The organism is Microbacterium sp. Leaf203 (assembly GCF_001421275.1).
In the GTDB taxonomy this organism is placed as follows: domain Bacteria; phylum Actinomycetota; class Actinomycetes; order Actinomycetales; family Microbacteriaceae; genus Microbacterium; species Microbacterium testaceum_A.
The window spans coordinates 321,270-376,902 of sequence record NZ_LMKF01000022.1 but is presented as its reverse complement, the minus strand read 5'-3'; the positions used below and the strand labels follow the sequence as shown (position 1 = coordinate 376,902).

Here is a 55,633-nt window from a genome sequence, read left to right as displayed (position 1 = left end):
CGACTCGGCCTGCCCCTGTCGCGCAAGAAGGATCGCGCGCGCATCGACGAACTGCTCGAGGCGGTGGGGGCCACCGCGTTCGGCGACCGCCCCGTGGGGCTCCTCTCCGGCGGAGAGCAGCAGCGACTGCGCGTGGGCCAAGCCCTCGCCGACGACCCCGCCCTCCTGCTCTGCGACGAGCCGCTGACGAGCCTCGACCTCGCCAACCAGCAAGCCGTCGTGCGACTCATCGACCGCTACCGTCGCGAGCGCGACGCCGCCGTGCTGCTGGTCACCCACGACATCAATCCCGTGCTGTCGCGCGTCGACCGCATCCTCTACATCGCCAACGGGCGCTTCACCCTCGGGACTCCCGACGAGGTGCTCACGACCGCGACCCTCTCGGCCCTGTACGGCGCCCCCGTGTTCGTCGTCCGCGCCGGCGACCAGCTCATCGTCGTCGGAGCCCCGGATGCCGAGGACGCCCACCACCATCACCACGACGAGGACGACGCATGAACTGGTCCGACGTCGGCACCGCCCTCTTCGGCGGGGTGAGCCAGTACGGCGCGATCCTCGAGCTGGTGCAGAACTCCGTCTACGCGGGTGCGGTCCTGGGCCTGGTGGGCGGCCTCATCGGTGTCTTCGTCATGCAGCGCGACATGGCCTTCGCCGTGCACGGGATCAGCGAGCTGTCGTTCGCCGGCGCCGCGGTGGCCCTGCTCATCGGCGTCGACGTCGTGTCGGGCTCGATCGTGGGCTCCCTCATCGCGGCCGCACTGATCGGGGTGCTGGGCGCCCGCGCGCGCGATCGCAACTCGATCATCGGCGTGCTCATGCCGTTCGGCCTGGGTGTCGGCATCCTGTGCCTTTCGCTCTACAACGGGCGCAGCGCGACGCGCTTCAGCCTGCTGACCGGGCAGATCGTGTCGGTGCAGAGCGAGCAGCTCGGGTGGCTCGTGGTGATCGGCGTCGCGGTGCTGGTCGCCCTGCTGCTCATCTGGCGCCCGCTGCGCTTCGACTCCCTCGACCCGCAGTCGGCGGCCGCACGCGGAGTGCCCACCACCGCCGTGTCGCTGGCATTCATGCTGCTGCTCGGCCTGATCGTCGCCGTGGCGGTGCACATCATCGGCGCACTGCTGGTGATGGCGCTGTTGGTCACGCCCGCCGCGGCGGCCATGCGCGTGGCATCCGGTCCCCTCTCGGTGCCGCTGCTGGCCGCGCTGTTCGGCTTCGTCTCGGCCGTGGGCGGAGTGCTGCTCGCGGTGGCCGGAACGCTGCCGGTGAGCCCGTACATCACGACCATCTCGTTCGCGATCTACCTCGTGTGCCGCCTGGTCGGCGCCCGCCGCGATCGCACGACCCGGGCGGTCTGAGGGCGCCGACCATCTCCGGGCCGTGTGTGCCCAGGCGACATCGCCCGCGCCCAGCCGATTCACCGATCGCCTCGCTAGACTCGCGGCCATGGTCCAGCGCAATACGTGGCAGCGCGAACGCGTGCGGGAGGCTCTGTCCGGAGCTCCCGGCTTCGTCAGCGCCCAGTCGCTGCACGCGACCCTGCGCGACGAGAACACCGGCATCGGCCTCGCGACCGTCTACCGCACCCTCGCGGGTCTCGCGGCCCGCGGCGATGCCGACTCCCTGCAGAGCCCCGACGGCGAGAACCTGTTCCGCGCCTGCGAGACGCGCGGTCACCACCACCACCTGATCTGCCGTTCGTGCGGCAAGGCGGTCGAGATCGCAGCGACCGACGTCGAAGAGTGGGCGCAGCGCACCGCCGCGCAGCACGGCTTCAGCGAGGCCGAGCACGTGGTCGACATCTTCGGCATCTGCACCGATTGCGCCCACGCCCGGGCTCGTGAGCGTGGCGACGAGTAGTCGCACCACGGCACCCCCGCCGCAACGCTCGGGCGCCTCCCGCACCCTCGTCGCGCTCGGCCTGGGTGTCGTCGTGGTCACGGGGTTGTTCCTCGTGGACGCCTTCGCCCCCACGTTCTTCGCGCAATCGCTCCCGACCCGCGCGCAGGACGGGCTCACGCTCGCGCTCAGCGTGCTGATCGAGTCGCTGCCGTTCGTGGTCCTCGGCGTCGTGCTGTCGATCATCGTGCAGGTCTGGGTGCCCCCGGGGGCGATCGAGAGATGGATGCCCCGCGCGCCGTGGGCGCGCCGGGCCGTCCTGTCGCTGCTGGGCATGTTCATCCCGGTCTGCGAGTGCGGAAACGTGCCTTTCGCCCGCGGCCTGCTGATGCGCGGCTTCGGGGTGAGCGACACGCTGACCTTCCTGGTCGCCGCTCCCATCGTCAACCCGATCGTCATCATCAGCACGCACGCCGCCTTCGGCTTCAGCGACGGCATCCTGGTGGCGCGTCTGATCGGCGGCTACCTCGTCGCCAACCTCATCGGCTGGCTGTACAGCCGGCATCCCGATCCCGACAAGCTGCTCACCGAGCGCTTCCTCGAGACGTGCGAGATCGTCGTCCAGGAGCGCGGTGACCGCGGCCGGCGCACCCTGGCCCAGTTCGTCGTCGAGCTGCGCTCGGTCATGCCGGCGCTCATCATCGGTTCGCTCCTCGCGGGGGCCGTGCAGGTGCTCGTGCCACGCAGCGCCCTGCTGGCGATCGGATCCGACCCCGCGCTGTCGATCGCCGCGATGATGGCGCTCGCGATCGTGGTCTCGCTCTGCTCGAACGTCGACGCGTTCTTCGCGTTGTCGTTCGCCTCGACCTTCACGCCCGGCTCGATCGTGGCCTTCCTCGTGGTGGGGCCGATCATCGACCTCAAGATGATGGCGCTGCTGCGCACGACCTTCTCGTCACGGGTCCTCGTGGGCATGACGGTGGTCGTCGTGCTCTTCGCCTTCACGCTCGGAACGGTGGTGAACCTCCTTGTCTAGAACGGGTGCTCTCGCCACGCGCTGGCTCGGGGTGGGCCTGACCGCGTGCCTGTCGATCACGACGATCACGCTGTGGGCGACCGGGCGGATGGCGCTGTACATCAACCCTGATTCGGCGTGGTTCGCCGTCGGCATGGCCTTCGTCGCGCTGATCGGCGCGATCGCCTCGTTCGCCCTGCCGCTCGGAGCCGAGGCCGATCACGGCCACGACCACGAGCACGGGCATTCCCCCGCCGCGGCCTCCGCCCGCCGCGAGGCGTTCGCTCACGCCGATCACGCGCACGCCGACCCGCTCGACGAGCACGATCACGTCGCGCACGACCACCTGGCGGCCCGCCCGCGCCTGACACCCGGCGGGATCGCCGCCTTCACCGGAGGCGTGTTGGCCTCGGGGGCGGTGATCGCCGTGCTGCTGACCCCCGCGGCGTCGCTATCGACCGAGCTGGCGGTGTCGCGCGACGTGGGTGCGCCTCCGTTGTTTGCCGGCTCCGACGCGGTGACCCTGGCCGCCTCGGGCGACACCTCCAAGTTCGGCATCGGCGACTGGTCGGCGGTGTTCGCGCACGCCACCAACCCCGAGACCTTCGACGGCAAGCCCGTCACCCTCACCGGGTTCATCACCCCGGCGAACGACGGCTCGAGCTTCGATCTCACCCGGCTCGTGATCACGCACTGCGTGATCGATGCGCAGACCGCGCGTCTGCCCATCACCGCGACGACCGGTGCCCCCTCGACCGGCCAGTGGGTGACCGTCACCGGGACGGTGCGCTCGAGCGGAGACGGCAAGCTCGCGGTGCACGCCGATCAGGTCGCCGCGATCGACGAGCCCTCGGACCCGTATGAGTACTGACTCCCGTCGCGGCGGCGACTCCCGCCGTTCGCGCGCCCGCCGCCGGCGCGGGCGTGGATTCGCGATCGCGTTCGCGGCCGTCCTCGTCGGTCTCGTGGTCGTCGGCGGCCTCGGCGGAGTGGTCGCGGTGGCGCAGGGACCACGCGTCACGGACGTGCAGGTCGATCCCGCCGCGGCCGTCGCGGCATCCGGGTCGCGCGTGATCCTCACCACGACGCAGTCGCTGCAGAAGGTCGACCCCTCGCAGGTCGAGGTCGACCCGGCGACACCGTTCACGGTCGACACCTCGGGGCGCAGCGTCGGCGTGCGTTTCACGCTGCCGTTGCGCGACGACACCGACTACCGCATCACCGTCAACGGGGTGAACGGCCTGGGCGCGGGTCCGGCCTCGACGCTCACCGAGACCTTCCGCACCCCTCCGCTGCAGGCCTACCTGATGCAGCGCGGCACTCCCGAGGGCGACACGATCTTCCGCACCGACCTGCAGGGTCAGGCGGGGCTCCCGGTGTTCGTGAACCCGCACATCGAGGACTTCCGCGCCACCGCCAACCACCTCGTCATCTCGGTGCGCGACGGCGACACCCCGCGCGTGATCGTGACCGACCCCGACGGCAAGAACCAGCGCGACATCGCCCTCCCCGGCCCCGGGTACGTGACCAACCTGCAGTCGGCAGACCGAGGGGAGCGCATCGGATTCACCTTCTCGGATGCCGACCTGGGCGCCGCCGGAGGTCGCGAGAGCCGCCTGTTCACGGCGTCGGCGGCCGACGACTCCCCGCCCGTCGAGGTGGGGCTGAACGGCGGCGACGTGCGCATCGCCGACTATCGCTTCGTGCCCGACACCGACAGCATGCTGGTGCTCACCTTCGACTCCCGCCTGCTCCTGACCGACGCCCAGGGCGGCAACGCCGCGCCCCTCGGCAGCGCCGTGTCGATCGACGGCATCGCCCGCGGTTCTTCGGTCGCGATCGTCGAGAGGCTCGAGGGCATCCGCGAGATCGATCTGACCGACGGCTCCGAGCAGGGGCTCGTCGAGCCCGTCGACCCGCCGGGGATGGCGGGACGGGCGACGCCGATGCCCGGCGCGGGGGCGGGGACGATCCGTTCGTTCGCCGACATCAGCTCCGACGGGGTGTCGCGATCGACGATCGTCTCGCACGTCGACACCGACGGCACCGTCCGCCAGCTGCTGAGCGTGCCGGGCTCCGACACCGTGCTGCAGACGTGCGTGTCGCCGAGCGGCCGCTATGCCGCGGTGCTGGTCGCGCCGCGCGCGGTCGACAATCCCTTCGACCGCTATCAGCTGCCCCTTCCGCAGCGCCTGCTCACCCACCTCGTCGAGGTCGACACCGGGCAGGAGATCGTCGCGCTGCAGGGCTTCGACCTGTCGTGGTGCCAGGTGCCCCCGCAGTGATGCGCCCCGCGACCCGCGCCGACCTCGTCGATCTGCCGGTCGAGGTCGCTCCCCGGCTGCTGGGCGCCCTGCTCGAGACCGAGGTCGGCGGAGAACGGGTCGTGGCCCGGCTCACCGAGGTCGAGGCGTACCACGGCCTCGGCACCGGAGAGCAGCCCGATCCGGGTTCGCACGCCCGCATGGGGCCGACGGCGCGCAACGCCACGATGTGGGGGGAGCCGGGGCACCTCTACGTCTACCTGAGTCACGGCATCCATTCGTGCGTGAACGTCGTGTGCGGCCCCGAGGGTGTCGCGGGCGGAGTCCTGCTGCGCGGCGGCGAGATCGTCGAGGGGGCAGACATCGCCGAGCGGCGGCGGCTCGAGCGCCGCGGGGCGGTGCGGGCGTCGCGGGATCTCGCTCGCGGTCCCGGACGATTCGGCGACGCGGTGGGTCTTCGGCATCCGATCCACGACGGCATCGACGCGGTCACCGGCGCGGAGCGGGCCGGGGCTCGAGCGCGGCTGCTCCTGCCCGAGGCGCCGCCGCCGGTCGTGGCGACGGGGCCGCGCGTGGGGGTCGCGGGTATCGCCGGCACCGACGCGTTCCCGTGGCGCTTCTGGATCGAGGGGGACGCCACGGTCTCGGCGTTCCGGTGGGGCCGGGGTGCGGCGGAGGCGGGTGGGGCGTGAGGGGGCTGAGCCCGTCGAAGCTCCCGCTCCCTCGACAGGCTCGGGGCCCTCGCGTTCGATGACCTGATCAGGTCAAGGCGACACGCCGTGCTAGACTGACCCCTTGTCTGCGCGCACTCCAGCACGCAGTTCGCATCCCTGCTCTCGATCCCGGCCTTCCGCCGTGCTCGAACGGGGTGCAGACAAGGGATCTTGGGTGACACCGTCCGGTGTCACGGTACAGAAGGAGACATCACCATGGCAGCAGTGTGCCAGGTGACTGGAGCGGTTCCCGGCTTCGGTCACAACATCTCGCACTCGCACCGCCGGACGAAGCGCCGCTTCGACCCGAACGTGCAGAAGAAGACCTACTTCGTTCCGTCGCTGGGTCGCAACATCAAGCTCAACGTTTCGGCGAAGGGCATCAAGGTCATCGACGCTCGCGGCATCGAGTCCGTCGTCCGTGACCTGCAGGCGAAGGGCGTGAAGCTGTAATGGCGAAGAAGGCTCAGGACGTTCGTCCGATCATCAAGCTGCGTTCGACCGCCGGCACGGGATACACCTACGTGACGCGCAAGAACCGCCGCAACAACCCCGACCGCATCGTGCTCAAGAAGTACGACCCCGTGGTCCGTAAGCACGTCGACTTCCGAGAGGAGCGCTAAGCACATGGCTAAGAAGAGCAAGATCGCGCGCAACGAGCAGCGCAAGGTCGTCGTCGAGCGCTACGCCGCGAAGCGCGCCGAGCTGAAGAAGACCCTGGTCGACCCCAACGCGACCGACGAGGCCCGCGAGGCCGCCCGCGTGGGTCTGCAGAAGCTCCCCCGCAACGCGTCGCCCGCGCGCGTGCGCAGCCGCGACGTCATCGACGGCCGCCCCCGTGGTGTCCTCACGAAGTTCGGCGTCTCGCGCGTCCGCTTCCGTGACATGGCCCACCGTGGCGAGCTGCCCGGTGTGACCAAGTCGTCCTGGTAAGCACCAGACACCGTACGAGAGGCGGGGGCCCCAGCGGGGCCCTCGCCTCTCGTCGTTGACGGCGTCGATCGGCGGCGGCTCCATCAGGGTCCGGAGCGCGGCGCTGCACGACGCTCATTTGTCGAGGGCGGCGAGCATCTCGACGGCGTCGGTCCGACCGCGCACGCCCAGTTTCTGGTAGATCGAGCGCACCTGGCTCTTGACCGTGTTGAGCGAGACGCCGCGCTCGCGAGCGATCTCGACGAGGCTCAGCGACTGCCGCAACAGGTCGGCCGTCGCCCTCTCGGTCGGGGTGAGACGAGCCGCCGCGACCGGCGAGTGGGCTTCGCAGCCGGACGTGGCGACGCGCGCGAGTGTCGCCTGCAGGTGCGGGAGGGCCGCGGCGAGCACGGTGTCATCGTCGGCCACGGCGTCCATCAGCGCCCGGGTCTCGTCGTGCGGCAGAGCGAGGAACGGCGTCGCCGAGGAGCCGGTGCGCACGATCAGATGCAGGGCCGCCTGCATGCTCTGGCGTGCCCGCCGGGTGTAACCCAGCCGGTTCTGTGCCAGCGCCCGTCTCACCAGGGCGGGGGTCAGGGTGCGCAGGCAATGATTCGATCCGGGTGCGACGCAGGCGTCGGTCTCGAGCAGCAGCTCGCGCTCGCGGCCGAGCCCGAGCAACGCGCCGGTCCGCTGCATCGCGAAACAGGAGCCGTGACCCTCGGGGGACTCGAAGGGATCCAGCGTGGTCAACGCCTCACGGTGTTCGCCCTGCGCGACGAGGATGTCGGCGAGCATGCAGACGAGGAGATGCCGGACCATTCGTTGGCTGCTGAGTCGGCGGCTGCCGTGCAGGAGTCGTTGACATTCGGCGCGGCCGGTGCCCAGGTCACGGTCCAGTACCATCGCCACCACCTCGACGACGCGTGCCGCGTACCCCGCGTAGGGGTCGTCCGGATGCGCGCATCGCATCGTCACCGCCACACCCCGCAGTCGCGAGACGTTCAGATCGGCGGCGGCGATGAGAGCCTCGGCGAGCTGAAGCAGGGGGGAGATGTCGGCGGCAGGCCATTCCCGAGCCGTGAACAGCTCGGCGGCCTCGGCTCGGGCGCTTTCGGCCGCCAGGTATTCGCCGTTCAGTGCGTGTCCCAGGGCGCTCACCGACAGCGCCCGGTACCTGGTCGCGTCGGTGTCGGCGAACAGGAGGGCCTCGACTCCGAAGCGTGCGCCCACCTGCGGCCAGCCGATGGCGGTGCCGTACTCGCCGGCGGAGGCGTACAACTGGGACCGCGCGCCGGACGACAGCGTGGCCGGTCGCCGCAGGCGGACCACGTCGAAGTAGCGGGAGAGGGCGGCGGTGCCCTCGGTGAGGGCGTCGCGGCGGGCACGGGCGGCCAGGAGGGCTGCCAGCGGCAGAGCCGTGGAGTCGGTCCAGACCGCGGGCGGCTCGGGAAGCTCCGCCTCCGAGAGCAGTGCGAGGTGGCGGGGTGCGGGGACTCCGTGACCGGGCAGCAATCGCAGGGCCGTCGTCGTGGCGGCCGCGCGGAGTATGGCGCGTGCCTCCATCGAGGTGGGTGAACCTGGCATCTCTCCCCCTTCGTCGCTGCCCAGCGGGTGGAGTGCGCGCGGAGCGCAATCCGGCCGAATGTACTTCGGGTGGGTCTCGCCGACCGCGTGAGCGGGGCATGCTGTCAACAACGCGTGACAGCGTGTCGCGGCGTCGCGGACGGCCGGCGACGGGGCACGCTCGGACGAGCGCGGACTCTCGACTCCGGGCCCGGAGCTGGGCGGTGACGCGGGCGGGCTCACCCGACCCATCCGCCTCACGCGTCCCATAGGTCGCACGACACGCCGGTCGAGAATGGGTCGAAATCCGTCAGAATCCCCGTAATTCCGCGGTTCGGTTGATACTGTCGAGGCGGTCTCCCGACCACCGAGGAGGATTCCCCCCTCGTCCGCGTAACGAGAGGCGACCTACGTCGTCGCCTGGAGGACAACCACATGGCTGACAAGTCCATCACCAAGACCGAGCTCGTCGCGAGCATCGCCAGCGCGACCGGGCAGAGCCAGTCCGCCGTGTCGGGCGTGCTCGACTCCCTCTTCTCCACCGTCTCCGAGGCGGTCGCCAAGGGCAGCAAGGTTTCGATCCCCGGTTGGATCGCCTTCGAGCAGGTCGCGACGTCGGCTCGCACGGGCCGCAACCCCCAGACGGGCGAGGAGATCTCGATCCCCGCCGGCAAGCGCGTCAAGGTGACCGCGGGCTCCAAGCTGAAGGCCGCCGTCAAGTAAGACGACGTCGAACGACAGAGGGGGGATGCCACACGGCATCCCCCCTCTGTGGTTCTCTCGCGACGTAGGCTGAGGGGGTGAATCCCCGCCTGCTCCGCGTCGCGGGACCCGTCATCCTGGTCGTGGTCTCGCTGATCGCCGTCGCGGTGGGGCTCGCGTACGGAGGCGGAGCGGCTCCCACGCAGCTCGCCGACCCCGGCCCGGTCGTCCGGTGGGGCTTGCCGATCGCCACCGTCGTCGTCAACCTCGCCGCCGCCACGATGGTCGGTTCGCTGGTCCTGGCGCTGTTCGCCCTGACGGCGGGGGAGCGACCCTTCGAGATCGCCCTGGACACGGCATCCATCGGCGCCGCCGTGTTCACCGTCTCGGCGGCCACCACGGGGTATCTGACCTTCCTCAATGTCCTGAATGCGAAGCCGACGCTCGACGCGGTGTTCGGGCAGCAGCTCGGACGCTTCCTCGTCGAGAGCTCGATCGGGCAGGCGTGGCTGATCACCACCATCGCCGGCGCCGTGCTGACCGTGCTCACCTTCGCCGTCCGCTCGTGGATCCCCACGCTCGTCGTCGCGATCCTCGCCCTCGCCTCGCTCATCCCCATGGGCACGCAGGGCCACGCGGGCGAAGAAGCCAGCCACAACGCGGCCGTGACCTCGCTCGTTCTGCACATCATGGCCGCGGCCGTGTGGCTCGGCGGGCTGATCCTGCTGGTGGTCGTCCGCCCCGCGATGTCGCGCGGGCAACTGCAGACCGCGCTCCTGCGCTACTCGTCGATCGCCCTCGTCGCCTTCATCGTCGTCGCGATCTCGGGAACCGTCCGCGCTTCGATCGGCCTCCTGGGCCTCCAGAACCTCTGGTCGGCCTACGGCGTCCTCGTGCTCGTCAAGGTGGGCGCGCTGATCGCCATGGGCGTCCTGGGCGCCTGGTACCGCCGTCGACTGATCTCGCGCATGGCCGACGAGCCCGGCTCCCGCCGCTTCTGGGGCGTCATCACCCTCGAGCTGGCGTTCATGGGCATCGCCAGCGGTGTCGCCGCAGCCCTCGCGCGGACACCCCCGCCGGTGCAGCCCCCGCTGGTGGGACAGACCCCGGCCGAGGTGCTGACCGGCGCGCCGCTGCCTCCCGATCTGACCATCGAGCGCTGGTTCACCGCGTGGGACGTGGATCTGCTCTGGACCCTCGTGGTCGCGTTCGGGATCTTCTTCTACCTCGCCGGCGTCTGGCGTCTGCTCCGCCGCGGCGACTCGTGGCCGATCTACCGTACGGTGCTGTGGGTCCTCGGCATGCTGAGCGTGTTCTGGGTCACGTCCGGTCCGATCAACGTGTACCAGGACTACCTGTTCAGCATGCACATGATCGGCCACATGCTGCTGTCGATGGCGATCCCGCTCATGCTCGTGGCGGGGGCCCCGGTCTCGCTCGCGGCGCGCGCCATCCGCAAGCGCACCGACGGGACGCGCGGCGGCCGCGAGTGGATCCTCTGGGCGGTGCACAACCCGGTCGCGAAGGTGCTGACCAACCCCTACGTGGCGGCGGGCCTGTTCATCGGCTCGCTCTGGGCGTTCTACTACACCGACCTGTTCCGCTGGTCGCTGTACGACCACGTCGGGCACATCTGGATGGTCGCGCACTTCCTGGTGACGGGCTACCTCTTCGTGCTGAGCCTCATCGGCATCGATCCCGTTCCCTACCGCCTGCCCTACCCCATGCGCCTGCTCGTGCTCATCGCGATCATGGCGATGCACGCCTTTTTCGGCATCGCGATCATGATGAACTCGGGTCTGATGGTCGCGGAGTGGTTCGGCGCGATGGGCAGGACCTGGGGGGCGACACCTCTTCAAGACCAGTACGTCGGCGGCGGTGTGGCCTGGTCGGTCGGCGAGATCCCCACCCTCATCCTGGCGATCGCGGTGGCCATCCAGTGGAGCCGGAGCGACGAGCGTCAGCAGCGCCGCCGCGACCGTCACGTCGACCGCGTCGGCGATCTCGAGCTCGACGCGTACAACGAGGAGCTCGCTCGCCTCGCCGAGCGCGACGCCCGGGTCGCATCCCGCGGCAACTAGGCGGGACTCAGTCGGACGATCCGCCGACGAGGATCGAGGCGGTGCCGTCCGGCAGGACCGTGATCTCGCCGTCGACGCGGAACGCGACGTCTTCTTCGACCGTGCGGACGCTGCCGTCGAAGATCGAGCGGATGTCGACGACGATGTGCGCGACGGCCTTCGCCGAGGGGATGCGCCACCCGGCGCCGTCGGGGACCACGGTCACCTCGGGTTGCTGCACGATCGACCAGGTGGGCGCGTCGTCGATGCGGTTGCGCACCGTGAAACCGAAGGGGCAGCCGGTGGGTTGCAGCACCTTCTGCTGGGCGCACGTGGTCAGGAAGTCCTCGACGCGCGACTGCACGACCGAGATGAACTCGTCGGTCGGCTGCGCCTGCACGTCGACCGGGATGCCGGCCAGCGGCGCGTCGGCGAGCACGGCGACACCGGGGGTCGCCGAGATCGCCGTGTCGACGTCGACCGAGTAGAGCCCCGGCGAGAACACCAGCAGCGGGACAGCGGCCGTGGGATCGACGTCGGCCCCGTCGACCGAGACCTGTCGCTTGTCGACCTCGAACCCGTTCACGGCGAACCGCATCGATCCCTCGACCGTGAGCTTCATCACCGACAGCGGGCTGCGGGCGAACCGCCACCGGGGGAGCAGGCCCTCGTTCGTGTCGTGCTGCACCGAGAAGGTCGTCTTTCCGGCGTACCCGCCCGCGGTGTACGAGACCGTGACCTGCGTCTCGTCGCCGTCGGCGCTCTCGCCGGTGATCTCGGCATCCGTCAAGGACGTCAGGGCATCGGGACGCAGCAACGCCTCGGATGCCGTGGCCGGCAGGCCCGCCGACTGCAGCTCGGCGGAGTCGACGGCCACGCCCGGAACCGCGAGAGCCTCCGCCGTGCGGCGCTCCTGCAGGAGCTCGAGGTAGTGCTGGACGAAGGCGCGGGGGCTGTAGAACTCGCGGTACAGCGAGGCGGCTCCCGCCCCGAGCGCGGCGATCAGCAGCACGCCGACCAGGACGATCCCGGTGATCGTGGCCGCGGGGCGTGCGCGCGCGCCGCGAACGCCTTCGGGCGTCGCGGGGCCCCCGCCTGCGGTGTCCACGCCTCCAGTGTAGGAAAAGCTCCTGTGGAGGCGCCGCGCGCGTCAGTCCATGACGAGCGACTGCACGATCGCGACAGCCGCCAGCTGACCGCCGGCGATGGCCGCGGCGAGCGAGAACAGGGGTCCCGGCAGGTGATCGGGGTGCGCCAGATCGCCCACCGCGTAGACGTTCTCGATGCTCGTGCGCCCGAAGGGATCGGTGCGCACGGCTCCCGACTCCTGCAGCTCCACGCCGAGTCCGTCGACGAAGCCGGCACGCGAGCTCCACGTCGGGGCGACGAACGCCCCGGCGACCTCGAGCACCGAGCCGTCGGCGCGCTCGAGCGCGAGCCCGTCGGTCGTCCCGGTGACGCGGACGACGTCGGCGGGATCGATGAGATGGACTTCGGATGCCACGGGCTCGAGCATGCGTCCGAGGACTGCGGCGTGGGCGCTGCCATTGACGATCGCCACCGGTCGACCGGCGAACTCGTGACCGTGGCAGAACGGGCAGTTGGCGACGCGGTCGCCCCACTGCTCGGCGAGGCCGGGGATGTCGGGCAGCCGGTCGGCGACCCCCGTGGCGAGGATGACGGCATGGGCGCGGAGGACCTCGTCGCCCACCGTGACGGTCAGGACGTCGGCCTCTCGTGCGACGGCCGAGACGGCGGCATCCCGGATCTCGACGTCGGGGTACGCGGCGATCTCCTCCCGGCCGAGGCGGCGGAGCTCGGCGGGGTCGCGCCCGTCGTTCGTCAGGAGGTTGTGCGCGTGGCGCACGGTGCCGTTGCGGTAGTCGCCCGAGTCGAGCAGCAGGGTCCGGCGGTGCATGCGCCCGAGGGTGAGGCCCGCCTGCAGGCCCGCGGGGCCGCCTCCGATGATGATCGCGTCGTACACGATGAGCTCCTTCCGTTTGCGTTCTCGTCCATCCTGTGACTTCATGTCGACATGAAGTCAAGCGCGGTGAAGGACGGCGAGTCGATCGGCGAGGCGGCGGCGCGGTTCGGTCTCGAGACGCATGTTCTGCGGCACTGGGAGGACGCGGGACTTCTGGATCCGACTCGGGATGCCGCGGGCCGACGCCGCTACACCGAGGGCGACAGCGTGCGGATCGCGGTGATCCTGCGGAACAAGGCCGCGGGGCTCTCGCTCGACCAGATCCGGGTGCTGCTCGACGACGGAGCCCCCGATCGGCATCGCGTGCTCGAGGAGCACGTCGCGGAGTTGGACCGACGTGCGGCCGACATCGCCCAGGCCCGCGCCATGACCGAGCACGCCCTGCGCTGCCGCTCGCACGACATCACCGAGTGCCCGCGCTTCCGCAGCCACGTCGCCGACGTGCTGTCGGGGGAGGCGCGGTGGCTGCTCGTCCACACCGAGCCGACGGGCGGGCCCGTCCCCAGCTCGCCGTCTGAGGCGACCTGCGCGAACTAGCATGGGCCGGTGACCACGCCGCCCCTTTCCGCCGAGCAGCAGGCGCTGTTCCGGCTGATCGAGGACACCCGCGAGCACGTCTTCGTCACCGGGCGCGCGGGCACCGGCAAATCGACCCTCCTGCAGCACCTGGCGTGGAACACCAAGAAGCAGATCGCGGTCTGCGCGCCCACGGGGGTGGCTGCGCTCAACGTCGAGGGGCAGACGATCCACTCGCTGTTCCGCCTGCCGATCGGGCTCATCGCGAACGGCGACATCGACCAGAACGACGCCACGCGCAAGATCCTGAACGCCATCGACACCCTCGTGATCGACGAGATCTCGATGGTCAATGCCGACCTGATGGATGCCATCGACCGCTCGCTCCGCCAGGCCCGCGGTCGACGGTCGGAGCCGTTCGGCGGCACTCAGATCGTCATGTTCGGCGACCCGTACCAGCTGGCGCCCGTGCCGCCGCGAGGGGACGAGGCGCGCTACATCCGCGACCACTACCGCTCGTTCTGGTTCTTCGACGCGAAGGTGTGGTCGGGCGAGGCCGCCAGCGACGGTCTCATCGACATCGGCCGCCACGGTGCCGACCTGCACGTGAACGAGCTCGTCGAGATCCACCGGCAGTCCGACCCCGGGTTCAAACAGCTGCTGAACGCCGTGCGGTACGGCCGGGTCACCGCCGAGATGGCCGGGGTGCTCAACACCGCGGGTGCGCGCACACCCCCGCATCCGGCCGACGGCGAGCACCCGATCATCACGCTCGCGACCCGCAACGACCGCGTCAACACGATCAACCGCAAGCACCTCGACGAGCTCATCGGCCGCACGCAGACTGCGAATGCCGAGATCTCGGGCGACTTCGGGCGCGGCGAGGCGAACTATCCGGCCGAGATGGAGCTCACGCTCAAGGTCGGCGCGCAGGTGATGTTCCTGCGCAACGACGGCGCGCAGTTCGGCGAGGCCCCGCGCTGGGTCAACGGCACGATCGGCACCGTGACCCGCATCGCCGGCGACAGCGTGCGCGTCGAGGTCGACGGCATCCAGCACGATGTCGAGCCGGCCGTGTGGGAGAGGTACCGCTACGCGTACGACCCGGGGACGAAGAACCTCTCGCGCGAGATCGTCGCGGAGTTCACGCAGTTCCCGCTGCGCCTGGCGTGGGCCGTGACGATCCACAAGTCGCAGGGCAAGACCTACGACCGGGCGGTCGTCGACCTCGGAGCGGGGGCCTTCGCCCCGGGGCAGACCTACGTCGCCCTCAGCCGCCTGACCTCGCTCGACGGCCTCTACCTCACGCGGCCGCTCAAGCCGAGCGACATCCGGGTCGACGAGGACGTCCGACGCTTCATGAAACAGGCGTGGCTCTCGCGGCAGGACGCCGCGAAGGCGTGAGCCTCACGCGACCTGGTGGGCCTTCGCGCGGGTGAGGTCGGCGAACAGCTCCGTGGTGAAGCGGTACGCGACGAGCACCTCGGCGATCACCCGCTCCTTCTCGCGGTCGTCCCACGGCGCGGCGTCGAGCTGCTCGCGATAGACGGTCTTGAACGCCTTGGGATCGGCGATGTCGCCGAACAGCAGGAAGCCGATGCCGTTGGTCTCGAAACCGAACCGGCGCCGCATGAGGCGGCCGATCGACGGACCGCCCGACAGATCGCCGAGCAGGCGGGTGTAGTGGTGGGCGACGAAACCGCCGGGCCAGGTGGCGGCCACGCGGCGGATGCGCGACACGTAGGCCTGCGTCGTGGGAAGAGGGGCGATGCGCTCGCGCCAGTCGGCACCGATCAAGAAGGCCAGGTCGGCCTCGAGAGCGGGAAGGCGCGAGAGTCGGCCCTGGAGGAACACGGATGCCACGGGATCGGTCCGCATGCGGGTCGCCGCCTCTTCGAGGGCCGCGTAGATGAACCAGTGCTGGGCGATGAGGGCGATGTAGTCGTCGCGCGTGCCGGCCCCCGTGAGCAGGTCGGTCATGAAACCGTCGCACTCGCTGGGCGAGTGCGCGTCGCTGGAACGCTCGCGCAGAGCTGTCGAGAACAGGACGACGGCGTTCATGCGGCCATCTTACGCACAGAGTTAGGTTCCCCTAACCCCTATTTCCCTCCGAGCTCGCTCGGCGTCGGCAGCGTCGTGATGCAGACGTGACGGTAACGGGAGCGCAAGCGGCCCTTTCGTTCAGGTGCCGTGTGTTTGAATCTTCGGAGCGGGCGCTTCGTCGCGCGCGGAAGTGCTGGGGGTTTCACATGCGGGCATGGCGTCGTTCCGCGGCCATCGCGATCGCGGGCGCGAGCGTGCTCGCCGTCATCCTGAGCGGCTGCACGCCGGAAGGCTCGGTGTCGGTCAACGTCCCCGCGCAAGTCGACGCGCCGCTGCCCGAGGCGACGGTGACCGAACTGCAGAACGCCGTGACCGCCGCCATGACCGCGACGGGCTCCACCGGCGCGATCGTGGGCGTCTGGGCGCCGTGGAGCGGCACGTGGGTGTCGGGCATGGGAACCCAGGGACCCGGCGGCGCAGAGGTCACCGCGGACCTCGCATTCCGCGCGGGCGATGTCACCGGCGCGATGACGTGCGACGTGCTCTACCGCCTGGCCGCGGACGGCAAGGCGTCGATGAGCGATCCCGTCACCAACTGGGTCAGCAACCTCCCCGGGTACGAGGACATCACGCTCCGTCAGCTCTGCGACGGCACCTCGGGCCTCGCGTCCTACACCTCGGTGCTCGACGGCCAGGTGGCGAAGAACCCCGAGCGCGTGTGGAACCCGCGCGAGCTCATGACCTACGGCATCGCGAGCCCCCGGACCAACGCCCCCGGTGTGGCCTTCTCCGACTCGGCGACCGACTACGTGCTCGCGGGTCTCGCCGCCGAGCGCATCGCCAACGAGCCGCTCTCCCAGCTCATCGCCGAGCGCGTCACCGAGCCCCTGGGCCTCGGCGCGACCGGACTCCCCGACCCCGCCCCGGCCGATCCCGCAGCGGCCTCGCTCTCGGGCTACTGGTCGCAGCAGAACGCCGAGGGCGCCTGGAACTGCACCGACCCGGGCGACTACACCGACATGTCCTCGAGCTACGGCGGCGCCGCGGCCGGGGCCGTGACGAACATCACCGATCTGGGGCGGTACGCGCAGGCGCTCGCCACGGGTGCGCTCCTGCCGGCCGGGAACGACCGATTCGCCGCCCCCGTCCCCGTCGGCGGCGATCAGCCCACGTGGTTCACCGCCGCGGGCGGCGCCTTCCAGGCGGGGTCGCTCGTCGGCCAGTACGGATCGGCCCCGGGGTACCTGGTCGGCGCCTTCGCCGACCCGACGACGGGGATGTCCATCGCGGTCGTGCTGAACAACTCCGGCGGCAACAAGACCACCGGCGCGTGGTTGGCCTGGGAGCTCGCGGCGATCGCGTCGAAGGCTCCGGCCGCCCAGGGGCAGACGGCTCCGCAGGCGGGGCTGCCGTGGACCGCCGAGCAGATGCGCGACAACATCGCCGGCAACGCCATCTGCGCTCCTCCCGCCGGATGACCTCGCGATGACCGCGCGCGGCGGGCAGGGGTCGGCCGCCTCGCTCGTGCTCGTCGGACTGGCGTGCCAGGAGGTCGGCGCGTCGTTCGCCGTGATGCTGTTCCCCGAGACCGGGCCGCTCGGCATCGTCATGCTGCGGCTGCTCTTCTCGGCCGTCCTGCTGTTGCTCATCGCCCGGCCGCATCTGCGCGGGCACACGGGCTCCGCGTGGCGCTCCGTGGTCGGGTTCGGCGTGGTGCTGGCATCCATGAACGGACTGTTCTACCTCGCACTGGAGCGGCTGCCGCTGGGCGTGACCGTGACCATCGAGGTGCTCGGGCCCCTCACCCTGTCGATCCTCACCGCGACGGGTGTCGCCCGCTGGGTGTGGGCCGGACTCGCGCTCTGCGGCGTCGTCGCCCTCGGAGCCGGAGGGTGGGACCGCCTCGACGCCCTCGGCGTGCTCTTCGCGTTGGGCGCGGCGGTGAGCTGGGCCCTGTACATCCTCGCCTCGGCGCGGGTGGGTCGGGAGTTCCCGCGACTCGACGGCCTCGCGCTCGCGATGGCCGTGGGGGCCGTCATCGCCCTGCCGTTCGGCATCGCCCAGGCCGGATCGGCCCTCTTCCGCCCCGACATCCTCGCCCTCGGCGCCGCGGTCGCCCTGCTGTCATCCACCATCCCTTACGCCCTGGAGCTCGTCGCCCTCCGCCGTCTGGCGGCGTCGGCCTTCGCGATCCTGATGAGCCTCGGCCCGGCCACCGCCTCGATCGCCGGGTTCCTGCTGCTCGGTCAGCACCTGTCGTGGCTCGAGCTCGTCGGAATCGCCCTGGTGATCACGGCCAGCATCGGCGCCGTGCTCGCCGCCGCCCGCCGCAGCGCCGGGGCACGGCATCCGGGACCGGACACCGAAGAACCCCTCAGCGAGCCGATCGGCTGAGCGGATGCCATGACCCCGGCGACTCCGCAAGGGGTCTCTCGCGCACCCGGGCGGTGGCGAGGATGACCGGATGAGCGACGACGATCAGACCAAGAAGGACTTCGATGAGGCGGTCAACATGACCGCGAGCGAGCTGAAGAAGTGGCTCGAGACCGACGAGTCGAAGTCCGTCGGCCAGAAGAAGGACGGCGGGGAGTCGACCGGGCACGAGAGCGGGCGGCACATCGTGCGCATCCTCGAGAAGAAGAAGGCCGACCTCACCGACGACGACTACGCGCACATGCGCAAGGTCGTCGGCTACGTCAAACGGCACAGCGCACAGAAGCCCAAGGGCGACATCACCGACACCGACTGGCGGTACTCGCTCATGAACTGGGGCAACGACCCGAAGAAGTGACCCCGTAAGGACTTCGTGAGGGTCGGCGCGACGGGGCCCGGGCGCATAGGCATCCGGGGTACAACGGACACATGCCCATCATCGACAGCGCCGTGTACGTCGACGGTCACCGCATCGAGAACCCGGCCAGCCTCGACCAGACCTTCGAGTACATGGAGGCCCACGGCGGAATGGCGTGGATCGGCCTGTTGCGGCCCTCGCCCGAGGAGCTCGAGCGCGTCGCCGCCGAGTTCTCGCTGCACCCGCTCGCCGTCGAGGACGCGCTCGCCGGCCACCAGCGCGCGAAGCTCGAGCGCTACGGTGGCAACCTCTTCGCGGTGCTCCGACCCGCGCGCTACATCGACGAGACCGAGACGGTGGAGTTCGGCGAGCTCCACGTCTTCATCGGCCCCGACTACGTCGTGACCGTGCGTCACGCCGAGGTGCCCGACCTCTCGCAAGTGCGGCGGAGACTCGAGAAGAACCCCGACCTGCTCGCGCGCGGCCCCGAGGCGGTGCTCTACGCGATCCTCGACGAGGTCGTCGACCAGTACGACCCCGTGGCCCGCGGCCTGCAGAACGACGTCGACGAGATCGAGGACCAGCTGTTCGGCGAGGGCGGCGCGGATCTCACGCAGCGCATCTACGAGCTCGCGCGCGAGGTCATCCACTTCCAGCGGGCGACCGAACCCCTGCGCGACATGCTCGAAGCCCTGCTGCGCGGGGCCGACAAGTACGGCGTCGACCTCGAGTTGCAGCGCTCGCTGCGCGACGTGCTCGATCACGTCCTGCGACAGTGCGAGAAGCTCACGGCGCTCCGGGCGATCCTCGACAACGCCCTCACCGTCAACGCGACGCTGGTGACCCAGCGACAGACCGAGACCTCGCTGAAGCAGAACGAAGAGGTCAAGAAGATCTCGGGGTGGGCGGCCATCCTGTTCGCGCCGTCCCTCGTGGGGGGCATCTACGGCATGAACTTCAAGAACATGCCCGAGCTCGATTGGACCTTCGGGTACCCCATGGCCCTCGCCCTGATGGCCGCCACCTCGATCGGACTGTGGTTCGCGTTCAAGCGCAAGCACTGGCTCTGAGCGCTCGCGTGGGGGCACGGCATCCGGTTCGGGATGCCGACACTGCGGCGCGCTTGCTGGACAGACGCTGCGCAATTCGCACGATGGGTACGTGACCGACTCCTCCCCCCGCTCGAGCGATGCCGCAGAGCCGCCCCGCACCACCTCGACCGTGCAGCTCGAGGACGACGGGTACCACAAGCGCCTGACGTCGCGTCAGGTGCAGATGATCGCGATCGGCGGTGCGATCGGAACGGGCCTGTTCCTCGGCGCCGGCGGCCGCCTCGCGCAGGCCGGCCCCGCGATCGTGCTCTCCTACGCCGTCTGCGGGCTGTTCGCGTTCTTCATCCTCCGCGCGCTCGGCGAGCTCGTCCTGCACCGCCCCACGTCGGGGTCGTTCGTGTCGTACGCGCGCGAGTTCTTCGGTGAGAAGGCCGCGTTCGTCTCGGGCTGGTTCTACTGGATCAACTGGGCCACGACCACCATGGTCGACATCACCGCCGCCGCGCTCTACATGAACTTCTTCGGCAAGTACGTGCCGTGGATCGGCGCCGTCCCGCAGTGGGTGTGGGCGCTCGCCGCCCTCGTGACGGTCCTCGCCGTCAACCTCGTCTCGGTGAAGGTGTTCGGCGAGCTGGAGTTCTGGTTCGCGCTCATCAAGGTCGCCGCCCTCGTGGCGTTCCTGCTCGTCGGCATCTACTTCGTCGTGTTCGGCACCCCCACGGGTGCGCCCACCGGGTTCTCGCTGATCGCCGACAACGGCGGTTTCTTCCCCAACGGCATCCTGCCCGCCATCATCCTCATGCAGGGCGTGGTGTTCGCGTACGCCTCGATCGAACTGGTCGGCACCGCCGCCGGCGAGACCAAGAACCCCGAGAAGGTCATGCCCCGCGCGATCAACTCGGTGATCTTCCGCGTCGCGGTCTTCTACGTCGGCTCGGTGCTGTTGCTGTCGCTCCTGCTGCCCTTCACCGCGTACTCGAAGGACGAGAGCCCCTTCGTGACCTTCTTCGCCTCGATCGGCGTTCCCGGCGTCGACGTGATCATGAACCTCGTCGTGCTGACCGCCGCGCTGTCGTCGCTGAACGCGGGGCTGTACTCCACCGGCCGCATCCTGCGCTCGATGGCGGTCGCGGGCTCGGCGCCGAAGTTCGCCGCGCGCATGAACAAGGCGGGCGTGCCGTACGGCGGCATCGCGATCACCGCGTTCGTGGCCCTCTTCGGTGTCGTGATCAACTTCGTGGCACCGAGCGACGCGTTCGAGACCGTGCTGAACGTCGCCGCCGTCGGCATCCTGGTCACGTGGGCGACCATCATGCTCTGCCAGATGAAGTTCAAGCGCCTCACCGACCGCGGCGAGCTGGTGCGCCCGGCCTTCCGACTGTTCTGGGCGCCGTACACCGGCTACGCGACGCTGCTGTTCCTCGCCATCGTGCTCGTGCTGGTGTTCATCGACTCGCCCGCGACCCTGCTCGTGGCCGTCATCGCGAGCATCGCCATCACGATCGGGTGGTTCGCGTGCCGCAAGCGCATCGCGGAGCTGGCGGCCGAGCGCGAGGGGTACACGGGCACGGTGCCGGTGGTGCCGAGCCCCTTCCCGAAGCCGCGCGACAAGAAGGACTGAGCCGGCGGGTCAGTCGGTGAAGGGCCAGCCGCAGTAGGCCTCGGCGAGGAAGGCGCGGGCGTGCTCCGATTCCACGACGGTACGCAGTTCGCCGACCTGGCGTCGGCGGTCGAAGTCGGTGGCATCCGGAGCCACGTGCAGCAGGCTCGTCATCCACCACGAGAAGTGCTGCGCCTTCCAGATGCGCCGCAGGGCCTTCTCGGGGTAGGCGTCGAGGCCGCGCTCGTCGCCCTCGAGCAGCAGGCGCCGCAGGGCGTCGGCGAGCAGGCGCACGTCGGCGATCGCGAGGTTCATGCCCTTCGCGCCGGTCGGGGGCACGGTGTGCGCTGCGTCTCCCACGAGGGCGACGCGGCCGCGACGCAGCTCATGTGCCACGAAACTGCGGAAGCGCAGCACGTCGCGCTGAAAGATCGGTCCCTGCTTCAGCGTCGTTCCGGGCACGCGTTTCTGCAGCTCGTCCCACAGTTGCGCCTCGCTGAAGGCCGCGGTGTCGGTGTCGGGGTCGCACTGGAAGTACATGCGCTGCACGGTGTCGGAGCGCTGGCTGACCAGGGCGAAGCCGTCGCGGGAGTTGCTGTAGATGAGCTCGTCGGCGCTCGGCGGGGCCTCGCACAGGATGCCGAACCACGCGAACGGGTACTCGCGGAAGTAGCCGCCCTGGCGCGATCCCGACACGGCGGCCCGAGCGACGCTGCGCGACCCGTCGGAGCCGACGACGAATTCCGCCTCGATCTCGAACGGCCGCCCGTCGGCGTCGCGCGCGATCACGCGAGGGGTCGAGGTCTCGGCATCCGCGATGCCCTCGGCGGTGACGCCGAAACGCAGGTCCTGCCCCGCCGCGAGGCGCGCGGCGATCAGGTCTTTCAGCACCTCGTGCTGCGGATACAGCCACACGGCACGGCCGACGGATGCCGCGAAGTCGATGCGGTGGCCCTCTCCCTCGAAGCGCAGCTCGATGCCGTCGTGACGGTGGCCCATGGTGCGCGCGCGCGAGTGCTCGCCGAGGGTGTCGAGCAGTTCGACGGTGCCCTGCTCGAGGATTCCGGCGCGGATGGTGCTCTCGATCTCGTCGCGCGAGCGCCGGTCGATGACGACCGAGGCGATGCCGGCCTCGTCGAGCAGATGCGAGAGCAGGAGCCCCGCGGGGCCGGCGCCGATGATGGCGACGCGGGTGCGGACGGTGGTGGTCATGGCGTCTCCTTCGACGGTGGCTGTGTCGATGGTGCGCGCCGCCCGCGCTCCTCGTCGCCGCATTCCCGTTGATCAGGAACCCGCGCGGTGCGCGTGAGGGGTCGGTTCCTGTCGCCTGGACGCGCCCCAGGCGACACTTGTTGACCCCTCACGCGAGGGAGGCACGGAAGTGGGCGGGTCAGCGGCGGAAGCCGAGAGCGCGCTCGGTGTCGCGGGCGGCGCGGTGCAGCTCGACGAGGGCGAACTGTGTCTCGGCGTCGCGCGGGAGCACGGCCGACAGTGCGGCGATGACCGCTCCGGTCTCGTCGCGCACGGGCACCGCGACGCCGGTGGAGACCTCGTCGACGTAGCCGGGGGCCACGACCCGACCGAGCGTGCGGATCTCGGCGAGGGTGCGGCGCAGTGCTGCGGGGTCGACGATCGTATCGGCCGTGACCCGCGCCAGGGGGCCGGCGAGCACGCGCTCCTGCAGGTCGCGCGGGGCGAAGGCGAGCAGCACGAGTCCCGACGACGAGGCGTGCAGGGGAAGGCGCCCGGCGACGCGGGTGATGTTCGCGCCGGAGTCGGGGGCGCTGAGCCGCTCGAGGAACAGCGCCTCATCCTGCTCGAGGATTGCGAGCTGGGTGTGCTCGCGCACGCGCTGTTGCACGCGTTCCATGTAGGGCAGGGCCGCCTGGCGCAGGCGCAGCGCGTGCGAGGACCGGGTGGCCAGTTCCCACAGGCGCATCCCGACGCGGACGCGGCGCTCGTCGTCGCGCTCGAGCAAGCCGGCATCCACCAGCTCGTTCACGATCCGGTGCGCCGACGAGCTCGGCAGACCCGCCCGGCGGCCGATGTCGGCCGTGGTCTGCGCGGTGCGCGTGGGGGTGAAGGTCTCGAGGATGCGCACGAGGCGGTCGGTCACCGAATCGCCGGAGGGGGAGTTCGCCACGCGTCCAGAATGGCACGACTCCCGTTCAGCGGGAACGTCTCGCCGCGAGGCGAGAGGATGACGGAGCATGGAGGGGTCGAAGGAGACCCCATGACGAACGCCCCCGCCGCGGCCCCCGAATCGCTGCTGGCCGCTCCCGACCAGGCGACGCAGGACGAGATCGTCCGCGAGATCCACGCCCGCCACGCCGAGCTCGACGCCCTCGACGCCGCGGGCGAGCGCGTCGCCGCCACCGCCCACGACTTTCCGGCCTATCGGTCGAGCGTGCTGCGGCATCCGACCAAGAATCCGAAGCTCGTCGACCCCGAGACCATCGAGCTGTTCTCGCCCGCGTTCGGGCAGCGCGACGTCGCGGCGATCGAGTCGGACCTCACCCTGCAGCACGCGGGGGAACCGCTGGGCGAGCGCATGACGGTGCAGGGCCGGCTGCTCGACTCGTGGGGGCGCCCGGTGGTGAACCAGCTCATCGAGATCTGGCAGGCGAACTCGGCCGGCCGTTACATCCACCAGCGCGACCAGCACCCCGCGCCCCTCGACCCGAACTTCACCGGAGCCGGCCGCGCGATCACGAACGAGAACGGCGAGTACCGCTTCACGACCATCAAGCCCGGCCCGTACCCGTGGAAGAACCACCGCAACGCGTGGCGTCCGGCACACATCCACTTCTCGGTGTTCGGGTCGTCGTTCACGCAGCGGCTGGTGACGCAGATGTACTTCCCGGGCGACCCGCTGTTCGCGCTCGACCCGATCTACAACTCCATCCACCGCCAGAAGGACCGCGACGCCCTCGTGGGCGTCTACGACCACGACCTCACCTCGCCCGAGTGGGCGACGGGGTACCGCTTCGACATCGTGGTCGACGGGCCGGATGCGACCTCCTTCGAGCAGGAGGGCGACGAGTGATTCCCGCCAAGACGCACCGCGCCACCCCCGGTCAGACGGTCGGACCGTTCTTCGCGTACGGGCTGGAGTACCCGAAGCAGCACGAGGTGGTGTTCCCGCACTCGCCGGGTGCGATCGTGCTCTCGGGCACCGTGTACGACGGTGCGGGAGCGCCGATCCCCGACGCCCTCGTGGAGATCTTCGGGGCGGATGCCGACGGCTCGGTGCCCCGCGCGCGGGGCGCGTTCCGCCGTGACGACCACACCTTCACCGGGTTCGGACGCGCCTTCACCGACGACGAGGGGCGCTACTCGTTCTGGACGCGCGAGCCGGGCGGCATCCGGGGCCGGGCGGGGTTCTTCGCCGCGATCGTGTTCGCCCGCGGCCTGCCCGACAAGCTGCACACTCGCATCTATTCGCCGGCCGACGACGACGCTCTCGCCGCCGATCCGCTGCTCTCCACCCTGACGTCGGAGGAGCGCGCTAGCCTCGTCGCGACCCGGACGCCCGACGGGTACCTGTCGCACGACATCCGGTTGCAGGGCGAGAACGAGACGGTGTTCCTTGCCTTTTGAACCCCTTCCGCGCATCGACCTCGGGCTGCTCTCGCCGGTGAGCGTCGGGCACGACGCCCTGCTGTCGGACGAGTTCGTGCTGGCGACGATGATCCGCGTCGAGTGCGCCCTGGTCGCGGCGTACGTCGCCGTCGGGGTCGCCCCCCGCGAGGCGCGAGCCGACATCGACCACGTCTTCGGCATCGACGAGAAGGGCGGCGCGTCCGCGCGCGTGCTCGACGTCGACGCCCTCGTGCGTGACGCCGTCGCCGGGGGCAACCCGGCGATCCCCCTCGTGGGCGCGCTCAAGGCCCAGGTGCCGGCGGAGCACCGCGGGTGGATCCACCGCGGGGCGACGAGTCAAGACGTGCTCGACACCGCGCTCATGGTGGTCGCGCAGCGCGCGGTCGAGCAGACGCGACGCGCGGTCGCGAATGCGGCGGTCTGGGCGCGACAGCTCGCCACCGCGCACGCCGACGAGGTGGCCGCCGCCCGCACGCTCGCCCAGCACGCCGTGCCCACCACGATCGGGGCGCGCGCCGCGACCTGGGCGCGCGGACTCGAGCGGGCCGTCGTGCGACTCGACGCCCTGGTCTTCCCCGCGCAGCTCGCGGGAGCGGGCGGGACGCTCGCCTCGTTCGTCGAGATCACGGGATCGACGGATGCCGCTGACGCCTTGCCCGCGGCCTTCGCCCGGGTGCTCGAGCTCGACGCCCCCGACGCTCCCTGGCACGTGACGCGCTGGCCCGTGACCGAGATCGGCGACGCCCTCGTGCAGGCGATCGACGCGCTCGGCAAGATGGCCGCCGACGTCACGACCCTCAGCCGCACCGAGATCGGCGAGGTGGCAGAGGGCGTGGGCGGCGGATCGTCGGCCATGCCCCAGAAGCAGAACCCCGCCGAGGCGGTGCTCATCCGCTCGGCCGCTCTGCGCGCGCCCCAGCTGGGCGCGACCCTGCACCTGGCCTCGGCCCTCGCGGTCGACGAGCGCCCCGACGGCGCCTGGCACGCCGAGTGGCCGACGCTGCGTGAGCTGCTGCGCCTCGCGGTCGGCGCCGCCGCGCACGGGTCGTCGTTGCTCGCTCACCTGCGCGTCGATGCCGGGGCCGCGGCAGCCAACGCCGCTCTGACCGGAGGGCGCCTCGTCAGTGAGCGTCTGCGGGGCGTGCTCGTGCCCCTCATCGGCGCCGAGCGCTTCGCGGCCCTGCTCGACGGCGACGACGACCTCGCCCCGCGCCTGCGGGCGCTGCCCGAGGCGGCCGACCTCGACGTCGACGCGCTGCTCGATCCGGCCGCCTACGTCGGCCTCGCCCCCCGCCTCGCCCGCGGCACCCGCCACGCCGGCGGAGGCACCGCGCACGACGAAGGAGCCGACGCATGAGCCTCATCTCGCTGACCGCACCCGTGGGTCCCGCCGACGCGCCCCTCGTCGTGCTCGGGCCCTCGCTCGGCACCTCGACCATCCTGTGGGGCGACGTCGTGCCCCTGCTTGCCGACGATTACCGCGTCGCCGCGTGGGACCTCCCCGGGCACGGGGCCGGGCCGATCGCACGCGAGGCGTTCACCGTCGCCGATCTCGCGGATGCCGTGGCCGCCGCCGTCCCCGATGACACGTTCCTGTACGCCGGGGTGTCCCTCGGCGGGGCGACGGGCCTCGAGCTCGCGCGGCGTCACGGCACCCGCCTGCGGGGCGCCGCCATCGTGGCATCCGGAGCCGTCCTCGGCGAGCCCGCGTCGTGGCACGAGCGGGCCGCCCAGGCGCGGTCGCAGAGCACCTCGAGCCTCATCGTCGGCTCGGCCCAGCGCTGGTTCGCGCCGGAGTCGATGGCGCGCCGCCCCGAGCTGAGCGGCCGCCTGCTGCACGCACTGCAGGACGCCGACGACGACAGCTACGCCCGCTGCTGCGAGGCGCTCGCCGCGTACGACGTGCGCGCGACGTTGGGCGAGATCACGGTGCCGTTGCTGGCCGCGTGGGGAGCCTTCGACCAGGTCGCCCCCGAGCCCAAGGCGGTCGAGATCGCCGAGGGCGTACAGCGCGGCAGCGTCGCGCGCGTCGACGACGCCGGCCATCTTCCCCCGGCCGAACAACCCGAGGCCGTGGCGGCTCTGCTGCGGTCGTTCTTCGCCTCCGTCTCGACGACCTCGCCTTCCCGAAAGGACGCCTGATGCCCACCGATCAGGAACGCCACGATCAGGGCATGACCGTGCGCCGCGCCGTGCTGGGCGACGCGCACGTCGACCGCTCGATCGCCGCGACCACCGACCTCACCGCCGACTGGCAGGACTTCATCACGCGGGTGGCGTGGGGAGACGTGTGGTCGCGCCCCGGCCTCGATCGCCGCTCGCGTTCGATCGCGGTGCTGAGCTCGCTCATCGCGCACGGCCACCACGAGGAGCTCGCGATGCACCTGCGCGCGGCGCTGCGCAACGGCCTGAGCGTCGAGGAGATCCGCGAGGTCATCCTGCAGTCGGCGATCTACTCCGGCGTGCCGGCCGCCAACTCGGCCTTCCGCATCGCCTCCGAGGTGCTCTCGGCGACCGATGCGGAAAGCGCAGGCCCCCGCGAGGAGTGATCCGGAGGCGACCGACGGGCTGTCGGCGCTTCCTGGCCCGTGTCATCGGAACCGGGCATGCACCGAAACAGGACGATCCGGCTCGGATGGCCCTGTTCCCGTGGCATCCGCCTGTCGCGGTGACGTCGCGGGGCGGTGAGGGGCGGCGTCAGCACCCCCGGCCACCGCGTCAGCGCGCGGAACGACCGAAGTGGAACGGGCACGACGACGGCGCGTCCGCGCGGCGCACGCGTCCACCCGAGCGCGGCTTGGTCGGCATCCGCCGCCTGTTCACGTCGAGCCCGCGACCGCTGATGCGGATGCGCGGGTCGCTGAGGACGGCGATGGATGCCGCGAGCCCGGCGATCGCGAGCTTCTCTCCGGGGCAGCGGTGGCCGGTGCGGACGTCGGCGCCGCCCTGGGGGACGAACGCGCGGATGGCCTCGTAGTCGTCGACGCCGACGAAGCGCTCGGGGGCGAAATCGGAGGGACGCTCCCACTCGCGGGTGTCGGTGTCGGTGCCGAGGATGTCGAGCACGACCCGGCCGCCCGCCGGCACTCGCTGACCGTCGAGCTCGATGTCGGTCTCGGCCCACGCGGGCAGCATCGGCACGAAGGGGGCGGTGCGGCGGATCTCCTGCGCGAAAGCCGTGGAGAGCTCTCCGCCGACGAGGGTCCCGCGTTCGGTCGTCTCGGCGGCGATGCGCTCGCGCCACTCGGGGCGGTCGTGCAGTTCTTTCGCGGCGAAGGCGACGAAACGCGAGACGGCGATCATGGGCCGGAAGCTGTTCTGGAGCTCGATCCCCGCGGTCTTCGCGGGGAGGAGTTCGCCGTCCTGGTCGCGGTGGTGCGCCCACGCGTGCAGGGCCGTGTTCTCGGCGGGGCGCAGGGTGCCGGCGCGAACCGCGTCGATGAGCTCGGCAGCGTGACGGTCGGACCACCGGCGGTTGATGAGCGCGAGCGCGAACTCGGGGGAGTAGGGGACACCGAAGCCGTCGACGATCTGCGCCTGGCGCTTCGCCCAGCGGGTCTGCGCCGACGCGGTGCCGGGGATGCCGGCCCAGCGCATGATCGACCGGCCGAGGGCGCCCACCGCCGCGTCGTACGCCGAACGTTCGCCGCCGGTGACCCAGGCGTCGAGTTCGCCCTGCCACTGCCGGTCGAGCTCGGGGAGCAGGCGCTGCACCTCGGCGTCGTCGTACAGCACGTCGACGAAGGTCGCCTTGCGGTGGCGGTGCTCGGCGCCGTCGAGGCTGTGCACCGAGCCGTGGCCGAAGAGCGACTCCTGGATGAAGGCGGGCATGGCGCCGTGGCGACGGATGCGCGACTCGTCATAGAAGAGGTCCACACCTTCCTCGCCGCGCACGAACAGCGCCTCGCGCCCGAGCAGGCGGAACGGCACGGCCCGGGCACCGCGGTCGGCCCGACGCCACAGGTGCGAGCCGAAGCCGTAACCACGGATCAGAAGAGCGAGCGAGTCATCTCGGAGCAGGGCGAGGGGGGATGCCATGCCCTCACGGTTCCACGCGGAGCGGCGGTCGCCGAGGGGGCGGCGCGACCGCGGGTCGGTGTGATAACTCTCAGCGCCACTGCTCCGTCGGCGTCAGTGGGACGAGCGGTGGAATGGCGGGCGTCGTGCGCAGGTCGATCCGTCGGCCCTCACGCGCCGACAGCGGGAGCGCCGTCACGATCTCGGTGACGTGCAGGGCGATCTCGCCGCTCGCCCGCCCGTGGCCCCGCACCATGTCGACGAGGCCGACCCCTCGTCCCGCCCCCACGTACCCCGCGCTCACCGGCAGGGCGACCCACCCGTCCGAGCCGACGGCGTGATGACGCACCTCGCCGTCGAAGTCGTTCGGGTCGGGGACGGCCAGCGACCCGGCTTCGCCGTGCACCTCGATCGGCGCGGCCGTGGTCCCGCCCGCGTCGAAGCTGAACGTCACACTCGACAGGGCACCGCTGGCGTGCCGGAGGGTGCCGGTGACGTGGGTGTCGACCTCGACGGGAATGCGCTCGCCTGCGCGCGGCCCCGACCCGATCTCGCGTTCAGTGCGGCCACGGGACACTTCTCCGCTGACCGACACGACCGGGCCGAGCAGGTGCACGAGAGAGGTCAGGTAGTACGGCCCCATGTCGAAGTGCGGCCCTCCGCCCTCGCGGTAGTAGAAGTCGGGGGTCGGATGCCAGTGCTCATGGCCCGGCGAGACCCAGGTCGCGGTGGCCGCCGTCGGCCGACCGATGAGGCCGCTCTCGATGGCCGCCCGGGCCGTCTGCACCCCCGTGCCGAGCACCGTGTCGGGGGCGCTCCCGACGGCGACGCCGGCGGCCGTGGCATCCGCCATCACGCGCTCCGCGTCGGCGAACGTCGTGGCCAGCGGCTTCTCGCCGAACACGCCCTTGCCCGCGGCGATCGCGGCGCGAGCGATCTCGGCGTGCGCGGCGGGGACGGTGAGGTTGACGACCACGTCGACGTCGTCCGCGGCGAGCAGCTCGTCGACGCCGAGCGCGCGGGCCGAGGGGAGCGCCTCGGCGACCTCGGCCGCGCGATCGGCGCGCAGGTCGGCGACGGCGACGATCCGGACGGCGGGATGATCCCTCAGGGTGCGGAGGTATTGGTCGCTGATGACCCCGAGGCCGATCAGCCCGATGCGCGTCGGCTCGTCCACAGCAGTCCCCTCTCGATGAGGGTTCGCACGTGCGGGTCGTTCAGAACGCCGGGGTCGTGACCGGGTGTCGCGACGAAGACGCGCCCCCGCCCCCATTCGCGCGTCCAGACCGCGGGCGAGACGACCGGGCGGTGCCACGGCTCGTCGTCGCGCACCGGGTGCGTGGTCGTGGCCAGTACGTCGTTCAGGTCGTCGTGCAGCACCCAGTACTGCTCGGTGACGAGGGGGAAGGCGTCGATCCCGCTCGTGATCTCGTGCGTGCGCCCGAGGTCGGTGATCTCGATACGGTGCTCGACGAAGGCGTCGGTCGCCGGATCGGCGCGGTCCCCCGGGTCTTTCCGGGGGTGCGCGGCGAACTGCCCTCCCACCAGCTGCAGGTACGCGGCGTCGTGGCGGTAGGAGTCGACGATGCCGCCGTGCCACCCGGCCAGACCCGTGCCCGCGGCCACCGCCGCGCGGAGACCTTCGATGCTCTCGGCGTCGGCCTCGCTCATCGTCACGGCCTGGACGACGAGGTCGACACCGCTCATGACGTCGGCGTCGGCGTAGATGCGGGGGGACTCCTCGATCCGCACCTCGAAGCCGTTGCTCCGCAGGAACGGCAGGAACATCTCAGTCGTCTCGACGGGGTGGTGGCCGTCCCACCCGCCGCGCACGATCAGCGCCGTTCGTGACGTCATCGTCCCTCCTCCGCTCCGGACGCCGGCCCCGGCTTCCGCATCGACGCCTCACGCTACCGTCGGGCGCCGACATCGCCCAGGGCTCTGCGCGAACGGGCCGGGACCGTGGCATCCCGTCCGATAATGGGGGAGTGGAGGTCTGGGAGACGCGCGAGTGGTTCGCCGACTACCTCGAGGCGCTCAACCGCCACGACCTCGAAGCGGTCCGCGGGCTGCTGCACCCGGCCGTGCGTCGTGCGCACCTTCCCGCGGGGGCGGAGGCCTGGATCGCCGACCTCGCCGAACTGTGGCACGGCTTCCCGGATTGGCAGTGGAAGCGCATCCAGCTGGTCGTCGAGGACGACCGTCTGGCGGTGCACCTGCGGGGCGGGGGAGCGCACACGGGTTCGTTCGGCCACGTGAGCCCGACCCGTCGGCGGGTGAACATCGCGTCTTTCGCCATGTACCGCCTCGAGCGCGGCCGGATCGTCGAGGCGAGCGGCACCGACGACCCCGCGCAGATCCTTCTCGCTCTCGGCTGAGTCGGAGCGCGTGCGGTCGGGTCTATCGCGGCGAGCGATCTGTCAAGGGCGGCCGCATGTCGGGGGGTCCGGGTACGGTCGCTCTCGCCCGTTTCCATCCCGGGTAGAGAGAGGGGCGACCATGGTGTCTCACGACCGCCCCGGCGCCGGAGTCGTGTGGGCTCGCGTCGAAGACGGCTTCCATGTCGGCAGCAGGAACGGTGTGTTCCTGGGGTACATCGACCGCCAGGCCGGCGGCGCATTCCTCGCGTACGACGGTCGTTCGCGCCTCGTCGGCCGCTTCGACGCGCTCACCGCCGCCATGGCCGCCGTGACCAACGACCAGCCCCCGCAGGACGCCGAGATCACCCTTCGCGAGGTGCGGGTCCCCGCGCCGCGATCGATCGACGGCGGGAAGGCCTCATGAGCTCCGACCTCGTCTCCACCTCGTACGTCAGCGCGGCCGCCGAGCCGTTCGACGACGACCGGTTGCACGACCTGCTCGCGCAGAGCCGCCGCTCGAATCACGAGCACGACCTCACCGGCATGCTGCTGTACCGTCGCGGGCGCTTCTTCCAGGTACTCGAAGGGCCGCAGGATGCCGTGGACGAGCTCATGACGAAGATCCGTCGCGACCCGCGCCATACCGATGTCCGCGTGCTGTTCACGGAGCACATCGACGACCGTCGATTCACTGAGTGGACGATGGGGTACGAGCCGATCGGCATCCCCGCCACCCCCGCTCCCGAGGGCTTCCGCGACACCTTCGACGACCTCGAGGCCGACGACGAGGACGCGAGCATCCGCGCCGTGCGCGAACTCACCGTGTGGTTCCGCGCGCGCACGGCGAGCGACGACTGACGCAGGGGCCTCCACGGGTCGGGCGCGGTAGCGTCGCGGGGTGACCTCCCACCCCGCGGGCTCTCGCCGACGCGTCCGCTCCGTCGCCCGCATCGTCGCTGGCGTGGGCGTTCTCGGGGTCGTGCTCTTCGCCTACGGGCTGCGCATCGCGGCGGACGACCCCGGCTTCTTCGACTTCTTCGGATACTTCACCAATCAGACGAGCAGCCTGACGGCGCTCGTGCTGATCGCCGTGGGTGCCCGGGGCGCGGCGGATCGAACCGTGCCCGTCGGGCTCGCTCTCGCGTGGGCGATCGGGGCGGCCTGCCTCATCGTGGTCGCCGTCGTCTACAACGGTCTCGTCCCGGGGACGGGATCGGCCCCACCGTGGGTGAGCGCGGTGCTGCACCTCGTCTTCCCGCTGCTCGTCGTCGTCGACATCGCCACGGCTCCCGATCGTCCCCGACTCGCGTGGCGCGACCTCTGGTGGGTGCTGCCGTACCCCCTGGCGTGGGTCGCGGTCGTCCTCGCGCGCGGCGCGACCGACGGATGGGTGCCCTACGGCTTCCTCCTGCCCGAGCGGGGTCTCGCCTCTCTCGTTCTGCACGTGGTCGGCATCCTGGCCCTGCTCCTGCTCGCGGCCACGGCGGTCTGGGCGCTCGGTCGTCGACCCCGACGCGCCCCGTCGTCATAGCGGGGGGTCGAGGGCGCGGAGCGCGGCATCCATCCGCTCCGCCATGTACGCATACCCGGTGTCGTTCGGGTGCAAGCCGTCGGCGGCCATCCAGCTGTCGGTCGAATCGGCGTAGTGACCGTCGAGCCAGTGGCTGGCCCCCGCGATGTGGTCGGCGCCGATCCGCGCGGCGGCGTCTTCGACCCACCCCGCGATGACGTCGACCGACGCCGGGCGGTCCGCGGTGTACCAGAAGGGCTCGACGACGACGATGCGCGCGTCGGGCACGCCCTCGCGCAAACGCTCGAGGTCGCTGTCGATCGTCTCGCGGATGCGGTCGGCCGCGCGGTCGTAGCTGAAGTTGTCGTTCAGGCCCATCGTGACGAAGACGAGGTCGGGATCGTCGGCGATGACCTGGGCGGGGATGTCGTCGAGGCCCGGCCCCATCGAGGCGCGGCGATTGACGAACCCCAGGCCGTTCTCGCTGCGGTTGATCTCCTGCCACCCGCGCTCGGCCGAGATGATCGTCGACCAGCGCTTGTCGTTGGCGCTCGCACCCGTGCCCCGCGTGTACGAATCGCCGTAGAACGACACGACCGGGCCGGTCGCGGCGGGGGCCGGTGCCGCGGTCGGGGCCGCGCACCCCGAGAAGACGAGGAGGAGGGATGCCGCGGCGACCAGGCCGAGGAGTCGTCGCGCACGCATGACCCCATTCTCGGCGGCGATCACTGCTCGGGGGTCAGGGGAACCGATTCTGCGGAGAGGCGTTCGACGTGGCGTGCGATGCGCGCCGCACGGGTGGCCGGCGTCGCCGCCGTGACCACGGGGTGCAGGACGGAGTAGCGCTCCGCCTTCGTGAGGGCGTCGAAAGCGCGCGCCGCGTCGGGGACGGCGTCGAGCGCCGCGCGCAGATCGGCCGGCACCTCGATCGCCGCGGAGCCCTCGTACGCGCGCTCCCAGCGGCCGTCGGCATGGGCGCGGGCGATCTCTTCGGCTCCGCGCGGGCGCATGCGGCCCTCGTCGGTGAGGCGTGCCACGTGATCGACGTTGCGTTTCGACCACATCGAGCGGGTGCGGCGCGGGGTGAAGTGCTGCCGGAAGGTGGCGGCATCCCGAGACTGCTTCCGCCCGTCGATCCACCCGCTGCAGAGGGCCTCGTCGAGGGCCTGGGCGTAGGTGAGGGACGTGGGCGAGGTCGTGCCCTTCTTGGCGAGCACCAGCCATACGCCGTCGCTGGTGTCTTCGTGGGTGTCGAGCCACGACCGCCACCGTGCGGCGTCGTCGACGATCAGTTCGGGGGCTTCAGGCATGATCGCGGTCCTTTCCGACGGCTCACCGGACCTTAGCGCGGACCCCCGACACGCGCGCCCTATCGGAGCGGGCGCCCCACGGCAACCGGCCCCCGCCGACGCGCTCGAGAGGAGATCATCGCTGAATGCGCAGTGTGACCTATGCCGGTGAGACCGTGACCACGACCGACGACGTGGCGGAGGCTCTGGTTCAACTGACGGCGTCGATCGCCGCCGAAGGGCAGGCGGAGGCCGTGAGCATCCCGATCGTCACCGACGGCGGCGCGGAAGAGGCCGAGCTCGTCATCGGCGTCGGCAACGACGTCCTCAGCGCTCCGGCCGACTGGACGGGTGAGGAGCCCGACTTCTCGTGGGCGGCGGAAGAACTCCGTCAGCACAAGCGCTTCCCCCAGGCGCCGGCCATCGCCGTCGAGCAGCCGAGCGATGACGCCAACCCCGACGCGTTCTGGGACCCCGACCTCGACGGGTTCACCCGCGCCTGAGCGGCTCGCCCCTCGCCGGGCCGCGTCCTCGCGACCATCGCCCCCGCACCCCGCGGGGGAGCTCGTCAAGCCCACCCTCGCTCCCGCGCTCGGACGTAGCGTGGGTCCTCCGCACCGGACGCGACCGGTTCATCGACCCGGTGCGTGAGCCCCGGACAGTTCGGGCGGCCCGCCGTTTCGCGGTGCCGCCCGGACGCTGGTACCGGGAGGATGGGGGCATGCTGCACTCCCTCGTCACCGGCGCCTCGCGCGGGATCGGCCGAGCCATCGCCGTCGCCCTCGCCGCGCGCGGCGACCGCGTCGTCGTCCACTACGGCCACGACCGCGCCGCTGCCGAAGAGACACTCGCCCTGCTCCCCGGAGACGGGCACACGCTTGTCGGCGGCGACCTATCCGACCCGGCGACGGCGGAGCGCGTGGTCGGCGACGTCCTCACGGCGTTCGGACGCATCGACGTCCTGGTGAACAACGCCGCGATCGCCCCGAGCCCCGAGACCTCGCACCCGATCGCGACCGTCGACTACGCCACCTGGCATCGCACGTGGGAGCGGATGGTCGACGTCGACCTGCACGCCCCCGCGAACATGGCCTTCCTCGTCGCGCGATCGCTGATCGAGCGGGGCCTGCCGGGGTCGATCGTGAACGTCGGCTCGCGCGGCGCCTTCCGCGGCGAGCCGGAGTTCCCCGCCTACGGCGCGGCGAAGGCCGGCCTGCACGCGATGGGCCAATCCCTCGCCGTCGCGCTCGCGCCTCACGGCATCGCGGTCACGAGCGTCGCCCCCGGCTTCGTCGGCACCGACCGGCAGCAGCAGAAGCTGACCGGGGCGGAGGGCGACGGCATCCGGGATCAAAGTCCCTTCGGTCGCGTGGCCACGCCCGAAGAGGTGGCGGATGCCGTGGTCTACCTCAGCGCGCCCGGCTCGCAGTGGGCGTCGGGAACGATCCTCGATCTGAACGGCGCCTCGCACCTGCGCACGTGACGGCCGGCACGAGTCAGGATCCCGCCGGACGCCCTGCGGTCATGTGCTCCACGAGAGTGGCGGGAGTGCGCCTTGGCGTGGGCGACAGGGCCGTGTAGACGTCGCCCCACGTGAGCATCAGGTGCGCGCGGCTCCGCGTGACGGCAGTCCATCGCCCGGCCTCGTCCAGTCGTTCCGCGTGATCGCGCAGCGGTGAGGCGTCGGTCATCCATGCTCCCGCGCCGCTGATCTGCCAGGACTCGCGCACGCGACGCGCGAACGGTCGGCTCCTCCACGCCAGCCACGCCCACGGTCCGAGCCACACGGCCGCGCCGAACGCCACGCTCCCCGAGACGGAGGCGGCGTGGTGCGCGACGACGGCTGCGGCGATCCCGCAGAAGAAGCCGATGGTGGGCCAGATGACGGCGGCGTTCCAGGCGAGGCGCTCCTCGGGGGTGCCGTTCGGGGGGAGGACCCGCAGATGCTCGACGACGAGCCCGTGTCCGCTCAGCCGACGTTCGTACGAGCCCCAGGTGCCGCTGACGTGAGAGGGGGAGCCGGTGTTCGATCGCACGGAACGATGGTGCGCCCGCCGGATCCGCTCCGCGAGGATCCTCACGATTCCCATGCGGCAGGCGCGGCGCATCCGAGTCGTGCACACCGGCGAACAGTCGTCTCCACAGCTGTGGATAACTTTGTGGAAAGTGTGTGTGGAAACCGGCACCGCCTGTGCAAATACGTGTGGATAAGCCCGTCATTCGTTAACGTGTTCGAAACTACACGCGCGTAATTCCGCGGAGCGGCGGGTCGTTTTCGGCGCTTCGCCCTGTGGAGAATCCCCGACCGGATGCCACGGCCTCGGGCCTCAGCCCATCAGGCTGCCGAAGATCCTGGCGGCGCCCACAACGCACATCGCGACCCAGAACAGCGTCCACGCCAGCAGCGCGTAACCCCAGATCGCCTCGCCCACGCTCATCCGACCGCGGCGGAAGCGGACACCGAATGCCGCTCCGATGACGAGCACGATCGCGACCACGGCCGCGAGGACGGGCTGCTGCCACACGACCAGCAGAGGAAGGGCGAAGATGATCGCCAGCGCCGCAGCGGTGTAATTCACACCGGTGGACTGCGCCTGCACGACCTGCAGGGCGATGAATGCCACCACGATGAGCGCGATCGCGACGACCTGCAGCCACCCGAGCGCCTTCACCCAGAACGGCAGTCCCGGCCTCTCGATCCCCGCGGCATCCGTTCGATCTTCCGAGATCTCTGTCATGACGTCCCCCTTCGTCGGTCCCCACCCTGGCGGGTCGCGGCGACGTGGCCCGGAGGGGTTGACGCGCGGCGGCGCGGCCGCCTCGTCTCTGTCGACGCGGGCCCACCCAAGGGTTCGCTTCACGGCAACTCAAAAGCCCTCCCGGGCGGCCGATGGCCACCCGTGAGGGCTTTTGAGGGGCTGACGGGAATCGAACCCGCGCTATCTGCTTGGGAAGCAGAAGTTCTGCCATTGAACTACAGCCCCGTGCGCCTCGCGGCGACCCGGCCAGCATAACAGCGTCCGCGCGGCATCCCTCGGCATCCGCCCCGAGACCGCATCCACCGGCGAAACCGCACCCGTTCGTCGAGTGCGCGTTCCTTTGCGTGCGAGGGCGTGCGTTCTCGGCGAACGGATACGTCCTCGCGCACCACACGCGAGACGAACCCCGGTCACCTCGACGCGGCCCACCCGGGCGAACGGGGTGAAACAGGCACCACCGGCGCGGGCCCCGCCCCTAGGCTGGGGCCGTGCTGCTCTCCGATCGCGATATCCGGGCCGAACTCGACGCGAAGCGCCTCGGCCTCGAGCCCTTCGACCCGGCCATGGTCCAGCCCTCGAGCGTCGACGTGCGCCTCGACCGGTACTTCCGGTTGTTCGACAACCACAAGTACCCCTTCATCGACCCGGCCGAGGATCAGCCCGAGCTCACCCGCCTCATCGAGGTCGAGCCCGACGAGCCGTTCATCCTTCACCCGGGGGAGTTCGCGCTCGGATCGACGTTCGAGCGCGTGAGCCTGCCCGACGACGTCGCCGCGCGCCTCGAGGGCAAGTCGTCGCTCGGGCGCCTGGGGCTGCTCACGCACTCCACCGCGGGATTCATCGACCCGGGTTTCTCGGGCCACGTCACCCTGGAGCTGTCGAACGTCGCGACGCTGCCGATCAAGCTGTGGCCCGGCATGAAGATCGGGCAGGTCTGCTACTTCCGGCTCACCTCGCCGGCCGAGAACCCCTACGGCTCCGGCCCCTACGGCAACCGCTACCAGGGGCAGCGCGGACCGACGGCCTCGCGGTCGGCGCTGAACTTCCACCGCACCGACGTCGGTTCGACCGACGCGGGTTCCGCGGGACGCTGACGAAACGACGACGCGGCGGGCTCCCGAGGGAGGTCCCGCCGCGTCGTGTTCTCGATGATCACTCGGATGCCGCGGACTCGCGTCCACGGATGAATCCGGCGTCGAAACCGCGCTCGTAGGCGCGCTCCGCCGCGCGGTGTCCGCGCTCGTGCCGGTGGCCGGGGTGGCCGTGGCGGTGCTCGCCCTGCGCGCCGGAGCCGTCCGCGGCTGCGTGGTCGCCGTCGGGCCGGTGCCCGTCGGTGTGTCCGCCGTGGCGGGGTCCGAAGCCGTGGTGGGCGTTGCCGCCGTCACCGCGTCGGTGGTCGCGCTCGCCGCCGCCGAAGCGGGGGCCGCCGCGCATGCCGGGCCCGAATCCGCGGCCCGAGCCGGGGCCGAACGGGCCGGGACCGAAGCCGAACCCGCGGGGTCCCCGCGGGCCTGCCGTCTCGGCGTCCTCGTCGAGCCCGAGGGTGGCGGAGATCGCGTCGAGAGCGGCGTTGAGGCGCTCGATCTCGTCGGCCGGGACCTGGGAGAGAAGCGCCTGGCGGTCGGCATCCACTCGATCGAGGACCTGACGACCCTCGTCGGTGAGCGTCCAGCCGTCGCCGGCGGGGGCGATCCATCCCTGGTCGGCGAGGGCGCTGATGCGCTTTCCGCCGCGGGCGATGCGGTCGCTGATCCACGGGGCGTCGAGGCGCCCGTCGATCACGGAGAGGACCATCACGGTCTTCGGGTGCAGGTCGCTGTCGCGCAGCTGTGCGAACAGGCGGTGGTGCAGCGCGTGGCCGACCGTCGTGAGGCGGTGGGCGAGGCTGTGGGGATCTGAGGGGGTGGGGGTGTTCATGGAGGGGTCCTTTCGTCGGCGGTCGATCCGCCATTGCATGTCATGTGACAACGAATGTACTGTGACATGTATTCCGGATGCTTGTCAAGCGACATGTAAAATCTCCTCATGTCCACCGACCCCGCCGACGAGATCGCCGCCGCCCTCGGGCGCCTGCGTGGACGACGACCGCGGCCGCCCTTCGCGGCTGACGGCCACCACCACCCGCACGGTGAACACGGCGGCGGGCACGGGGGGCCGTGGGGGCGGGGCGCTCCGCCCTGGGTCGCCGATCCCGCGCACGGGCGCTTCGGCGGCCCCGCGCGGCTGCGCATGCTCGACGCGTTGATCGCGGCATCCGGGTCGCTGTCCGTCAGCGAGATCGGCGAAGCCGTGGGCGTCGATCAACCCCGCGCATCGCGACTCGTGCAGCAGGCGGCGCAGATGGGACTGGTCGTGCGCGAGCCCGACCCCGACGACGCCCGCCGCACGCGTGTGCGCCTCACCCCCGAGGGGGAGGGGCTCGTATCCGGTTTCCGCGGACGTCGACGGGATGCCGTGCGCTCCGCGCTCGAATCCTTCACCGACGCCGAGCGGGTGGAGTTCGCGCGTCTGCTGGCGAAATTCGCCGACTCCTGGCCGCGCGACTGACGTCGTTCTCCCGGCGGGTCAGACGATGACGGCCGGCTTCGCCTTCACCGGGATGAGCAGCAGCAATCCCGCGCCGAGGATCAGCACGATGCCCAGGATGCCGAGACGCGTGTCGCCCGTGATGCCCACGAACAGGGCGAACAGCCCGGGAGCGAGGAACGACACGGCGCGACCCGTCGTGGCGTAGAGACCGAAGATCTCACCCTCGCGCCCCTCAGGAGCGACGCGGGCGAGGAAGGACCGGCTCGCCGACTGGACGGGGCCGACGAAGGCGCACAGGCCGAGGCCGGTGATCCAGAAGGCGCCCTGCGACGTCCCGATGAAGAGGACGGCCCCGCCGAGCACGATGAGTCCGATCAGTGAGATGACGATGACGCGCTTCGGGCCGAACCGATCGTCGAAGCGGCCCGCGACGAACGTGCTCACCCCCGCCACCACGTTCGCCGCCACCGCGAAGTACAAGACCTGCGTCGAGCTGAAGCCGAACACCTGCGCGGCGATGATCGCGCCGAAGGTGAAGACGCCGGCGAGCCCGTCGCGGAAGACGGCACTCGCCACGAGGAAGAGCAGTACCTCCCGGCTGTCGCGCCAGAGCGAACGCAGCGTGCCCCACAACACCACGTAGGAGCGGAAGAAACCGACCCGCACCTGGCGGCTGCGGGCGGGGATCTCCGGAACGCGCAGCAGCACCGGGATCGCGAACGCACCGAACCAGAGCGCGGATGCCAAGACGGCGAGGCGGATGTTCCATCCACCCTCCTTGGTCACGGCGAGGAGCCCACCGGCATCCGGATCTCCGAAGCTCTGGATGAAGAGCACCAGCAGCAGAAGGAGCAGCACGATGCCGCCGACGTAGCCCATCCCCCAGCCGAAGCCCGAGACGCGGCCGATGTTCTCGCGGGTGGAGACCTGCGTCAGCATCGCGTAGTAGTTGACGCTCGCGAACTCGAAGAAGACGTTGCCGACCGCGATCAGGGTCGCGCCCAGCACGAGGAACCCGGGGGTGCCCTCGACGAACACCATCGCCGCCATGGCCAGCACGACGAGGCCGGTGTTGATGCCGAGCCAGAGCTTGCGGCGGCCGGTTCCATCGGAGCGCTGACCGAGCACCGGGGCGACCAGGGCCACCACGATCCCCGCGATCATCAGCGCGACACCCACCAGGCTCGCGTTGTCGGCGAGGGCGCGCACGAGGGCCGGGTCCTTGTCGTTCCCGTTCGCGGCGGCCACGATCGTCGGGTCGACGAAGAGCTGGCTGGCCAGATAAGTGCTGAAGACGAAGGTCGTCACGACCGCGTTGAACGCCGCCGACCCCCAGTCCCAGAGGGCCCAGGCGATCACCGGTCGACGGTCGGTGGCGGGGGCTGCGGTGGTTCCGGGGGAGGACATGTCGGTCACGCTAGGGTCCTTCGGTGAACGCCCGGTACGGCCGGGGAGGCAGCCGCGCCGTCGTCGGCGCGCGGGTTCAGGTTAGACCCCGGCCCGCGCGAGAGCGCGGAGGAGACTACCGTGGAGGCATGGCATCCGAAACCCCCATCGACTCCGCTGAAGCCGAGACCACTCCCGAGAAGCTCACCTTCGCCGATCTGGGACTGGATGCCGCTGTGCTCAAGGCCCTGAAAGACGTGGGCTACGAGACCCCGTCCGCGATCCAGGCGGCCACGATCCCCGTGCTGCTGCAGGGCCGCGACGTCGTCGGCCTCGCCCAGACCGGAACCGGCAAGACCGCCGCCTTCGCGCTGCCCGTGCTGTCGCAGATGGAGACCGGGCATAAGAATCCGCAGGCCCTCGTGCTCGCGCCCACCCGCGAGCTCGCGCTGCAGGTGTGCGAGGCGTTCGAGAAGTACGCCGCGCACATCAAGGGCGTCTCGGTGCTGCCCGTCTACGGCGGCCAGGGCTACGGCCAGCAGCTGTCGGCCCTGCGCCGCGGCGTCGACATCGTCGTGGGCACCCCCGGCCGCATCATGGACCACCTCGACAAGGGCACCCTCGACCTGAGCGAGCTGAAGTACCTCGTGCTCGACGAGGCCGACGAGATGCTCAAGATGGGCTTCGCCGAAGACGTCGAGACGATCCTCGCCGACACCCCCTCGACCAAGCAGGTCGCGCTGTTCTCGGCGACCATGCCCGCGCAGATCCGTCGCATCTCGGCGCAGTACCTCAACGATCCCGAAGAGATCACGGTCAAGACCAAGACCGCGACCTCGACCAACATCACCCAGCGCTACCTGATCGTGTCGTACCAGCAGAAGATCGACGCCCTCACGCGCATCCTCGAGGTCGAGAACTTCGAGGGCATGATCGTCTTCACCCGCACCAAGAACGAGACCGAGACGGTCGCCGAGAAGCTGCGCGCCCGCGGTTACACCGCCGCCGCGATCAACGGCGATGTGGCCCAAGTGCAGCGCGAGCGCACGGTCAACCAGCTCAAGAGCGGCAAGCTCGACATCCTCGTCGCCACCGACGTGGCCGCGCGCGGTCTCGACGTCGACCGCATCAGTCATGTCGTCAACTACGACCTGCCCATCGACACCGAGTCGTACGTGCACCGCATCGGCCGCACGGGCCGTGCCGGACGCACGGGAGATGCGATCAGCTTCGTCACGCCGCGCGAGCGCCGCATGCTCACCGCGATCGAGAAGGCCACGCGCCAGCCGCTGACCGAGATGTCGCTGCCGAGCGTCGACGACGTCAACGCCACGCGCCTCACGCGCTTCGACGACGCCATCACCACGGCCCTCGAGGACACCGCCGCGATCGCGACGTTCCGCGACGTGGTGGCCCACTACGTGTCGCACCACGACGTGCCCGAGGCCGACGTGGCCGCGGCCCTCGCCGTGGTCGCCCAGGGCGACACCCCGCTGCTGCTCGAGGCCGAGGCCTTCCGCCAGCAGCGGTTCGACAACGACCGCCCCGCGCGCGACTCCGGTTCTCGCGAGGGAGGATCCCGCGACGGCGGTCCGCGTCGCGACTCCTCGGGTCGCTTCGCGACGTACCGCATCGCGGTGGGTCGTCGTCAGCGCGTCGAGCCCCGTCAGATCGTCGGCGCCCTCGCGAACGAGGGTGGTCTGCGCCGCAACGACTTCGGTGCGATTCAGATCCGTCAGGACTTCTCGCTCGTCGAGCTGCCCGTCGACCTGTCGAACGACACGATCGACCGCCTCGCCGACACCCGCATCTCGGGCCAGCTCATCGACCTGCGCCTCGACCAGGGCGGCCGTTCGGCCAAGCGCAGCGACCGGCCGCAGCGCCGCGATCGCGACCGCGACTGAGTCCACGGCATCCGTTCGACGCCCCCGTACCCCGGTGAGGGTGCGGGGGCGTCGGCGTGGTGGGATGGCGGGCGCCTTCAGGCGGAACATGTCCCACTTTTGGCTGCCTGGGGTGCGCGTGGGCCGCCCATTTCGGGACATGGTCTGCGCAGATGGGGACATGGGTGGAGGGATGCCGTGACACGGCGCTGCGCAGAAGAGCCCGGGGCCGCGCGCGGGTGGGCGCGCGGGGCGACCGAGCTAGGTGGCATCCGGAAGTTGAGCCAATTCATATCAAGTCGCCTTGACCTCGCGAACGGGCTCCGATAGCCTTGAGTCATCGCGGCTCAACCCGCGAAGAGACTTTCACCAGAACCCCGAGTGCGGCAACGGCCGCGCTCACAAGCAAGGAGACACATATGCCCCGTGCAGTGGGAATCGACCTCGGTACGACCAACTCCGTCGTGAGCGTGCTCGAGGGTGGCGAGCCCAAGGTCATCGCCAACGCCGAGGGTTTCCGCACGACCCCCTCGGTCGTCGCCTTCACGAAGGACGGCGAGGTGCTCGTCGGCGAGACCGCCAAGCGCCAGGCCGTCACCAACGTCGACCGCACCATCTCCAGCGTGAAGCGCCACATGGGCACCACCTGGAGCTTCGACGTCGACGGCAAGAAGTGGACGCCGCAGGAGATCTCGGCCCGCATCCTGCAGAAGCTCAAGCGCGACGCCGAGGAGTACCTCGGTGACAGCGTGACCGATGCGGTCATCACCGTCCCCGCGTACTTCAACGACGCCGAGCGTCAGGCCACCAAGGAGGCCGGTGAGATCGCGGGCCTCAACGTGCTGCGCATCATCAACGAGCCCACCGCTGCGGCCCTCGCCTACGGCCTCGACAAGGGCAAGGAAGACGAGCTCATCCTCGTCTTCGACCTCGGTGGCGGAACGTTCGACGTCTCGCTGCTCGAGGTGGGCAAGGACGACGACTTCTCCACCATCCAGGTGCGCGCCACCTCGGGTGACAACCGCCTCGGTGGAGACGACTGGGACCAGCGCGTCGTCGACTACCTCATCAAGCAGTTCAAGGACACGACCGGTGTCGACGTCTCGGGCGACAAGATCGCCCTCCAGCGTCTGAAGGAAGCGGCCGAGCAGGCCAAGAAGGAACTGTCTAGCTCCACCTCGACCAGCATCAACCTGCCCTACCTGTCGCTCACCGACTCGGGCCCCGTCTCGCTCAGCGAGACCCTCACGCGCGCCAAGTTCGAGGACCTCACCAAGGACCTTCTCGACCGCACCCGCAAGCCCTTCTCCGACGTCATCCGCGAGGCCGGCGTCAAGGTCGACGACATCGCCCACGTGGTGCTCGTCGGCGGCTCGACCCGCATGCCGGCGGTCGCCGAGCTGGTCAAGAAGGAGACCGGTAAGGACGCCAACAAGGGCGTGAACCCCGACGAGGTCGTGGCCGTGGGTGCAGCCCTCCAGGCCGGTGTCCTCAAGGGCGAGCGCAAGGACGTCCTGCTCATCGACGTCACCCCCCTGAGCCTCGGTATCGAGACCAAGGGCGGCATCATGACCAAGCTCATCGAGCGCAACACGGCCATCCCGACCAAGCGCAGCGAGACCTTCACCACCGCCGACGACAACCAGCCGTCGGTCGCGATCCAGGTCTTCCAGGGCGAGCGCGAGTTCACCCGCGACAACAAGCCGCTCGGTACCTTCGAGCTCACCGGCATCGCGCCGGCTCCCCGCGGCATCCCGCAGGTGGAGGTCACCTTCGACATCGACGCGAACGGCATCGTGCACGTCTCGGCGAAGGACAAGGGCACCGGCAAGGAGCAGTCGATGACCATCACGGGCGGCTCCTCGCTGCCCAAGGAGGACATCGAGCGCATGGTGCGCGAGGCCGAAGAGAACGCGGCCGACGACAAGAAGCGCCGCGAGTCCGCCGAGACCCGCAACCAGGCCGAGACCCTGTCGTACTCGATCGAGAAGCTGATCAAGGAGAACGACGACAAGCTCCCCGCCGAGGTCAAGACCGAGGTGCAGGGCGATGTCGACGCTCTCAAGACGGCTCTCGCCGGTGACGACGACGACGCGGTCAAGACCGCGTTCGACAAGCTGAACGCCAGCCAGGGCAAGCTCGGCGAGGCCATCTACGCCTCGTCGCAGGCCGCGGGCGAGCAGGCCGACCCCAACGTGGGCCAGCCCGGCAACGGCGAGACGCCGAACCCCGAGGAAGACGTCATCGACGCCGAGGTCGTCGACGACGAGAACCCCGACGAGAACAAGAAGTAAGCAGAGAACATGGCACACAAGGACGACGAACAGCCCACGGGCTCGGGCGCCGGTCCTGACGAGACGGGGCCGGAGGAGAACACCTCCGGCCCCGCGCCGTCGGGCGACCAGCCTCAGACCGCAGGGACGGATGCCGATGGCCTGACCATCGACGACATCCTCGGCGCCGAGCAGACGCCCGAGGCCGCCGCAGAGGGGGCATCCTCCGACAAGGAGGCCTCGCTGCTGATCGACCTCAAGCGCCTGCAGGCCGAGTACGCCAACTACCGTCGGCGCACCGAGGAGCAGCGCGAGCGCGAGATCGAGCGCGCCAAGGGCGAGGCCGTGAAGGGCCTGCTGCCCGTCATGGACGACCTCGACCGCGCCGCCAAGCACGGTGACCTCGTCGAGGGCAGCCCGCTCTCGGCGATCGGCGACAAGGTGCGCGCCGTGGCCGAGCGCCTCGGTGTGGTGTCGTACGGCGCCGTGGGCGACGTGTTCGACCCGCAGCAGCACGAGGCGATCTTCCAGGCCCCCACCCCCGGCGTGACCGAGACCACGATCCTCGAGGTCGTCGAGGTCGGCTACCGCCTCGGTTCGGTCGAACTGCGGCCGGCCAAGGTCGTCGTCGCCGTGCCGGCCGAATAGGAGGACCCATGGCGAGTCAGGACTGGTTCGACAAGGACTTCTACAAAGTCCTCGGTGTCGACAAGAGCGTCAGCGCTGCCGATCTGAAGAAGACGTACCGCAAGCTCGCGCGCCAGTACCACCCCGACTCGAACCCGGGAGACGCGAAGGCCGAAGCGAAGTTCAAGGAGATCAGCGAGGCCTACTCGGTGCTCAACGACCCCGAGCAGCGCGAGGAGTACGACCAGATCCGGGCCATGGGCTCGGGGGCGCGCTTCTCGGCTCCCGGGGCCGGAGCGGGCGGTGGCTTCGACGACGTCTTCAGCCGGTTCGGTCAGGGGCGGCAGGCGCCATCGGGCGGCTTCGACGACTTCTTCACGATGTTCGATCAGCAGGGCGGCGGCTTCGGCTCCGGCCGGTTCGGTCAGACGACGGGAGGGTTCCGCGGCTTCGGCGGCCCGCAGAAGGGCGCTGACGTCTCGGCCCGCACGACGCTCGACTTCGTCACCGCGGCCAAGGGTGAGACCATCACCCTCGCGGGCGAGGACAACGTGCCGTTCAAGGTGAAGATCCCCGCCGGCGTGTCCGACGGGCAGAAGATCCGGCTGCGCGGGCGTGGACGCAAGTCCCCCGACGGCGGCGAGAGCGGCGACATCGTCGTGACCGTCGCCGTGCGCCCCCACCCGGTCTTCACGCGCGACGGACTCAACCTGCGCATCACCGTGCCGGTCACCTTCACCGAGGCCGCTCTCGGTGCGACGATAGAGGTTCCGACGCTCGGCGGCGACCCCGTGCGCTTGCGCGTGGCCCCCGGCACCCCCTCGGGACGCGTGTTGCGCGTCAAGGGTCGCGGGATCTCGACCACCAAGGGCACCGGCGACCTGCTCGCCGAGGTCCAGGTCGCGGTGCCCACGCATCTCGACGATGCCGCGCGCGAGGCCCTCGAGCGGTTCCACGAACTGGAGCCGAAAGAGAATCCCCGCGCCGACCTCATGGCCAAGGCGCGATAGACACACGCGCGTCGCCGAGGTTCTCGGCATCCGATACGACAGGATGCCGAGAACCCGGCACCCGCATCCGGCACGACGAAAGAGGTGAAGACGTGTCCGAAAGAGAGATCGACGAAGACGCCCCGATCTTCGCCATCGCCGCAGCCGCCGAGCTGTCGAACATGCACCCGCAGACCCTGCGGCAGTACGACCGGCTCGGCCTCGTCGTGCCCGCGCGGACCCAGGGCGGTTCGCGGCGGTACTCGAGCCGTCACGTCCAGCAGTTGCGCGAGGTCGCGCGCCTGTCGGGCGAGGGGATGAGCCTGCCGGCCATCGCGCGCCTCCTCGCGCTCGAGGAGCGCGTCCACGAGCTCGCGCGTCGCGTGAACGACCTCGAGCGTCAGCTCACGATCGAGCGGCAGTCGCGCCCCGGTGCCCGCGTCTTCGCGGCCGGGGCCACCGGTTCGGTCGTCACGCTGCGCCACGGAGCGCGCGTGCGCCGAGCCACCGACATCGTGCTGTGGCGTCCGCGCGACATGCACGGCGACTGACGCCGCCCCGCGCTGCGCGAGGTCTGTGCGCCGTGCGAGGTTCCTGGGCGTGGCGAAACGGGCCGGGATGCCGCGGGCGCGCCGGGCTTCGACGGGCTCAGCCGCCCCTCCCGGCTCAGGCCGGGTCGATCCGCAACACGGTCGGCGCCTCGCCGACCTGCAGGTCGTCGACCACTCGGATCGTGCGCGCCACGGCATCCACCTCGTCGATCACCGTGCCGAAACGCTGGCGGTCCGAGCACACCGCCGTGACGGTCACGAAGTGCGAGCCGGTGTCCCACGTGTACGTGGCGAACGGAGGAGTCGTGGGATCGTTCGGCAGCGGCATCGCGAGCTTCTCGCCGACGCCGAGGTGCGGATTGCGGAACGACTCGGTGTCGTCGTACTCCATGGGCATCATCGCCCGCGCCGTACGCAGCTGCGGTGTGGCCTCCTGCAGCTGCGCCATGACGACGAGCAGTTCGGGGTCGCTCTTCCAGACCCACACGAGCACGCGCCCGCCCGCGCGGCGCATGAGCAGGGGCGCCGCCTGGCTGAGGATCCACGCGAAGGCTCCACCGCCCGGGCGGGGAGCAGCGCCCGCGGCCTGATTGGCCTGGCTCAGCAGCATGCCGATCGCCGCCTTGCGGTGGCGTCGGCCGCGGAATCCGAGGGAGCCGGTCACGGGCACCCAGAGGTCGGCGGGAGCGTCGGCCTGCAGTCGAGACATGGGCTCAGCCTACGATCCGGCTCCTGAGAGGGGGATGCCGATGAGCCGCGTTCGCGACGAGAGAACGCTCCCACACGGGGAGGGGTCGCCGATGTCGGAGGTCGGTGCCAGGCTGGACTCCGCGGTCATCGCGACCGCGTCGATCTCTCGGAGGGCCTCGTGCTCGGCAAACTCCTCATCCGCTATCTCTCGCGCTATCGTTGGCTGCTGGTCGCCATCCTCGTCTTCCAGGCCGCGTCCGCGGTGGCGACGCTGTACCTGCCGCGACTGAACGCCGACATCATCAACCTCGGCGTCGCCCGGGGCGACACCGGGTTCATCTGGTCGCGCGGCGGGCTCATGCTCGTCATCTCGCTCGGCCAGATCGTGGCCTCGATCATCGCCACCTACTTCGCCGCCCGGGCCGCGATGGCCGCGGGCCGCGACATCCGCCTCGACGTGTTCGAGCGCGTGAGCGGCTTCTCCGAGCGCGAGCTGTCGCAGTTCGGCGCGGGGTCGCTGATCACCCGCAACACCAACGACGTGCAGCAGGTGCAGATGCTCGCGATGATGGGCGCCACCATGCTGGTCAGCGCCCCTCTGCTGGCCATCGGCGGCATCGTCATGGCCCTGCAGCAAGACGTCGGGCTCAGCTGGCTCATCGCGGTGGCCGTGCCCGTCCTGGTGATCGTGGCCGGGCTCATCATCGCGCGGATGGTCCCGCTGTTCCGCAGCTACCAGACCAAGCTCGACGGCGTGAACCGCGTCATGCGCGAGCAGCTCACCGGCGTGCGCGTCGTGCGCGCCTTCGTCCGCGAGCGCATCGAAGAAGAGCGCTTCCGCGAGGCGAACACCGACATCCTCGTCGTCGGCCGCAAGGTCGGTTCGCTCTTCGTGCTGCTGTTCCCCCTCGCGATGCTCGTCCTGAACGTCACGGTGGTGGGCGTCATCTGGTTCGGTGGCATCCAGGTCGACGCCGGAGGGGTCGAGATCGGCACCCTGTTCGCCTTCATCCAGTACGTGGCGCAGATCCTGGGCGGCGTGCTCATGGCCAGCTTCATGACGGTGATGATCCCGCGCGCCGCCGTCTCGGCCGAGCGCATCGGCGAGGTCCTCGACAGCCGGTCGACGCTCGAACGCCCGGCGAACCCGGTCGAGCGCCTGCCCGAGCCCGGCGCGGTGCAGTTCGACGACGTCTCGTTCGCCTACCCGGGCGCCGAGTCGCCCGTCGTCTCCGGAATCAGCTTCGCCGCACGTCCCGGTGAGACCGTCGCGATCGTGGGGTCGACGGGAGCGGGCAAGACGACGCTCGTCTCGCTGCTGCCGCGGCTCTTCGACGTGACCTCGGGAGCCGTGCGCGTCGGCGGGGTCGACGTTCGCGAGGCCGACCTCGATGTGCTGTGGAAGAGCATCGGTCTCGTGCCGCAGCGGCCGTTCCTGTTCAGCGGCACGGTGGCGTCCAACCTGCGGTTCGGCCGCGAAGACGCCACCGACGATGAGCTGTGGCATGCCCTCGAGATCGCGCAGGGTCGCGACTTCGTCGAAGCGATGGACGGAAAGCTCGAGGGGCGCATCGCCCAGGGCGGAACGAACGTCTCGGGCGGCCAGCGCCAACGCCTCGCCATCGCGCGGGCGATCGTCCACCGGCCGGCCGTGCTGGTCTTCGACGACTCGTTCTCGGCGCTCGACCTGAGTACCGACGCTCGATTGCGACAAGCTCTGTGGCGCGAGCTCCCCGAGGTGACCAAGATCGTCGTGGCCCAGCGCGTGTCGACCATCACGGGCGCCGACCGCATCGTGGTGCTCGAAGACGGCCGAATGGCGGGTCTGGGTACGCACGATGAGCTCCTGGCCACCAGCGCCACCTATCGCGAGATCGTCGAGTCGCAGCTGGGGGTCGAGGCATGAGCACCGTGGACGCCCTCACCGAAGAAGAACGCGCAGAGCTCGAGCTCGCCGAGCAGGCGCGGGTGAACTCCGGCAGCTGGGACAGCGTCGCGCCCGGCAAGGCGTCGAACTTCGGCCCGAGCTTCCGTCGCCTGCTCGGCCTCCTCCGGCCATACGCTGCCGCTTTCGTGTTCGTGTCGATCCTCGGCGCCATCGGCGTCGTCCTCGCCGTGCTCGCCCCGCGCGTGCTCGGAGACGCGACGAACATCATCTTCGAGGGCGTCGTGTCGAAGGGACTCGCGCAGCAGTTCCCCGCCGGCACCTCGCAGACCGAGGTGGTCGACGCCCTGCGGGCCGCCGGGCAGAACGACATCGCCAACATCGTCGGAGCGATGAGCAACTTCTCCGTCGGTGCCGGGGTCGACTTCGACGCCCTGCGCGTCGTCATCGTGACGGTGCTCGCGATCTACGTCGGCTCGTCGCTGCTGTCGTGGATCCAGGGGTACGTCATCAACGTCATCATGGTTCGCACGATGTGGCGCCTGCGCGAAGACGTCGAGGCCAAGATCAACCGCCTGCCGCTGTCGTACTTCGACCGCGTGCAGCGTGGAGAGCTGATCTCGCGCGTCACCAACGACATCGACAACATCACGCAGACGATGCAGCAGTCCCTCTCGAGTGCGCTGACGTCGGTGCTCACCGTGGTGGGCGTGCTCATCATGATGTTCACCATCTCGTGGCAGCTCGCTCTCGTGGCCCTCGTCTCGCTGCCGCTCATGGCCGTGATCTTCGGCGTCATCGGTCCGAAGTCGCAGAAGGCCTTCGGCGAGCAGTGGAAGAAGGTCGGCCGCCTCAACGCCCGCGTCGAGGAGTCGTTCTCGGGCCACGCGCTGGTCAAGGTCTACGGCCGCGAGAAGGACGCCCGCGAGAAGTTCGAGGCCGAGAACGAAGAGCTGTACCAGGCCAGCTTCAAGGCGCAGTTCCTCTCCGGCATGATCATGCCGGGCATGATGTTCGTCGGAAACCTCACCTACGTCGGCATCGCCGTTCTCGGCGGTCTCATGGTGGCCGGCGGGCAGATCCGCCTCGGCGACGTGCAGGCCTTCATCCAGTACTCGCAGCAGTTCACCCAGCCGCTGTCGCAGCTGGGTGGCATGGCCGCGGTCGTGCAGTCGGGCACCGCCTCGGCCGAGCGCGTGTTCGCCCTCCTCGACGCCGACGAGCAGGAGCCGGACTCGGCCGATGCCCCGGCGCACGTCGACGGCCGGGGAGTGATCGAGTTCGAGAACGTGCGGTTCTCGTATACGCCCGATCGCCCCCTGATCACCGACCTGTCGTTCCGCGTCGAACCCGGTCAGACGGTCGCCATCGTGGGTCCGACCGGTGCGGGCAAGACCACGCTGGTCAACCTGATCATGCGGTTCTACGAACTCGACGGCGGGCGCATCCTGCTCGACGGGCAGGACATCGCCGAACTCCGTCGTGACGACGTGCGCTCCCGCACCGGCATGGTCCTGCAGGACCCGTGGCTGTTCGCCGGATCCATCCGCGACAACATCCGCTACGGGCGCGAGAGCGCCACCGACGAAGAGATCGTCGAGGCCGCCGTCGCCACGCGCGTCGACCAGTTCGTGCACTCCCTCCCCGAGGGGTACGACACCGTGCTCGACGAAGACGCCGCCAACGTCTCGGCGGGAGAGAAGCAGCTCATCACGATCGCGCGGGCGTTCGTCGCCCGCCCCTCGGTGCTGATCCTCGACGAAGCCACGTCGTCGGTCGACACGCGCACCGAGCTGCTGCTCCAGCAGGCCATGGCGGCGTTGCGCGAGGGGCGCACCTCGTTCGTGATCGCGCACCGCCTCTCGACCATCCGCGACGCCGACCTCATCCTCGTGATGGAGCACGGCGACATCGTCGAGAAGGGCTCGCACGACGAGCTCATCGCAACCGAGGGCGCGTACTACCGCCTCTACCGCTCGCAGTTCGAGCAGGCGACCGCCGACCTCGACGCCACCGGGGCCGAGGCGTCGTCGGCCGACGACCCGCAGCGCACCCCGACCACCGACGACGCCGTGGTGGTGTCGGCGCTGGCGGCCGCGGCATCCGAGGTCCCCGCTGCGGCCGGCACCGACGGGCCGCCGCGCCCCGCGCAGGGCGTGCCCGCGCCCGACGCGCGCCTCGACGGACAGCCGTAACGCCGCCCGCCCGCCCGCCGCGAAGCCCGCTCGGTCTCCCGCCGAGCGGGCTTCGTCGTGTCGGGGTCCACGGGGGCAGTGCGACACCTGTGGAGCGCCCCAGAGCCCCGAAACCCGCTCGGGTACAGTGGACGGGCGCATGCACCTGCCTCTGCGAACCGACCGCCGCATAGATAGGCCTCACCCCTCGTGACCACTCCTGCGACGCCCGCCGATCCGTCCGAGCCCGCCGCGTCGACCGACCCTTCGGCTGCCCTCGAAGCGGTGCCGGCCCCCGATCGCCCCCTGCGGATCCTCATCGGCGCCGACACCTTCCTCCCCCACGTGAACGGCGCCGCGCGTTTCGCCGAGCGCCTCGCCGCCGGCCTCGTCGCTCGCGGCCACGACGTGCACGTCGCCGCCCCGAGCGTGGGCCACGGCAACGCCGGCACGGCGACCGAGGTCATCGAAGATCAGCCGATGACCATGCACCGGCTCCCGGCGTACCGCTTCCTCCCGCACGACTGGCTCACCTTCGTGCTGCCGTGGCGTTCGAAGCACTACGCCCGGATCCTGCTCGACGAGATCAAGCCCGACGTCGTGCACATCCAGTCGCACATCGTCATCGGCCGAGGCCTCGCCCGCGAGGCGCGCAAGCGCGGCATCCCCGTCATCGCGACCAACCACGTGATGGCCGAGAACATCCTCGACTTCACCACGCTCCCCGACTTCCTCGACCGCATCTTCGTGAAGCTCGCGTGGGCCGACGCCGAACGCACGTTCAAGATGACGCGCGCGGTCACGACGCCCACGCGCAAGGCCGCGGACTTCCTCGAGTCGACGATCGACATCTCGGGGGTCATCCCGATCTCGTGCGGCATCGACCGGTCGAACTACCGCCCCGACCTCACCCCGCGCGACGCCAACCGCATCCTGTTCGTGGGGCGTCTGACGACCGAGAAGCACATCGACGTCGTGCTGAAGGCCCTCTCGCAGCTCGACCCCGCCCTCGACGTCACGTTCGACGTCGTCGGCGGTGGCGACCAGCGCGCCAAACTCGAGACCCTCGCGCAGCAGCTCGGTGTCGCCTCGCGCGTGACGTTCCACGGCCATGCGTCGGAAGAAGACCTGCGCACGCTCTACTCGCGGGCCAGCGTCTTCGCCATCGCCTCGATCGCGGAGCTGCAGTCGATCGCGACGATGGAGGCCATGGCATCCGGTCTGCCGATCGTGGCGGCGAACGCGGTGGCGCTCCCGCACCTCGTCCACGAGGGCGAGAACGGCTACCTCTTCGAGCCGGGCAACGCCGACGAGCTCGCCGCGCGCCTGACCGATGTGCTCACGGCCGCACCCGAGGAGCGCACGCGCATGCAGCAGGCGTCGCTCGACGCGGTCGCCGTGCACGACATCAACCGGACGCTCGACACCTTCGAGGCGCTGTACCGCGGTCGGCCGCTGCCGGAGTAACCCGTGCACGTCGTGATGTTCGCCGACCAGCACCTCGAGTCGCTCGGCGGCGCGCAGGTGTCGATGCGCTTGCAGAAACGCTTCCTCGAGCGCGCGGGACACGTGGTCACGGTCGTCGCGCCGCGCCCGCACCGCGAGAGCGCCGGCGACGCGGCCTACCTCGACCTTCCGTCGATCGCGATCACCCCCGACCGCGAGTACGCCCTCACCTGGCCGGGCGTCCGGACGGATCGATTCCTGGATGCCGAGATGGGTGCGCGTCTTCCCGTCGACGTCGTGCACGTGCAGGCGGACTTCTGGGGGGCGTTCATCGGCCACCGGTACGCCGCGCGCCACGGATTGCCCGTCGTGCACACGATGCACAACCGCGTCGACGTGGGGATCGAGGCGACCGCGCCCTTCCCGCGGCTCGTGTTGCGGGCGCTCAACGCCTGGGCGGGACGGGTGCTGCCCGGGGGTGCCGCCGCCCGCGCCGGAGTTCGCGGGCGAGCAGTCGATTCAGGCACGTCGCCCCGGGGTGCCCGCGAAGGCACGGGTCCGTCGCGCGGACCGGCCGACGGGTGGGCGTTCCTGCGTCAGCTGGCCCGACTCTCGCGGGCGGTCACGGCGCCCTCGAGCCACTTCGCCCGCCGCCTCGAGGCGCACGGCGTCGCCGAGGTCGTCGACGTGATTTGGAACGGCATCGACGACGACGTGCTCGACGCCGCCCTGAGCGCCGAGGCGTCGGAACGCCGACCGGGCCGACCGCGTTTCATCTGGCTCGGGCGCATGAGTCCCGAGAAGCGTCTGCTGCCGTTCCTCGAAGCGGTCATCGCCTCGGGCATCGAGGCCGAAGTCGAGATCGTCGGCGGTGGGGCGCAGCTTCGTGCCGCGCGTCGCCTCGTCGAGCGGTCGTCGCCCGCGGCGTCCATCATCTTCGCGGGACGGCTGCCGTACACCGAGACGCTCCGCCGACTCGCCGACGCCGACGCGGTGGTGCAGACCTCGATCGGCTTCGAGACGCAGGGCATGACCGTGTTCGAAGCGGCCTCGCTCGGAACCCCGGCCGTGGTGAGCGACCCCGACATCGCGGCGGAACTGGGCTCGGGGGTGTGGGCGGTGGCGGATGCCACGGTCCCCGCCCTCGCCGAGGCGCTGCGCAGCGCGGCGGCCGACATCGTCGTGGGCACTCCGGCCGTGCCCGACCCGTCGATCGCGGAACGTTTCCGTCAGTCCTCGCGGACGGCGGCGATGGTCGACGTGTACGCGCGCGCGGTCGCCGCGGGGCGCTGACTCGGCTTCGCCGACGCCGCGAGAACGACGGCGGGGGCTTCGGCGACGCGCCGGGGTGTCGGCATCTCGGAACGGCGTGTCTCTCGCGCCGGCCGCCGTCGTGGTCGCGGAGCGGCCGGCCGGCGGGGGCGGACGCGGCGCGGGTCGGTGGGGATCCGGCCGTACCCGTCGGTGCGGACGAGCCACACCGTTCCGACGATGCCGGCGACGGCCAGGATGCCGAGAGCAATGAAGTAAGCCATGACCGAAAAGCTACGACTGGAGCAATCCGGCCACGAGTGGCATGATGGACGGCATCCGTCCGATTCCTGCCACACCGGAGGTTCCCATGCGATCGGTCGCCGTCGTCACCCAGCCGGGGTTCGCTCCGTTCGAGTTCGGTCTCGCGTGCGAGGCGTTCGGTCTCGACCGCAGCGATGACGGCATCCCCAACTTCGACTTCCGCATCGTGGCCCCCGACCCCGGTGTGGTCCCCTCGAACATCGGGTTCTCGATCAACGTCGAGCACGGTCTCGAGGCGGCTGCCGATGTCGACATCCTCGTGCTCGCGCCCATTCCCCGGGAGCAGTGGGATGCCGTCGACCCTCGCGTGATCGAGGTCGTCCGCGCGGCGCACGAGCGCGGCGCCTGGCTGTTGAGCGTCTGCAGCGGGTCGTTCGTGCTCGCGGCATCCGGTGTTCTGGACGGAAGACGCGCGACGACCCACTGGCGCTACGCCGACACCATGGCGCGCATGTATCCCCGCATCGAGGTCGACCCCGACGTGCTCTACGTGCAGGCGGGCAGCATCATCACCAGTGCCGGGACGGCGGCCGGGCTCGACGCCTGCCTGCACCTGCTGCGCCAAGAGCTCGGCTCCGAGCTCGCCAACCGCATCGCCCGCCGCATGGTCGTCGCGCCCCAACGTGACGGGGGGCAGGCTCAGTTCATCGCGTCGCCCATCCCGATCGACACCTCGCTCTCGCTCGCTCCGGTGACGGAGTGGATGCTGCAGAACCTGGATGCCGAGCTCTCGGTCGACCGGCTCGCCGCACGCGCCCACATGTCGCCGCGCACCTTCGCTCGGCGGTTCAAGGCCGACCTGGGGGCCACGCCGGCGGCGTGGCTCGCGCGTCAGCGTCTGCTGCACGCCCAGCGACTGCTCGAAGAGACCGACCTCGGCCTGGACCGCATCGCGGCGGAGTGCGGGTTCGGGTCCGCGGCGGTGCTGCGACAGAACTTCGCCCGCACGATGGGACTGACCCCGACGGCCTACCGGGCGCGGTTCTCGTGCGCGGGGGAGGCGGCATCCGGCTCCGTCGAGGCGGCGACCGCC

Annotated in this window: 59 protein-coding genes and 1 tRNA gene (2 of these 60 only partly in view); 42 read left to right on the top strand and 18 right to left on the bottom strand. The window is 70.6% G+C overall.

Annotated elements, in window-relative coordinates:
* From ASE56_RS03030 to rpsN, 10 genes are all read left to right on the top strand, one after another.
* Positions 1-498, top strand: partial view of a metal ABC transporter ATP-binding protein gene (locus tag ASE56_RS03030; RefSeq protein ID WP_056224794.1) — the 3' portion only. It extends 318 nt beyond the left edge of the window; 498 of the gene's 816 nt are visible here — the last part of the coding sequence; its start codon lies beyond the left edge, outside the window; its stop codon occupies positions 496-498.
* Complete coding sequence (locus tag ASE56_RS03025; RefSeq protein WP_056224793.1) at positions 495-1,355, top strand: metal ABC transporter permease; 861 nt, start codon at positions 495-497, stop codon at positions 1,353-1,355. The genes ASE56_RS03030 and ASE56_RS03025 overlap by 4 nt, the downstream gene beginning before the upstream one ends.
* An 88-nt stretch (positions 1,356-1,443) precedes the next feature.
* Entirely contained in the window at positions 1,444-1,857 is a 414-nt protein-coding gene (locus ASE56_RS03020) for a Fur family transcriptional regulator (protein ID WP_056224791.1), read from the top strand.
* Complete coding sequence (locus ASE56_RS03015; RefSeq protein WP_056224789.1) at positions 1,838-2,872, top strand: permease; 1,035 nt, start codon at positions 1,838-1,840, stop codon at positions 2,870-2,872. Before ASE56_RS03020 ends, ASE56_RS03015 begins: the two co-directional genes overlap by 20 nt.
* Positions 2,865-3,722, top strand: coding sequence for a hypothetical protein (locus ASE56_RS03010; protein ID WP_056224786.1), 858 nt, complete (start codon positions 2,865-2,867; stop codon positions 3,720-3,722). Before ASE56_RS03015 ends, ASE56_RS03010 begins: the two co-directional genes overlap by 8 nt.
* Positions 3,712-5,136, top strand: a complete 1,425-nt coding sequence (locus tag ASE56_RS03005) for a hypothetical protein (protein ID WP_056224784.1) — start codon at positions 3,712-3,714, stop codon at positions 5,134-5,136. The genes ASE56_RS03010 and ASE56_RS03005 overlap by 11 nt, the downstream gene beginning before the upstream one ends.
* Positions 5,136-5,807: a DNA-3-methyladenine glycosylase gene (locus ASE56_RS03000; RefSeq protein ID WP_056224782.1), complete on the top strand. Its 672-nt coding sequence runs from the start codon at positions 5,136-5,138 to the stop codon at positions 5,805-5,807. The genes ASE56_RS03005 and ASE56_RS03000 overlap by 1 nt, the downstream gene beginning before the upstream one ends.
* Positions 5,808-6,044: 237 nt before the next feature.
* A complete protein-coding gene (rpmB, locus tag ASE56_RS02995; protein WP_055832508.1) occupies positions 6,045-6,281 on the top strand; it encodes a 50S ribosomal protein L28 in 237 nt (78 codons plus the stop codon).
* Positions 6,281-6,451: a 50S ribosomal protein L33 gene (rpmG, locus tag ASE56_RS02990; RefSeq protein ID WP_013584775.1), complete on the top strand. Its 171-nt coding sequence runs from the start codon at positions 6,281-6,283 to the stop codon at positions 6,449-6,451. Before rpmB ends, rpmG begins: the two co-directional genes overlap by 1 nt.
* Positions 6,452-6,455: 4 nt before the next feature.
* A complete protein-coding gene (rpsN, locus tag ASE56_RS02985; protein WP_022878196.1) occupies positions 6,456-6,761 on the top strand; it encodes a 30S ribosomal protein S14 in 306 nt (101 codons plus the stop codon).
* 114 nt (positions 6,762-6,875) lie between these two features.
* Here the strand turns inward: rpsN and ASE56_RS02980 are convergent, their stop codons facing one another.
* Positions 6,876-8,327 (bottom strand): helix-turn-helix transcriptional regulator, encoded by a 1,452-nt coding sequence (locus ASE56_RS02980; RefSeq protein WP_162234482.1) that lies wholly within the window; start codon positions 8,325-8,327, stop codon positions 6,876-6,878.
* A gap of 414 nt (positions 8,328-8,741) precedes the next feature.
* On the opposite strand from ASE56_RS02980, the gene ASE56_RS02975 reads away from it, so the two are divergent.
* Positions 8,742-9,029, top strand: a complete 288-nt coding sequence (locus ASE56_RS02975) for an HU family DNA-binding protein (RefSeq protein ID WP_013584778.1) — start codon at positions 8,742-8,744, stop codon at positions 9,027-9,029.
* A 77-nt stretch (positions 9,030-9,106) separates the two neighbouring features.
* Positions 9,107-11,089: a cytochrome c oxidase assembly protein gene (locus ASE56_RS02970; RefSeq protein WP_056224779.1), complete on the top strand. Its 1,983-nt coding sequence runs from the start codon at positions 9,107-9,109 to the stop codon at positions 11,087-11,089.
* 7 nt (positions 11,090-11,096) lie between these two features.
* On the opposite strand, the gene ASE56_RS02965 is transcribed toward ASE56_RS02970, so the two are convergent.
* Both ASE56_RS02965 and ASE56_RS02960 read right to left on the bottom strand, forming a co-directional pair.
* Positions 11,097-12,176: a hypothetical protein gene (locus ASE56_RS02965; RefSeq protein WP_056224777.1), complete on the bottom strand. Its 1,080-nt coding sequence runs from the start codon at positions 12,174-12,176 to the stop codon at positions 11,097-11,099.
* A 42-nt stretch (positions 12,177-12,218) separates the two neighbouring features.
* Entirely contained in the window at positions 12,219-13,052 is an 834-nt protein-coding gene (locus ASE56_RS02960) for an NAD(P)/FAD-dependent oxidoreductase (protein ID WP_056228100.1), read from the bottom strand.
* Between the two features lie 51 nt (positions 13,053-13,103).
* On the opposite strand from ASE56_RS02960, the gene ASE56_RS02955 reads away from it, so the two are divergent.
* Both ASE56_RS02955 and ASE56_RS02950 read left to right on the top strand, forming a co-directional pair.
* Positions 13,104-13,589 carry a MerR family transcriptional regulator gene (locus ASE56_RS02955; RefSeq protein ID WP_056224776.1) on the top strand — a complete coding sequence of 162 codons (486 nt, stop codon included), beginning with the start codon at positions 13,104-13,106 and terminating at the stop codon, positions 13,587-13,589.
* 9 nt (positions 13,590-13,598) lie between these two features.
* Positions 13,599-14,972: an ATP-dependent RecD-like DNA helicase gene (locus tag ASE56_RS02950; RefSeq protein WP_056224774.1), complete on the top strand. Its 1,374-nt coding sequence runs from the start codon at positions 13,599-13,601 to the stop codon at positions 14,970-14,972.
* 3 nt (positions 14,973-14,975) lie between these two features.
* Here ASE56_RS02950 and ASE56_RS02945 read toward each other — a convergent pair whose 3' ends face one another.
* On the bottom strand, positions 14,976-15,629 hold the full coding sequence (locus ASE56_RS02945) for a heme oxygenase (biliverdin-producing) (RefSeq protein WP_056224772.1): 654 nt from the start codon (positions 15,627-15,629) through the stop codon (positions 14,976-14,978).
* Between the two features lie 188 nt (positions 15,630-15,817).
* On the opposite strand from ASE56_RS02945, the gene ASE56_RS02940 reads away from it, so the two are divergent.
* The 5 genes from ASE56_RS02940 (at position 15,818) to ASE56_RS02920 (ending at position 21,075) form a co-directional block, all read left to right on the top strand.
* The gene (locus tag ASE56_RS02940; RefSeq protein WP_056224771.1) at positions 15,818-17,089 is read left to right on the top strand and encodes a serine hydrolase; all 1,272 of its coding nucleotides are present in this window, start codon (positions 15,818-15,820) and stop codon (positions 17,087-17,089) included.
* A 7-nt stretch (positions 17,090-17,096) separates the two neighbouring features.
* A complete protein-coding gene (locus ASE56_RS02935) occupies positions 17,097-18,005 on the top strand; it encodes a DMT family transporter (protein WP_056224769.1) in 909 nt (302 codons plus the stop codon).
* Between the two features lie 70 nt (positions 18,006-18,075).
* On the top strand, positions 18,076-18,402 hold the full coding sequence (locus ASE56_RS02930; RefSeq protein ID WP_056224767.1) for a DUF3140 domain-containing protein: 327 nt from the start codon (positions 18,076-18,078) through the stop codon (positions 18,400-18,402).
* A gap of 71 nt (positions 18,403-18,473) precedes the next feature.
* Positions 18,474-19,472 (top strand): magnesium/cobalt transporter CorA, encoded by a 999-nt coding sequence (gene corA, locus ASE56_RS02925; RefSeq protein WP_056224766.1) that lies wholly within the window; start codon positions 18,474-18,476, stop codon positions 19,470-19,472.
* A gap of 151 nt (positions 19,473-19,623) precedes the next feature.
* Positions 19,624-21,075, top strand: coding sequence for an amino acid permease (locus tag ASE56_RS02920; protein WP_056228097.1), 1,452 nt, complete (start codon positions 19,624-19,626; stop codon positions 21,073-21,075).
* A gap of 9 nt (positions 21,076-21,084) precedes the next feature.
* Here ASE56_RS02920 and ASE56_RS02915 read toward each other — a convergent pair whose 3' ends face one another.
* A complete protein-coding gene (locus tag ASE56_RS02915; protein WP_056224764.1) occupies positions 21,085-22,266 on the bottom strand; it encodes a 4-hydroxybenzoate 3-monooxygenase in 1,182 nt (393 codons plus the stop codon).
* Between the two features lie 178 nt (positions 22,267-22,444).
* A complete protein-coding gene (locus tag ASE56_RS02910) occupies positions 22,445-23,197 on the bottom strand; it encodes an IclR family transcriptional regulator (protein WP_056224762.1) in 753 nt (250 codons plus the stop codon).
* A gap of 90 nt (positions 23,198-23,287) precedes the next feature.
* Here ASE56_RS02910 and pcaH point away from each other — a divergent pair, with 90 nt between their 5' ends.
* Genes pcaH through pcaC form a run of 5 tightly spaced genes read left to right on the top strand, consistent with a single transcriptional unit; the run spans position 23,288 to position 27,206 of the window.
* The gene (pcaH, locus tag ASE56_RS02905; protein WP_082450291.1) at positions 23,288-24,100 is read left to right on the top strand and encodes a protocatechuate 3,4-dioxygenase subunit beta; all 813 of its coding nucleotides are present in this window, start codon (positions 23,288-23,290) and stop codon (positions 24,098-24,100) included.
* A complete protein-coding gene (pcaG, locus tag ASE56_RS02900) occupies positions 24,097-24,654 on the top strand; it encodes a protocatechuate 3,4-dioxygenase subunit alpha (protein ID WP_200914110.1) in 558 nt (185 codons plus the stop codon). The genes pcaH and pcaG overlap by 4 nt, the downstream gene beginning before the upstream one ends.
* Positions 24,644-26,014, top strand: a complete 1,371-nt coding sequence (locus ASE56_RS02895; protein ID WP_056224759.1) for a lyase family protein — start codon at positions 24,644-24,646, stop codon at positions 26,012-26,014. Before pcaG ends, ASE56_RS02895 begins: the two co-directional genes overlap by 11 nt.
* A complete protein-coding gene (locus tag ASE56_RS02890) occupies positions 26,011-26,799 on the top strand; it encodes an alpha/beta fold hydrolase (RefSeq protein ID WP_056224757.1) in 789 nt (262 codons plus the stop codon). The genes ASE56_RS02895 and ASE56_RS02890 overlap by 4 nt, the downstream gene beginning before the upstream one ends.
* Positions 26,799-27,206, top strand: a complete 408-nt coding sequence (gene pcaC, locus ASE56_RS02885) for a 4-carboxymuconolactone decarboxylase (RefSeq protein WP_056224755.1) — start codon at positions 26,799-26,801, stop codon at positions 27,204-27,206. The genes ASE56_RS02890 and pcaC overlap by 1 nt, the downstream gene beginning before the upstream one ends.
* Positions 27,207-27,375: 169 nt before the next feature.
* On the opposite strand, the gene ASE56_RS02880 is transcribed toward pcaC, so the two are convergent.
* From ASE56_RS02880 to ASE56_RS02870, 3 genes are all read right to left on the bottom strand, one after another.
* Entirely contained in the window at positions 27,376-28,695 is a 1,320-nt protein-coding gene (locus ASE56_RS02880; RefSeq protein WP_056224753.1) for a cytochrome P450, read from the bottom strand.
* A gap of 70 nt (positions 28,696-28,765) precedes the next feature.
* Entirely contained in the window at positions 28,766-29,851 is a 1,086-nt protein-coding gene (locus tag ASE56_RS02875) for a Gfo/Idh/MocA family protein (RefSeq protein WP_056224752.1), read from the bottom strand.
* Positions 29,824-30,531 carry a ThuA domain-containing protein gene (locus tag ASE56_RS02870; RefSeq protein WP_056224750.1) on the bottom strand — a complete coding sequence of 236 codons (708 nt, stop codon included), beginning with the start codon at positions 30,529-30,531 and terminating at the stop codon, positions 29,824-29,826. Before ASE56_RS02870 ends, ASE56_RS02875 begins: the two co-directional genes overlap by 28 nt.
* 131 nt (positions 30,532-30,662) lie before the next feature.
* Here ASE56_RS02870 and ASE56_RS02865 point away from each other — a divergent pair, with 131 nt between their 5' ends.
* From ASE56_RS02865 to ASE56_RS02850, 4 genes are all read left to right on the top strand, one after another.
* On the top strand, positions 30,663-31,052 hold the full coding sequence (locus ASE56_RS02865; protein WP_056224748.1) for an ester cyclase: 390 nt from the start codon (positions 30,663-30,665) through the stop codon (positions 31,050-31,052).
* Positions 31,053-31,173: 121 nt separating this feature from the next.
* Positions 31,174-31,458, top strand: coding sequence for a hypothetical protein (locus tag ASE56_RS02860; protein ID WP_056224746.1), 285 nt, complete (start codon positions 31,174-31,176; stop codon positions 31,456-31,458).
* Positions 31,455-31,892, top strand: coding sequence for a BLUF domain-containing protein (locus ASE56_RS02855; RefSeq protein WP_056224744.1), 438 nt, complete (start codon positions 31,455-31,457; stop codon positions 31,890-31,892). The genes ASE56_RS02860 and ASE56_RS02855 overlap by 4 nt, the downstream gene beginning before the upstream one ends.
* A 40-nt stretch (positions 31,893-31,932) precedes the next feature.
* Positions 31,933-32,565 (top strand): Pr6Pr family membrane protein, encoded by a 633-nt coding sequence (locus tag ASE56_RS02850; protein ID WP_056224741.1) that lies wholly within the window; start codon positions 31,933-31,935, stop codon positions 32,563-32,565.
* On the opposite strand, the gene ASE56_RS02845 is transcribed toward ASE56_RS02850, so the two are convergent.
* Complete coding sequence (locus tag ASE56_RS02845; protein WP_056228090.1) at positions 32,560-33,249, bottom strand: SGNH/GDSL hydrolase family protein; 690 nt, start codon at positions 33,247-33,249, stop codon at positions 32,560-32,562. The genes ASE56_RS02850 and ASE56_RS02845 overlap by 6 nt on opposite strands.
* A 20-nt stretch (positions 33,250-33,269) precedes the next feature.
* Positions 33,270-33,854: a YdeI family protein gene (locus tag ASE56_RS02840; protein WP_056224739.1), complete on the bottom strand. Its 585-nt coding sequence runs from the start codon at positions 33,852-33,854 to the stop codon at positions 33,270-33,272.
* A 125-nt stretch (positions 33,855-33,979) separates the two neighbouring features.
* Between ASE56_RS02840 and ASE56_RS02835 the strand changes: the two genes are divergently transcribed.
* Positions 33,980-34,336: a hypothetical protein gene (locus ASE56_RS02835; RefSeq protein ID WP_056224738.1), complete on the top strand. Its 357-nt coding sequence runs from the start codon at positions 33,980-33,982 to the stop codon at positions 34,334-34,336.
* Positions 34,337-34,554: 218 nt separating this feature from the next.
* Positions 34,555-35,316: an SDR family NAD(P)-dependent oxidoreductase gene (locus ASE56_RS02830; RefSeq protein WP_056224735.1), complete on the top strand. Its 762-nt coding sequence runs from the start codon at positions 34,555-34,557 to the stop codon at positions 35,314-35,316.
* Positions 35,317-35,329: 13 nt separating this feature from the next.
* Here ASE56_RS02830 and ASE56_RS02825 read toward each other — a convergent pair whose 3' ends face one another.
* The 3 genes from ASE56_RS02825 to ASE56_RS02815 form a co-directional block, all read right to left on the bottom strand.
* Positions 35,330-35,869, bottom strand: coding sequence for a DUF6611 family protein (locus ASE56_RS02825; RefSeq protein WP_156371585.1), 540 nt, complete (start codon positions 35,867-35,869; stop codon positions 35,330-35,332).
* 291 nt (positions 35,870-36,160) lie between these two features.
* Positions 36,161-36,571, bottom strand: coding sequence for a hypothetical protein (locus ASE56_RS02820; RefSeq protein ID WP_056224732.1), 411 nt, complete (start codon positions 36,569-36,571; stop codon positions 36,161-36,163).
* Positions 36,572-36,746: 175 nt separating this feature from the next.
* Positions 36,747-36,817, bottom strand: a tRNA-Gly gene (locus ASE56_RS02815).
* Between the two features lie 263 nt (positions 36,818-37,080).
* Between ASE56_RS02815 and dcd the strand changes: the two genes are divergently transcribed.
* Positions 37,081-37,686, top strand: a complete 606-nt coding sequence (dcd, locus tag ASE56_RS02810) for a dCTP deaminase (RefSeq protein ID WP_056224730.1) — start codon at positions 37,081-37,083, stop codon at positions 37,684-37,686.
* 58 nt (positions 37,687-37,744) lie between these two features.
* Here dcd and ASE56_RS02805 read toward each other — a convergent pair whose 3' ends face one another.
* Positions 37,745-38,509 carry a hypothetical protein gene (locus ASE56_RS02805; RefSeq protein WP_056224727.1) on the bottom strand — a complete coding sequence of 255 codons (765 nt, stop codon included), beginning with the start codon at positions 38,507-38,509 and terminating at the stop codon, positions 37,745-37,747.
* Between the two features lie 108 nt (positions 38,510-38,617).
* Between ASE56_RS02805 and ASE56_RS16470 the strand changes: the two genes are divergently transcribed.
* Entirely contained in the window at positions 38,618-39,139 is a 522-nt protein-coding gene (locus tag ASE56_RS16470) for a MarR family winged helix-turn-helix transcriptional regulator (protein ID WP_074694624.1), read from the top strand.
* 18 nt (positions 39,140-39,157) lie between these two features.
* On the opposite strand, the gene ASE56_RS02795 is transcribed toward ASE56_RS16470, so the two are convergent.
* The gene (locus tag ASE56_RS02795; protein WP_056228083.1) at positions 39,158-40,528 is read right to left on the bottom strand and encodes an MFS transporter; all 1,371 of its coding nucleotides are present in this window, start codon (positions 40,526-40,528) and stop codon (positions 39,158-39,160) included.
* A 128-nt stretch (positions 40,529-40,656) separates the two neighbouring features.
* On the opposite strand from ASE56_RS02795, the gene ASE56_RS02790 reads away from it, so the two are divergent.
* From ASE56_RS02790 to ASE56_RS02770, 5 genes are all read left to right on the top strand, one after another.
* Positions 40,657-42,411: a DEAD/DEAH box helicase gene (locus ASE56_RS02790; RefSeq protein WP_056224725.1), complete on the top strand. Its 1,755-nt coding sequence runs from the start codon at positions 40,657-40,659 to the stop codon at positions 42,409-42,411.
* 398 nt (positions 42,412-42,809) lie between these two features.
* Positions 42,810-44,684, top strand: coding sequence for a molecular chaperone DnaK (gene dnaK, locus ASE56_RS02785; RefSeq protein WP_056224723.1), 1,875 nt, complete (start codon positions 42,810-42,812; stop codon positions 44,682-44,684).
* Between the two features lie 9 nt (positions 44,685-44,693).
* Positions 44,694-45,311 (top strand): nucleotide exchange factor GrpE, encoded by a 618-nt coding sequence (locus ASE56_RS02780; RefSeq protein WP_056224721.1) that lies wholly within the window; start codon positions 44,694-44,696, stop codon positions 45,309-45,311.
* An 8-nt stretch (positions 45,312-45,319) separates the two neighbouring features.
* Positions 45,320-46,300, top strand: coding sequence for a DnaJ C-terminal domain-containing protein (locus tag ASE56_RS02775; RefSeq protein ID WP_056224719.1), 981 nt, complete (start codon positions 45,320-45,322; stop codon positions 46,298-46,300).
* 92 nt (positions 46,301-46,392) lie between these two features.
* Positions 46,393-46,830: a heat shock protein transcriptional repressor HspR gene (locus tag ASE56_RS02770; protein WP_056224717.1), complete on the top strand. Its 438-nt coding sequence runs from the start codon at positions 46,393-46,395 to the stop codon at positions 46,828-46,830.
* Between the two features lie 115 nt (positions 46,831-46,945).
* Here the strand turns inward: ASE56_RS02770 and ASE56_RS02765 are convergent, their stop codons facing one another.
* On the bottom strand, positions 46,946-47,539 hold the full coding sequence (locus ASE56_RS02765; protein WP_056224715.1) for a hypothetical protein: 594 nt from the start codon (positions 47,537-47,539) through the stop codon (positions 46,946-46,948).
* Between the two features lie 159 nt (positions 47,540-47,698).
* Here ASE56_RS02765 and ASE56_RS02760 point away from each other — a divergent pair, with 159 nt between their 5' ends.
* The 4 genes from ASE56_RS02760 (at position 47,699) to ASE56_RS02745 (ending at position 54,318) form a co-directional block, all read left to right on the top strand.
* Positions 47,699-49,426 carry an ABC transporter ATP-binding protein gene (locus tag ASE56_RS02760; protein WP_056224713.1) on the top strand — a complete coding sequence of 576 codons (1,728 nt, stop codon included), beginning with the start codon at positions 47,699-47,701 and terminating at the stop codon, positions 49,424-49,426.
* Entirely contained in the window at positions 49,423-51,600 is a 2,178-nt protein-coding gene (locus tag ASE56_RS02755) for an ABC transporter ATP-binding protein (protein WP_235556915.1), read from the top strand. Before ASE56_RS02760 ends, ASE56_RS02755 begins: the two co-directional genes overlap by 4 nt.
* A gap of 264 nt (positions 51,601-51,864) precedes the next feature.
* The gene (locus tag ASE56_RS02750; protein ID WP_056228080.1) at positions 51,865-53,046 is read left to right on the top strand and encodes a glycosyltransferase; all 1,182 of its coding nucleotides are present in this window, start codon (positions 51,865-51,867) and stop codon (positions 53,044-53,046) included.
* A 3-nt stretch (positions 53,047-53,049) separates the two neighbouring features.
* Positions 53,050-54,318, top strand: coding sequence for a glycosyltransferase (locus tag ASE56_RS02745; RefSeq protein WP_056224711.1), 1,269 nt, complete (start codon positions 53,050-53,052; stop codon positions 54,316-54,318).
* Here the strand turns inward: ASE56_RS02745 and ASE56_RS02740 are convergent.
* On the bottom strand, positions 54,255-54,560 hold the full coding sequence (locus ASE56_RS02740) for a hypothetical protein (RefSeq protein ID WP_056224709.1): 306 nt from the start codon (positions 54,558-54,560) through the stop codon (positions 54,255-54,257). The genes ASE56_RS02745 and ASE56_RS02740 overlap by 64 nt on opposite strands.
* 86 nt (positions 54,561-54,646) lie before the next feature.
* On the opposite strand from ASE56_RS02740, the gene ASE56_RS02735 reads away from it, so the two are divergent.
* Positions 54,647-55,633, top strand: partial view of a GlxA family transcriptional regulator gene (locus ASE56_RS02735; protein ID WP_056224707.1) — the 5' portion only. Its footprint extends 18 nt past the window's final position; 987 of the gene's 1,005 nt are visible here — the first part of the coding sequence; its start codon is at positions 54,647-54,649; its stop codon lies off the right edge, out of view.

Coding starts and splice junctions, on each gene's coding strand:
- ASE56_RS02915 (WP_056224764.1), bottom strand. CDS start 22,266: ATGACCACCACCGTCCGCACCCGCGTCGCCATCATCGGCGCCGGCCCC.
- ASE56_RS02755 (WP_235556915.1), top strand. CDS start 49,423: ATGAGCACCGTGGACGCCCTCACCGAAGAAGAACGCGCAGAGCTCGAG.
- ASE56_RS02940 (WP_056224771.1), top strand. CDS start 15,818: ATGCGGGCATGGCGTCGTTCCGCGGCCATCGCGATCGCGGGCGCGAGC.
- ASE56_RS02945 (WP_056224772.1), bottom strand. CDS start 15,629: ATGAACGCCGTCGTCCTGTTCTCGACAGCTCTGCGCGAGCGTTCCAGC.
- ASE56_RS02935 (WP_056224769.1), top strand. CDS start 17,097: ATGACCGCGCGCGGCGGGCAGGGGTCGGCCGCCTCGCTCGTGCTCGTC.
- ASE56_RS02775 (WP_056224719.1), top strand. CDS start 45,320: ATGGCGAGTCAGGACTGGTTCGACAAGGACTTCTACAAAGTCCTCGGT.
- ASE56_RS02890 (WP_056224757.1), top strand. CDS start 26,011: ATGAGCCTCATCTCGCTGACCGCACCCGTGGGTCCCGCCGACGCGCCC.
- dnaK (WP_056224723.1), top strand. CDS start 42,810: ATGCCCCGTGCAGTGGGAATCGACCTCGGTACGACCAACTCCGTCGTG.
- ASE56_RS02840 (WP_056224739.1), bottom strand. CDS start 33,854: ATGCCTGAAGCCCCCGAACTGATCGTCGACGACGCCGCACGGTGGCGG.
- ASE56_RS02835 (WP_056224738.1), top strand. CDS start 33,980: ATGCGCAGTGTGACCTATGCCGGTGAGACCGTGACCACGACCGACGAC.
- ASE56_RS03020 (WP_056224791.1), top strand. CDS start 1,444: ATGGTCCAGCGCAATACGTGGCAGCGCGAACGCGTGCGGGAGGCTCTG.
- rpsN (WP_022878196.1), top strand. CDS start 6,456: ATGGCTAAGAAGAGCAAGATCGCGCGCAACGAGCAGCGCAAGGTCGTC.
- ASE56_RS02765 (WP_056224715.1), bottom strand. CDS start 47,539: ATGTCTCGACTGCAGGCCGACGCTCCCGCCGACCTCTGGGTGCCCGTG.
- corA (WP_056224766.1), top strand. CDS start 18,474: ATGCCCATCATCGACAGCGCCGTGTACGTCGACGGTCACCGCATCGAG.
- ASE56_RS02880 (WP_056224753.1), bottom strand. CDS start 28,695: ATGGCATCCCCCCTCGCCCTGCTCCGAGATGACTCGCTCGCTCTTCTG.
- ASE56_RS02780 (WP_056224721.1), top strand. CDS start 44,694: ATGGCACACAAGGACGACGAACAGCCCACGGGCTCGGGCGCCGGTCCT.
- ASE56_RS03025 (WP_056224793.1), top strand. CDS start 495: ATGAACTGGTCCGACGTCGGCACCGCCCTCTTCGGCGGGGTGAGCCAG.
- rpmB (WP_055832508.1), top strand. CDS start 6,045: ATGGCAGCAGTGTGCCAGGTGACTGGAGCGGTTCCCGGCTTCGGTCAC.
- ASE56_RS16470 (WP_074694624.1), top strand. CDS start 38,618: ATGTCCACCGACCCCGCCGACGAGATCGCCGCCGCCCTCGGGCGCCTG.
- pcaH (WP_082450291.1), top strand. CDS start 23,288: ATGACGAACGCCCCCGCCGCGGCCCCCGAATCGCTGCTGGCCGCTCCC.
- ASE56_RS02805 (WP_056224727.1), bottom strand. CDS start 38,509: ATGAACACCCCCACCCCCTCAGATCCCCACAGCCTCGCCCACCGCCTC.
- ASE56_RS02790 (WP_056224725.1), top strand. CDS start 40,657: ATGGCATCCGAAACCCCCATCGACTCCGCTGAAGCCGAGACCACTCCC.
- ASE56_RS03005 (WP_056224784.1), top strand. CDS start 3,712: ATGAGTACTGACTCCCGTCGCGGCGGCGACTCCCGCCGTTCGCGCGCC.
- ASE56_RS02975 (WP_013584778.1), top strand. CDS start 8,742: ATGGCTGACAAGTCCATCACCAAGACCGAGCTCGTCGCGAGCATCGCC.
- ASE56_RS02830 (WP_056224735.1), top strand. CDS start 34,555: ATGCTGCACTCCCTCGTCACCGGCGCCTCGCGCGGGATCGGCCGAGCC.
- ASE56_RS02795 (WP_056228083.1), bottom strand. CDS start 40,528: ATGTCCTCCCCCGGAACCACCGCAGCCCCCGCCACCGACCGTCGACCG.
- ASE56_RS02820 (WP_056224732.1), bottom strand. CDS start 36,571: ATGACAGAGATCTCGGAAGATCGAACGGATGCCGCGGGGATCGAGAGG.
- ASE56_RS02740 (WP_056224709.1), bottom strand. CDS start 54,560: ATGGCTTACTTCATTGCTCTCGGCATCCTGGCCGTCGCCGGCATCGTC.
- ASE56_RS02870 (WP_056224750.1), bottom strand. CDS start 30,531: ATGACGTCACGAACGGCGCTGATCGTGCGCGGCGGGTGGGACGGCCAC.
- ASE56_RS02855 (WP_056224744.1), top strand. CDS start 31,455: ATGAGCTCCGACCTCGTCTCCACCTCGTACGTCAGCGCGGCCGCCGAG.
- ASE56_RS02845 (WP_056228090.1), bottom strand. CDS start 33,249: ATGCGTGCGCGACGACTCCTCGGCCTGGTCGCCGCGGCATCCCTCCTC.
- ASE56_RS02930 (WP_056224767.1), top strand. CDS start 18,076: ATGAGCGACGACGATCAGACCAAGAAGGACTTCGATGAGGCGGTCAAC.
- ASE56_RS02980 (WP_162234482.1), bottom strand. CDS start 8,327: ATGCCAGGTTCACCCACCTCGATGGAGGCACGCGCCATACTCCGCGCG.
- pcaC (WP_056224755.1), top strand. CDS start 26,799: ATGCCCACCGATCAGGAACGCCACGATCAGGGCATGACCGTGCGCCGC.
- ASE56_RS03000 (WP_056224782.1), top strand. CDS start 5,136: ATGCGCCCCGCGACCCGCGCCGACCTCGTCGATCTGCCGGTCGAGGTC.
- rpmG (WP_013584775.1), top strand. CDS start 6,281: ATGGCGAAGAAGGCTCAGGACGTTCGTCCGATCATCAAGCTGCGTTCG.
- ASE56_RS02955 (WP_056224776.1), top strand. CDS start 13,104: ATGAAGTCAAGCGCGGTGAAGGACGGCGAGTCGATCGGCGAGGCGGCG.
- ASE56_RS02860 (WP_056224746.1), top strand. CDS start 31,174: ATGGTGTCTCACGACCGCCCCGGCGCCGGAGTCGTGTGGGCTCGCGTC.